Source organism: Pseudomonas sp. A-R-19 (assembly GCF_019956575.1).
Classification (GTDB): domain Bacteria; phylum Pseudomonadota; class Gammaproteobacteria; order Pseudomonadales; family Pseudomonadaceae; genus Aquipseudomonas.
This window is the reverse complement of sequence record NZ_JAHBDR010000075.1, coordinates 1-48700: the sequence shown is the minus strand read 5'-3', so window position 1 is coordinate 48700 and position 48700 is coordinate 1. Positions and strand designations below refer to the sequence as shown.

Here is a 48700-nt window from a genome sequence, read left to right as displayed (position 1 = left end):
GTCAATGAAGTGGTCGACTGACACACTGCCTTCGCGAGCAAGCCCGCTGCCACATTGGATCTTTACTGACGGACCAGGCGATGGTTCGGTAGTTGCACCTCTTCAGTACTGCGATACGGGTTGATGTCCAGCCCGCCACGCCGCACATAACGCGCATACACCGTCAGTTTCTCCGGCTTCAACAACCGCTGCAGGTCAAGGAAGATCCGCTCCACACACTGCTCATGGAAGTCCGAATGCTGACGGAAGCTGACGATGTACTCGAGCAGGCTCGCGTGATCCAGCGCCGCACCACGGTACTCCACCGCCACGCTGCCCCAGTCCGGCTGGCTGGTGACCGGGCAGTTGGACTTGAGCAAATGGCTGTGCACGCTCTCCTCGACAATGCGCGAATCATCGCAACGTAGCAGTTCCGGCCGCGGGTGCTCGTAGTTGCTGACGCTGATATCCAGTTCATCGATGCACACGCCCGGCAAGGCCACGACGCCTTCACTCTCGACATCCTTGAGACTGCGAATGCGCACGCCCACCGGCTTGCCGGCAGCCGTCGACAAATCCTTGGCCAGCGTCGCCTCAAGGCTCGCGGTGTCGGTAAACGGCGTCTGGTTCAGGGAGTTGAGGTACAACTTGAACGACTTCGATTCGATGATGTTCGGTGAATCCGCCGGAATGCTGAATTCGCCAATCGCCACCACGGGCTTGCCCGACGGCAGCAGCCAGGACAGCTCGAAGCAGTTCCAGAAGTCCACGCCTTTGTACGGCAGGGTTTGCGCCGTCAGGCCCAGCTCCGCCCACTTCGCGGTGCGCGGGATCGGGAACAGCAAGGACGGCGTGTAGGTGGCGATGTATTCGCTGGACTTGCCCAGCGGCGAGTGTTCGGCTGCGGGATGCATGGCGGAAACCTGACTGAAGAATCAGCAGATTCTATCAGCCTTTGCTCGCGCCTTTGAGTGCTTACTGACTGACAGTCAGTTTGCCAACCATGCCGGCCTGGTAATGGCCGGGGATATTGCAGGCAAATTCCAGGTTGGTGGCCTTGCTGAAGGTCCAGGTCAACTCGCCGGTCTTGCCCGGCTCCACCAGCACGCTGTTGGGGTCGTCGTGCTTCATGCCGTGGTCCATTTTACTGTGATCCATGCCGGCCATGTTGCCGTGGTCCATGGCCTTCATGCCGGTGGGCGTCAGCATGCCGTCCTGCTGCATCTGCAACATTTCCTGCTGGTGCCTGGCGTGCATCGCCGCATCCCCCAGGTTGAACTCATGCAACAACTGGCCTTTATTGACCAGCACGAAGCGCACGGTCTCCCCGGCCTTGATATCGATGGCTTTCGGCGTGAAGGACATGTCTCCCATGACCACCTCGACACTGCGGGTCGCCTGGGCCGCCGGGGCTGGCTGGCCGAAATCGTAGGTATGCCCGGCGTCCGCCCACACCGGTGAACTCAGTGCCAGCAAACAGAGGATTTGCGTCACGGATTTGCGTAAAAACATCGTCGTACTCCAACAAGGTAAGGCTCAGCATGCGTAAAACTCTAAACTGCCAGCACTGCCCGCAACCTGACAGCCAGATTACAACTTTGTCAGGTTGACCTGTATGAACGCTGCCCACGGTATAAAGCGTTCGTACCATTTGCCCAGAGTCGCCCATGAAACTGCTGATCGTCGAAGACCAACCGAAAACCGGCCATTACCTGCGCCAGGGCCTGGCCGAGGCCGGGTTCAACACGGAACTGGTAGCCGACGGCAACACCGGTCAGCAATTGGCCCTCAGTGGCGATTATGCCCTGCTGATTCTCGATGTGATGCTGCCCGGCCGTGATGGCTGGCAGATTCTGCAAGCGGTACGCAGCGCCGGCCTGGACACGCCTGTACTGTTCCTGACCGCCCGTGACGCCGTGGAGGACAGGGTTCACGGCCTCGAACTGGGCGCCGATGACTATCTGGTCAAGCCATTTGCCTTTTCCGAACTGCTGGCCCGGGTCCGCAGCCTATTGCGTCGCGGCAGCACCACGCCCCAGGAAACCAGCCTGCAACTGGCCGATTTGCGCCTGGACCTGATCCGGCGCCGGGTCGAACGCAGTGGCCAGCGTATCGACCTGACCGCCAAGGAGTTCGCCCTGCTGGAAATGCTCCTGCGCCGCCAGGGCGAAGTCCTGCCCAAGTCGCTGATTGCATCCCAGGTCTGGGACATGAATTTCGACAGCGACACCAATGTCATCGAGGTGGCGATCCGTCGCCTGCGCCTGAAAATCGACGATGAATTCCCCAACAAGCTGATTCACACCGTGCGCGGCATGGGCTACGTCCTTGAAGAGCGCCCCGCCTGATGCGCCGACTGTCCTTGAGCAGCCGCCTGGCGCTGCTGTTTGCGGCGTGCACCGCCGTGGTGTCGTTGTTCGCCGGGGTGCTGTTCAGCCGCGCCAGCGAAGCGCACTTCGTTGAGCTCGACCAGCAACTGCTGGACGGCAAGCTGATTGGCTTGCGCCGGGCCCTGCACGACTATCAGTCGAGTGACAGCGAAACGAAGCTGGCCGAAGAACTGAGCCGGCAGGCTGACCTGTCCCTGCGCATCACTGGCAGCGACGGCCAGCGCCGGTACGACAGTTCGACCAACATTCCGCAGGCGTTACCGAGCCAGCCCGGATTGTCGACGGTGAGCCACGAAGGCACCGATTACCGCGTACTGAATGCGCCGCTTTTCGTGGACAAACCCGAGTCGCCGCAACTGACCCTGCTGCTGGACATCACTCACCACCAGCACTTCCTGCAACGCATGCAGCATTTGATCTGGCTGACCGTCGGCCTGTCCGCCCTGGCCACCGCGCTGCTGGGCGCCTGGGCGGCACGCAGCGGCTTGCGCCCGTTGCGGCGCATCAGCGCGGTGGCCAGCGGTGTTTCCGCGCAATCGCTGAACTCGCGGTTGCCTGAAGAAAACATGCCGCCGGAGCTGGCGGAAATGGCCCACAACTTCAACGCCATGCTCGGACGCCTCGACGACTCGTTTCAGCGCCTGTCCGCGTTCTCCGCTGACATTGCCCATGAACTGCGCACGCCACTGTCGAACCTGCTGACCCACACCCAGGTCACCCTCACCCGCCCTCGCCCCCTCGAGGACTATCGCGAGGCGCTGCACAGCAACCTCGAAGAGCTGCAATGGATGGCGCAACTGGTCAACGACATGCTCTATCTGGCCAAGGCTGACCACGGCTTGCTGATTCCCAAACGCGAAGCGCTGGAACTGGCGGAGGAAGCGGATCTGCTGCTGGAGTTCTTTGCGCCATTGGCCGAAGACGCGCAGGTAAAACTGAGTCGTGACGGCAATGCCCGTATCGAAGGTGACCGCAGCATGTTGCGGCGGGCGTTGTCGAACCTGCTGGACAACGCGCTGCGGTTCACGCCGACCGGGGGCGAGGTTCGGGTGCGAATCGTCGATCAGCCAAAAGATTTGCGTCTGACCGTTGAAAATACGGGCCAACAGATTGCCGGAGATCTATTGCCGCGCCTGTTTGACCGGTTTTACCGGGCCGATCCAGCACGTCGTGAAGGCAGCAGTGAGCATGCGGGATTGGGACTGGCGATCACCCAGTCGATCATCCGTGCCCATGGCGGGCAGATTCATTGTGAATCGGAGAAGGGGTGGACGCGGTTTGTGATCGAGTTGCCAAGGGGGGATTGAGGCCAGTAGTTCCGGCCCCTTCGCGAGCAAGCCCGCTCCCACATTTGGAATGCATTCCCTTGTGGGAGCGGGCTTGCTCGCGAAAGCGGTGTAACGGCTTACGAATAGCGCAACGCATGAGCCGGCTCGATCTTCGCCGCCCGCCATGCCGGGTAAACGGTAGCCAGAAAGCTCAAGACGAAGCCCGCCGTGCAGATCAACGCCACGTCCCCGCCTTGCAGCTCGGACGGCAGGTTGCTGACGAAATACACGTCGGAACTGAAGATGTGCTGCCCGCTGACCCGCTCGATCCAGCCTACGATCTGGCTGACGTTCAGCGCGGCAATCACGCCCAACACACCGCCAATCAAGGTACCGACGATACCGATCACCGTGCCCTGCACCACGAAGATCGCCATGATCTGCCGTGGCGTGGCGCCGATGGTGCGCAGGATCGCGATGTCCGCTCCCTTGTCATTCACCACCATGATCAGGGTCGCAATGATGTTGAACGCCGCCACTGCGACGATCATCAGCAACAGCAGGCCGATCATGGTTTTTTCCATCTTCATCGCACTGAACAGGCTGCCCTGGGTGTGGGTCCAGTCGTCAGCCTTGTAGGCGGCGCCCAGGCCCGTGGCGATGTCGCTCGACACTTGCGGCGCGGCATACAGGTCCTTCACCGCCAGGCGCACGCTCTGCACCTGATTCGGTTCCCAGTGCTGCATCTGCGCGGCATCGGCCATGTGGATCAGCGCCATGGTGCCGTCCAGTTCGGCACCGACCTTGAACACGCCGACCACGTTCAGTCGTTGCATGCGCGGGGTAATGCCCCCCGGCGCATTGCTGACTTCCGGCACGATCAGGGTGATCTTGTCGCCGACGTTCAAGCGGAAGCGGCGTGCCGTGATCTCGCCGATCACCACGCCGAATTCGCCCGGCTTCAGGGCCTCGAGACTGCCCTGGACGATGTGCTTGGCGACGATCGACACCTGGCCTTCCAGCGCCGGGTCGACACCGCTGACCTGGATGGGCTGCATCGTGCCCTTGTAGGACAGCATGCCTTCCATCTCGGTGAATGGCACCGCCGCCGTCACTTCCGGGTTTTTCATCGCGGCATCCGCCACGGGCTTCCAGTCATCAATCGGGTTGACGCCGACGATGGTGGCGTGCGGCACCATGCCGAGGATCCGCGAGCTCATTTCGCGCTGGAAGCCGTTCATCACCGACAACACCACGATCATCGCCAGCACGCCGAGGGCGAGGCCGATCATCGAGGTCATCGAGATGAAGGAGACAAAGCGATTGCGGCGCTTGGCGCGGGTATAGCGCGTGCCGATAAAGATCGATAACGGTCTGAACATTCGCTGGTGCACCGTATAAAAATAAAAGACCCGACGCCTTTCCGGGCATCGGGTTTCAGCCAATCAGATGGGCGTGAGGCAACCTTCCTGCAGGTGCAGGACGCGATCCATCTGGCGGGCCAGGTTCATGTCGTGGGTCACCACCAGGAACGCCGTGCGCATCGAGGTGCTGAGCTCCAGCATCAAGTCCTGGATGCCCTGGGCGGTGTGGGAATCGAGGTTGCCGGTCGGTTCGTCGAGCATCACCAGGCCCGGATTATTCACCAGGGCGCGGGCGATGGCCACGCGCTGACGCTCACCACCGGACAATTCGGCCGGTTTGTGCTCCAGGCGATGGCCCAGCCCTACCCGCTCCAGCAACGCCGTGGCACGCTGGCGTGCTTCCGGGATCGCGGTCTTGCCGATCAGCAGCGGCATGCAGACGTTTTCCAGGGCGGTGAATTCCGCCAACAGGTGGTGGAACTGGTACACAAAGCCGAGGGCGCGATTGCGCAGCAGGCCGCGCTTTTTCTCGCTCAGCGCCGACAACTCTTCACCGTCGAGCCAGACGCTGCCCGTGGTCGGCGTATCGAGGCCGCCCAGCAGATTGAGCAAGGTACTTTTACCCGAGCCCGACTTGCCGACGATCGCCACACGCTCACCCGGGTGCAACTCCAATTGCAGGCCGGCCAACACTTCCACCGATTCCGGGCCTTCCTCGTAGGATTTGCCCAGGCTGCGGCAGCTCAAGATTGCTTTATCACTCATGCCCGACTCACTCATAACGTAGCGCCTCCGCAGGCTGGGTGCGCGCGGCACGCCAGGCTGGATACAGGGTGGCGAGGAAACTCAGGACCAACGCCGCGGAGCAGACCATGACCACGTCCTGGCTCTGCACCTGCGACGGCAGGTAATCGATGAAGTACACGTCGGCGTTGAGGAACTTGTGCCCGATCAAGCCTTCGAGGGCCGAGATCGCGGCACTGACATTCAGCGCGGCGAAGATCCCGACCACGGCACCGATCGCGGTACCGACTACGCCAATGACGGTGCCTTGCACCATGAACGTGCGCATGATCGTGCCCGGCGTGGCGCCCAGCGTGCGCAGGATCGCGATGTCGCCCTTCTTGTCGTTCACCACCATCACCAGCGTGGAAATGATGTTGAATGCCGCAACGGCGACGATCAGCAGCAACAACAGGCCGATCATGGCTTTTTCCATGCGGATCGCCTGGTACAGGTTGCCGTGGGTACGGGTCCAGTCGCGGGCGTAGAAGCGGTCTTCGCCGAGATCGCGGGCGATGCTCCACGCAGTGCGTGGCGCCTGGAACAGATCGTCGAACTTCAGGCGCAGGCCCTGCACCTGATCCGGTTTCCAGCGGTGCAGCCGGGCCAGATCCTGCAGGTTGGTGACGCCCAGGTAGCCATCGAGCTCACCGGCGCCGACATGGAAGATGCCGACCACGGTAAAGCGCTTCATGCGCGGGAACATCCCGGCCGGGGTCACGGTGACTTCCGGCGCGACGAAGGTCAGCTTGTCGCCGATCGCGGCGCCGAGCTTGGCCGCGGCCTTGTCGCCGATGACGATGCCGAACTCGCCCGGCACCAGGTCGTCGAGTTTGCCCTGGGTCATGAAGTGATCAATGATCGACACCTGGCGTTCTTGCGCCGGGTCGATGGCATTGAGCAGGACTTTCGAGACCTTGCCGTTATTGGTCAGCAAACCCTGCATTTGCGTAAACGGCGCCACCGCCGTCACCTGCGGGTTCTGCTTGACCTTGGCCGCCAGGCTTTGCCAATCGCTGATCGGCTCGCCGGACTCGATGGTCGCGTGGGGCACCATGCCCAGCACGCGGGTGCGCATCTCATGATCGAAGCCGTTCATCACCGACAGCACCACGATCATCACGACCACGCCAAGGGCGAGCCCGATCATCGAAGTCAGGGAAATGAATGACACAAAATGATTGCGACGCTTTGCACGGGTGTAACGCGTGCCGATAAATACGAAGAGAGGTCTGAACATGTCGGGGCTTGTTCGGAGGGAAAAGGAACGTCCTTGTGGCGGGGGTCGATAACCAGCTTTACACTCAGACCACCGCCGCTACCATGGGTTCGCCATGTCGACATTAGATGAAGAAGATCGCCGCGAATACTACCGTATCGAGGATACGATCGCACTGGAAATTCGGCCCCTGTCCGCTACCGAAGCCTCAGGCCAGGAAGTGTTGCAGGATGCTTCCCCGCTCTTCAACTTGCTCAGCGAACTGCACCTGAGCGAATTCGAGTCGCAACACCTGTTGCGCCAGATCAGCGAACGCGACCGGAACATCGCGGCGTTCCTCAAATCCCAGAACAAACGCATCGACTTGCTGAGCCAGGTGATCGCCATCACCGTGCTCGGGCAGATCGGCGAACCGCAGCCGGTGATCATTTCCGAAGGCGGCATCGACTTTCAGCATCCCTCGCCCATTGCCACCGGCGCACGCCTGTCGGTCAAGCTGGTGCTGATGCCGCAAGCCCTGGGCCTGCTGCTGCGCGCCCGCGTCACCCATTGCGACCGCAAGGGCGATGGTTATGACGTTGGCACCGAGTTCGAACACCTGACCGATGCTCAGCGCCAACTGTTGGCCCGCCACATCTTGCAAAAGCAGGCCCAGGAACGACGCCTGGCCCGCGAACAACTCGAATCAGGCAATTAAATTAAGGAAGAACCGTGACCCTCATCTACGGCCATCGCGGCGCCAAGGGCGAAGCACCGGAAAACACCCTGACCAGCTTTCAGGAATGTCTCAAGCACGGCGTGCGTCGTTGCGAACTGGACCTGCACCTGTCCAGCGACGGCGAGCTGATGGTCATCCACGACCCGACCCTCAAACGCACCACTGACCGTCGCGGCAAGGTCGTCGAGCACACGGCGGCCGAGCTTGTGACCTATGACGCACGCAAGGGCGGCCCCGGCTGGATCAAGCCCTGCCCGATCCCGACGCTGGAAGAACTGTTCGAAAAGTGCGACTTCGATCACTGGCAGCTGGAAGTCAAGAGCGCATCACGGATGCGTGCCGCGACCACCGTGCTGGCGATTCGCGAGATGGCGCAGCGCCATGGCCTGATGGACAAGGTGACCATCACCTCGAGCTCCCGTGAAGTGCTCAAGGCGGCGCTGGAACTGGTGCCGGACGTATCCCGCGGGCTGGTGGCCGAGTACGCCTGGCTCGACCCGCTGAAGGTCGCGGCCAGTTATGGCTGTGAGATTCTGGCGCTGAACTGGACCCTGTGCACGCCGGAACGCCTGCAAAAAGCGCAGCGTCAGGGGCTGCATGTGTCGGTATGGACCGTCAACGAGCCTGCGCTGATGCGCAGACTCGCCGACTTCGGCGTTGACAGCCTGATTACAGACTTTCCCGGTTTGGCCACTGCCACGCTCGAGAATTGCTGAAATCGGTCTCCCCGGCCGGCTCAGGCCACCGGCCGGAGCCGCTCAAAAAAGCCGGTTGAGGCCGTCGTATGCGGCTACCCGATAGGCTTCGGCCATGGTCGGGTAGTTGAACGTGGTGTTGACGAAGTACTTCAGCGTGTTCAGTTCGCCCGGCTGGTTCATGATCGCCTGACCGATGTGCACGATCTCCGACGCCTGATAACCGAAGCAGTGAACGCCCAGCACTTCCAGGGTTTCACGGTGGAACAGGATCTTCAGCATGCCTTGCGGCTCGCCGGCGATCTGCGCGCGCGCCATGCTCTTGAAGAACGCCTTGCCGACTTCGTACGGCACCTTGGCCTGGGTCAGTTCCTGCTCGTTCTTGCCGATCGAGCTGATCTCCGGAATGGTGTAGATGCCGGTCGGCACGTCATTCACAAAGCGCCAGCTACCGTTATCGACGATGCTGCCAGCGGCGGAACGGCCCTGGTCGTGGGCGGCACTGGCCAGGCTCGGCCAGCCGATCACGTCACCGGCGCCGTAGATGTTCGGCACGCAGGTGCGGTACGCCTCGTCGACTTCGATCTGACCACGGCTGTTGACCTTCACGCCGATGTTTTCCAGACCCAACTGATCGGTGTTGCCGGTACGACCGTTGCACCAGAGCAAGGCGTCGGCCTTGATCTTCTTGCCGGACTTGAGGTGCAGTATCACACCGTTGTCCACGCCTTCGACGCGGTCGTAGTCTTCGTTGTGGCGAACCGTGATGTTGTTGTTGCTGAAGTGGTAACTCAGGGCCTGGGAAATTTCCGAGTCGAGGAAACTCAGCAACTGGCCACGGTTGTCCACCAGTTCGACCAGTACACCCAGACCGCTGAAGATCGAGGCGTATTCGCAACCGATCACGCCGGCGCCGTAAACGATGAGTTTGCGCGGGGTGTGGCCGAGGCTGAGGATGGTGTCGCTATCGTAGATACGCGGGTGGTGGAAATCGATGTCCGCCGGGCGATAAGGACGCGAACCGGTAGCAATGATGATGTGCTTGGCCACCAGCTTTTCGACCACGCCGTTGGCGCAGACCACTTCGATGGTTTGCTCGTCGGCGAAGCTGCCGGTGCCGAAGAACACGTCGACGCGGTTACGCGCGTAGTAGCCGGTACGCGAAGCGACTTGCTTGGAGATGACTTTCTCGGCGCTTTTCAACACGTCCGGGAACGAGAACCAGCGCGGCTCACCAATGGCCCGGAACATCGGGTTGGTGTTGAACTGCATGATCTGCCGCACCGAGTGACGCAGTGCCTTGGACGGGATGGTGCCCAAGTGAGTGCAGTTGCCGCCGACCTGGCGACGGCTATCGACCATCGCGACCTTGCGCCCTGCCTTGGCGGCGTTCATTGCCGCGCCTTCCCCCGCCGGGCCGGAACCCAACACCACCACGTCGTAGTTGTAGACAGCCATGCGTACTCCTCAGAACAGGCCGCGGCACCCTCGGCACCTGCGGCTAAATCACGCCAATGTGTGGCATGAAGGAACAATTTGGGGCCAGTGCAGAACCCGGACACAGTCTATAGAAGCGTCAACGCCGCGCACATTAACCCTTGGTCGCGTCGTAGGCTACTTTTGCCAGCGCTACAACGCCAGTTTTCAATGCTCAAATCGCCGAAATCATTCGGTTTTTTTACCACTGAGGCGTTCAAAAGCGTGACTGCTGCGTGTGACGAAACCTGTATCGGCACGAATCACAAAAAATGCGCCGATATCGTGTTTTTCTGCGTAGTCCCAACCGCGCTCCGGGCCGAGAATCAGCAACAGCGTCGATAAGCCATCGGCCATCAACGCTGAAGGATGAATCACCGTGACGGACGCCAGGTCATGTGAGACCGGCGCACCGGTGCGGGCATCGAAGGTGTGGGAAAAGCGCCGACCGCCCTGCTCGAAGTAATTCCGGTAGTCGCCGGAAGTGGACAGGCCATAGCCATCGACAACAATGACGCGCTCGGCCACCTGCCGGTCATCCCGCGGTTCTTCCAGGGCGATGCGCCATGGCGACCCGTCAGGCTTCCTGCCGGCCGCCTTGAGCTCACCCGTGACTTCGGCGAGATAGTCGTGGATGCCCATCGCCTCGAGCCGTGCGGCAATCGTGTCCACCACATAACCGGCGGCAATGCTGTTGAAGTCGACCTCGACGGCAGCGTCCTTGCATAACCGGTCGCCCTCGATGCGCAAGTGCTGGTGACCGACGCGCTGGCGGACTTCGGCGAGGGCTTCGGCGCTCGGGACTTTCTCTTCCCGGGCCTGCGGACCGAACCCCCAGAGATTCAACAACGGCTCCACCGTCAGATCGTAGGAACCGTCGCTTTGCACTGACAGTTGCTCGCCCACGCGGACCAGTTCGAGGATCGACGCCGGCATTGCCTGACAGCGGTTGGCCGGCAATGCATTGAAGCGCTCGATGTCCGAGTCGCTGCGGTAGGTCGACATTTGCCGGTCAATATCAGCGAGGATCTGCTCGACCTGAACGCGGACTGCGTCCGGCGCCGCAAGGCCGGCATGGCGCACATACTTGATCGAAAAAGTGCTGCCCATGGTCGGACCGCCGAAGCTTTCGAGGGCGTCTTCGTTGCCGCAACCGGACACCAGGCCGAACAACACAAAGCACCCTATCCGCCAGATCAACAAATCCTGCATCCCCTGAAGAACACCCTGACACACCATGAAGGTTCGCCATTATGCGATAGAAACTGTGGGAGCGGGCTTGCTCGCGAAGAGGCCGGCACATTCAACAGAGATGGCGACTGATCCAGCGCTTTCGCGAGCAAGCCCGCACAATTTTGATCTTCAGTGACCGCCACAATCCCTGTGGGAACAGGCTTGCCCGCGAAGAGGCCAGCACAAACAAAAACGCCCCGACCAGGGCCGGGGCGTTTCATGTGCAGCTAAAGGCTTAGCGCGGGAATGCTGGCGGGTTTACACCGGCCATGTCTTCCATCACGCGAACCACCTGGCAGCTGTAACCGAACTCGTTGTCGTACCAAACGTACAGTACAACGCGGTTATCCTGGGTGATGGTCGCTTCAGCGTCCACAACGCCTGCGTGGCGCGAGCCAACGAAGTCGGTGGAAACCACTTCCTGGGAGCTCACGTAGTCGATCTGCTTGTGCAGGTCCGAGTGCATGGCCATCTGGCGCAGGTACTCGTTGATTTCTTCGCGAGTGGTGGCCTTTTCCAGGTTCAGGTTCAGGATGGCCATCGACACGTTCGGCGTAGGAACGCGAATCGCGTTGCCGGTCAGCTTGCCCTTGAGCACTGGCAGTGCCTTGGCGGCTGCAGTGGCGGCACCGGTCTCGGTGATGACCATGTTCAGCGGCGCGGCGCGGCCACGACGGCTGCCCTTGTGGAAGTTGTCGATCAGGTTCTGGTCGTTGGTGAACGAGTGAACGGTTTCGACGTGGCCGTTGACGATGCCGTACTTGTCGTTGACTGCCTTGAGCACCGGCACGATGGCGTTGGTGGTGCAGGAAGCCGCCGAGATGATCTTGTCGTCAGGGGTGATATCGCCATGGTTGATGCCGTGCACGATGTTCTTCAGCGCGCCCTTGCCAGGTGCGGTGAGGATCACGCGGGCAGCGCCCGGGCAGGCCAGGTGCTGGCCCAGGCCGTCGGCGTCACGCCATACACCGGTGTTGTCGACGATCAGCGCGTTTTCGATGCCGTACTGGGTGTAGTCGACTTCGGCCGGGCTCTTGGCGTAGATAACCTGGATCAGGTTGCCGTTGGCGGTGATGGTGTTGTTGGCTTCATCGATGGTGATGGTGCCATCGAACGGACCATGGACCGAGTCACGACGCAGCAGGCTGGCACGCTTGACCAGGTCGTTCTCGGCGCCCTTGCGGACAACGATGGCGCGCAGGCGCAGGCCGTCGCCACCACCGGTTTTCTCGATCAGGATGCGCGCCAGCAGACGGCCGATACGACCGAAGCCGTAGAGGACAACGTCGGTGCCTTTGCGGGCGGAAGCGTTCTGCTGGCCAACCACGTCGGCCAGTTCTTCACGGACGAACTGCTCGGCAGTACGGCCATTGCCTTCGGCCTTGAATTTGGCCGCCAGCTTGCCCAGGTCCACCGAAGCGGCGCCGAGCTTGAGTTCGCTCATCGCCTTGATCAGCGGGAATGTTTCGTGGACGGACAGCTCGCTTTCGTCGGACTGACGGTGACGAGCAAAGCGGTGAGCTTTGAGAATCGCAATGACTGAACGATTGATCAGGCTGCGGCCATAGATCGAGCTCACCACGTTGTTATTGCGGTAGAGCTGACCGATAAGCGGAATCATCGCTTCTGCGAGTGCTTCACGGTCGATCCATTCACCAAGACACTGGTCGGGCTTCTGAGTCACGGGAACCTTCCACATGTAGGGGCAGAAAAAAGGGGCTACATTATGCCGCCGAGTGACAGCGGTAGCAATGCGCGCCCGTCGTGCTTTACGTAACAAATCGTCGTTCAAAAAAATTACGCCTCGCGCCAGCCCAATAAAACCGGGGCTTGCAGCGCAGTCAATTTTTTGGAGGTCGCGCCACCTTATCCGTAACCCTCCGTAACACTCGTTGTGTTTGTCACTACATATTCAGTAATTCGCGGCAAAAAACCGCCGAATTTTGTCTTTACCACTACATTTCGCCAAACCAGCGCTTTAGACGCAGTCAGCAACTGACAGGCGGCATCGTAGACCGCTACAATTACCGACTTTGTCGCAACGCTTGGAGCTCAACCTTCCGTGCCCGTTCTGCGTCTACCGCTTCTCCCTGCCGTGGCAGGTAAACAGCACTGGGGCAACCTGCCCGGTGCCGCCCTGAGCCTGGCCATCGCCGAGGCTGCCAGCGCTGCCAAGCGCTTTACCCTGCTGCTGACTGCCGACAGCCAAAGTGCCGAACGGCTGGAACAGGAGTTGGGTTTCTTCGCCCCGGATTTGCCCGTACTGCACTTTCCCGACTGGGAAACCCTGCCTTACGACCTGTTCTCACCGCACCAGGACATCATTTCCCAGCGCATCGCCAGCCTGTACCGGCTGCCGGAACTGAGTCATGGCGTGCTGGTGGTGCCGATCACCACTGCCCTGCACCGCCTCGCGCCGACCAAATTCCTGCTCGGCAGCAGCCTGGTGCTGGATATCGGCCAGAAACTCGACGTCGAGCAAATGCGCACCCGGCTTGAAGCCACGGGTTATCGCTACGTCGATACGGTGTATGAACACGGTGAGTTCACGGTTCGCGGCTCGCTGATCGACCTGTTCCCGATGGGCAGCAAGCTGCCGTATCGCATCGATCTGTTCGACGACGAAATCGAGACCCTGCGCACCTTCGACCCGGAGAACCAGCGCTCGATCGACAAGGTCGATTCGGTCAAGTTGTTGCCGGCCAAGGAGTTCCCACTGCAGAAGGAAGCGGTCACGCGTTTCAAGGCGCGCTTCCGCGAGCGCTTTGACGTCGACTTCCGCCGCTGCCCGATCTTCCAGGACTTGAGCAGCGGGATTACCCCGGCCGGCATCGAGTACTACCTGCCGCTGTTCTTCGAAGAAACCTCGACCCTGTTCGATTACTTGCCCCAGGACACACAAGTGTTTTCCCTGCCGGGCATCGAACAGGCGGCGGAAAACTTCTGGAACGACGTGCGCAATCGCTATGAAGAACGCCGCGTCGATCCGTCCCGTCCTTTATTGCCGCCCGCCGAGTTGTTCCTGCCGGTGGAAGATTGCTTTGCGCGCCTGAAGAACTGGCCGCGTGTGGTGGCCAGTCAACAGGACGTGGAAAGCGGTAGCGGTCGCGAGCGATTCCCCGCTCGGGAGCTGCCGAACCTGGCCATCGAAGCCAAGGCCACGCAACCGCTGGCGGCGCTGGCCGAGTTCCTCGACCAGTTCCCCGGCCGCGTGCTGTTTACCGCCGAATCGGCAGGCCGCCGCGAAGTGCTGCTGGAGCTGCTGGAACGCTTGAAGCTGCGACCGAAAACCGTCGACAGCTGGCCGGACTTTGTCGCCGGCAAGGAGCGCCTGGCGATCACTATCGCCCCGCTCGATGAAGGCCTTCAACTCGACGACCCGGCCCTGGCCCTGGTTGCCGAAAGCCCGTTGTTCGGCCAGCGCGTGATGCAGCGCCGGCGCCGGGAAAAACGTGCCGATGCCAACAACGATGCCGTCATCAAGAACCTCACCGAGTTGCGCGAAGGCGCGCCGGTGGTGCACATCGACCACGGCGTCGGCCGCTACCTGGGCCTGACGATCCTCGAGATCGACAGTCAGGCCGCTGAATTCCTGACACTGGAATACGCCGAGAACGCCAAGCTCTACGTGCCGGTGGCCAACCTGCACCTGATCGCCCGCTACACCGGCAGCGACGATGCCCTGGCCCCGCTGCACCGCCTTGGTTCCGAGACCTGGCAGAAAGCCAAGCGCAAGGCCGCCGAACAGGTGCGCGACGTGGCCGCCGAGTTGCTCGACATCTATGCCCGCCGTGCCGCCCGTGAAGGCTACGCCTTTGCCGATCCGAAAGCCGACTACGCCACCTTCAGCGCCGGTTTCCCGTTCGAAGAAACCCCGGACCAGCAAACCACCATCGAAGCGGTGCGCGAAGACATGCTCGCGCCGAAGCCGATGGACCGCCTGGTGTGCGGCGACGTTGGCTTCGGCAAGACCGAAGTGGCCATGCGCGCCGCGTTCATTGCCGTGCACGGCGGTCGCCAGGTGGCGATCCTGGTGCCGACCACCCTGCTCGCCCAGCAGCATTACAACAGCTTCCGCGACCGCTTCGCCGACTGGCCGGTGACCGTTGAAGTGATGAGCCGCTTCAAGTCCGCCAAGGAAGTGAATGCGGCGGTCGCTGATCTCGCAGAGGGCAAGATCGACATCGTCATCGGCACGCACAAGCTGCTGCAGGACGACGTGAAGATCAAAAACCTCGGACTGGTGATCATCGACGAAGAACACCGCTTCGGTGTGCGTCAGAAAGAACAGCTCAAGGCCCTGCGCAGCGAAGTCGACATCCTCACCCTGACCGCCACGCCGATTCCGCGCACACTGAACATGGCGGTGTCGGGCATGCGTGATCTGTCGATCATCGCCACCCCGCCGGCCCGTCGCCTGTCGGTACGCACCTTCGTCATGGAGCAGAACAATAGCACGGTCAAAGAGGCCCTGCTGCGTGAGCTGCTGCGTGGCGGCCAGGTCTATTACCTGCACAACGACGTCAAGACCATCGAGAAATGCGCCGCCGACCTCGCCGAGCTGGTGCCGGAAGCACGGATCGGCATCGGTCACGGGCAGATGCGCGAACGCGATCTCGAACAGGTGATGAGCGACTTCTACCACAAGCGCTTCAACGTGCTGATCGCCTCGACCATCATCGAGACCGGTATCGACGTGCCGAGCGCCAACACCATCATCATCGAGCGCGCCGACAAGTTCGGCCTGGCGCAGTTGCACCAGTTGCGCGGCCGGGTCGGACGCAGCCACCACCAGGCCTACGCCTACCTGCTGACGCCACCGCGCCAGCAAATCACCCCGGACGCGGAAAAGCGCCTGGAAGCGATCGCCAATACCCAGGACCTCGGCGCGGGCTTCGTACTCGCGACCAACGACCTGGAAATCCGTGGCGCTGGCGAACTGCTTGGCGATGGCCAGAGCGGGCAGATCCAGGCGGTCGGCTTCACGCTGTACATGGAGATGCTCGAGCGCGCGGTGAAGTCGATCCGCAAGGGCGAGCAACCGAACCTCGATCAACCGCTCGGCGGCGGACCGGAAGTCAACTTGCGCGTACCGGCGTTGATTCCCGAGGACTATCTGCCGGATGTCCACGCCCGCCTGATTCTCTACAAGCGCATTGCCTCGGCCACCGATGAGGACGGCCTCAAGGATTTGCAGGTGGAGATGATCGATCGTTTCGGCCTGTTACCGGAACCGACCAAGAACCTGATCCGCATCACTGCGTTGAAATTGCAGGCCGAGCAACTGGGCATCAAGAAGGTCGATGGCGGCCCGCAAGGCGGTCGCATCGAGTTCGCCGCACAGACGCCGGTCGACCCGCTGACCCTGATCAAGCTGATCCAGAGCCAGCCAAAACGCTACAAATTCGAAGGCGCCACGATGTTCAAGTTCATGGTTCCGATGGAGCGCCCGGAAGAGCGCTTTAATACTGTAGAGGCGCTGTTCGAGCGCCTCGTTCCGAAAACTGCTTGAAGGACGCCGCATGCGCCTGTTTCGCTCCCTGACCTTGCTGACCCTGCTCATTCCAGCGCTGGTCGCACCCACGGCATTTGCCGATGACCTGTATCAGGTCGAAATGATTCTGGTCCGTCAAAATGCGGTGCCGGCGATTGTCAGCCGCGCCGCGCCGGAAGACTGGGCTGCCGGCGCCCAACCCGTCAGCCCCGATAGCCTGCGTACGCCAAGCCTGAATGGCGAAGTGGAAAAACTCACCGCCAGCGCCGACTATACGGTGTTGCTGCACAAGGCCTGGCAACAGCCCCTCGGTGAAGCCGCCAGCAAAGTGGCGGTCAGCGATGGCAAGGAACAATATGGTCAGTTCCCGATCGAGGGCACGCTGAACATGAAACTGGGACGCTTTACCGACGTCGACGCCGATTTCTGGGTCAACCAGATCGATGCCAATGGCATGGTGACCGCCAGCGAGCGCCTGAAACAGGAAAGCCACACCAAGAACGGCCAGTTGAACTTCCTCGACAACGGCCACCTCGGCCTGTTGATCAAGATCACTTCACTGACCGCCCCCGCCCCCCGAGCAGCTCCCGAAGAAATTCCGGACTGATTCCCCATGTCCGCGACCCTGAGCAAACCCCTGGCACCGTCCTGGGTCAGCCGATTCAAGGAACAGAGCCTGGAGCGTGGCCGCCGCTACGCACTGGAGAATCGTGTCAGGATCGTCGAGGCCGGCGATGCCACGATCATCGCCGCTTGCGAAGGCTCTGGCGGTAACGTTTACCGTCAGACCATTCGCCTGCGCGAGTCAGCCAAGGGCACGCTGCTGATGGTCGACGCCACATGCTCCTGCCCCGTCCACAGCAACTGCAAACATTGCGCAGCGGTGCTCCTGCAAGTGCAGGAAACCCTCGACTACCCTGCTGCCGCCAAAGACGCCGAACTCCTGGAAAAACTCCAGGCCGTCCTGGAAAACCGCAGCCCGAAAGCTCCGCCGCAAGTGCTGGTGGACAATGTGCAACCGGTACCGCGCCTGTGGCTGGCCAGCATCGAGTTCAGCGCATTCGAGCCGCGCAACGGTCGAATGCAGCGCTACATCCAGCATCGGGCGGCGCTGTCCTTCAGTTACCTGGACGAATACGTTAGCGGGCAGAAAAATTCCGACATCCTGATTCGCCAGGAAACCCAGACACTGCGGATAAAACGCCACCCTGAGGTGGAACAGTCCTACCGGGAACAGTTGCGAATCCTCGGTTTCAAAATCGCCACCCGGCAAAGCAAGGCCCTGCCGGAAAGTGCCGGCGAGCTGTTCGAAATGGTCAATGACAGCGCCTGGCTGACCTTTACCCTCAATGAACTGCCGAAGTTGCGCACCCAGGGTTGGGAATTGCAGATCGACGAGGAATTCGGTTTCGACCTGACGGCGGTCGACGACTGGTACGCCACGGTCGAACAGGCTCCAGAGCGCGACTGGTTCGATCTGGAACTGGGGATTATCGTCAACGGCGAACGCCTGAGCCTGTTGCCGATCCTGCTCAACCTGATGCGCTCGCACACCGAAATCCTCAACCCGGAACGCCTCGCCCGACGCCGCGACGACGAGTTGATCCTGGTCAACATCCCCAATCGCCCGAACTCCGAGTACGGCCCGCTGCAAGTCGCCCTGCCCTTCGGCCGCTTGAAGCCGGTGCTGGCCACCCTCGGCGAGTTCTACCTGCAGGAACCCGGCGACACCACGCTGCGCCTGAGCAAGGCCGATGCCACGCGCCTGAACCCGCTGGAAGACATGCCACTGCTCTGGGAGGGTGGCGATCAGATCCGCACCTTTGCCCAGCGCCTGCGCGACATCAAGGACCACACGGCCACCGCCCCGGAAGGCCTGAATGCGACGCTGCGGCCATATCAGCTCGAAGGCCTGAGCTGGATGCAATCGCTGCGGCAGCTGGAAGTGGGTGGAATTCTCGCGGACGACATGGGCCTGGGCAAAACCCTGCAGACACTGGCCCACGTACTCAGCGAGAAAAACGCCGGCCGCCTCGATCGGCCGTGCATGGTCGTGATGCCGACCAGCCTGATCCCCAACTGGCTCGACGAAGCGGCGCACTTTACGCCGCAGCTCAAGGTGCTGGCGCTATACGGTGCCGGCCGCAAAAAGCACTTCGACAAGCTGGCTGACTACGATCTGATCCTGACCACCTATGCCCTGCTGCCCAAGGATGTCGAACGCCTGGCGGCGCAGCCCTTGCACATACTGGTGCTGGATGAAGCGCAATACATCAAGAACCCGACCAGCAAGGCCGCCCAGGCTGCCCGCGAACTGAATGCCCGGCAGCGCCTGTGCCTGAGCGGCACGCCGCTGGAAAACCACCTCGGTGAGCTGTGGTCGCTGTTTCACTTCCTCCTGCCCGGCTGGCTCGGCGACGTCAAAAGCTTCAATCGCGATTACCGCGTGCCGATTGAAAAACGCACCAGCGAGGTCAGGCTCCAGCACCTCAACGGCCGGATCAAACCGTTCCTGCTGCGCCGCACCAAGGAACAGGTGGCCACCGAGTTGCCACCGAAAACCGAAATCATCCACTGGGTCGAGCTCAACGAGGCCCAGCGCGACGTGTACGAAACCATGCGCCTGGCCATGGACAAGAAGGTCCGCGACGAGATCACCCGCAAAGGCGTGGCCCGCAGCCAGATCATCATTCTCGAAGCGCTGCTCAAGCTGCGCCAGGTGTGCTGCGACTTGCGCCTGGTCAACGAGGCAACCCTGCCCAGCCGTGGCAGCACATCAGGCAAGCTCGACAGCCTGATGGAAATGCTCGAAGAGCTGTTTGAAGAAGGTCGGCGGATCCTGCTGTTCTCGCAGTTCACCTCAATGCTGTCGTTGATCGAAGACGAACTGAACAAACGCGGCGTGGCCTACGCCCTACTGACCGGCCAGACCCGCGACCGCCGCACGCCAGTGAAGGAATTCCAGAGCGGCAAGCGTCAGATATTTCTGATCAGCCTGAAGGCCGGCGGCGTTGGCCTGAACCTGACCGAAGCGGACACGGTGATTCACTACGACCCATGGTGGAACCCGGCGACGGAAAACCAGGCGACCGACCGGGCGTATCGCATCGGCCAGGAGAAGCCGGTGTTCGTTTACAAGTTGATTGCGCGCGGCACTGTGGAAGAAAAGATTCAGCACCTGCAAAAGGAAAAATCCGACCTCGCGGCCGGCGTGCTGGATGGGCGCAAGGCCGGGGACTGGAAACTGCAAAGCGATGATATCGAGGCACTGTTTGCGCCGCTGCCGGAGAACCTGGAGAAGCGCTGAAATCTTCGGCGCCTGAACCGGCCCCTTCGCGAGCAAGCCCGCTCCCACAGTGTTTTTGTGTTGCCTCCACTGTTGAGGTTAAACACAAGTCAAATGTGGGAGCGGGCTTGCTCGCGAAGGGAGCGACTCGGTGCCTGGGCTAACTCAGCCCTTGAGCACCCGCGCCAACGTCGATTTCACCTTGCCCATGCCGTCATGCAACGCCTGCTCGATCTCGGCCATGGTGATCACTGCCGTCGACTTGCCCGCTGCCGGGTTCACCACCAGCGCCAGACAGGCGTAATCCAGCTCCAGCTCGCGGGCCAATGCCGCTTCCGGCATGCCGGTCATGCCAACGATGTCGCAGCCGTCGCGCTCCAGCCGGGCGATTTCCGCAACCGTCTCCAGACGCGGCCCTTGAGTGCAGGCATACACGCCATGACTGCTGTAGCCCACGCCTTCAGCCGCCAATGCCGCAATCAACTGCTGGCGCAGCGGCTCGCTGTAGGGGTAGCTGAAGTCGATATGGGTGACGTGTTCCAGGTCATCGGCAAAGTAGGTGTGCTCACGACCACTGGTGTAGTCGATCAACTGATGCGGCACGCAGAAATGGCCGGTGCCCATGGCCGCATGGATGCCGCCCACGGCGTTGACCGCCAGGATGGCTTCAGCACCTGCCTGCTTCAGCGCCCAGAGGTTGGCGCGGTAGTTGACCTGATGCGGCGGAAAACGATGCGGATGGCCGTGACGTGCGAGGAACAGCACTTCCTTGCCGGCATACTCGCCGATCTGCACTTCGGCCGAAGGTGCGCCATACGGCGTGTCCACTGCCAGTGACTGGCGAATGCTCAGGCCTTCGAGTTGAGTCAGGCCAGTGCCACCGATAATCGCGTAAACCGTCATAACGAACAGTCCTTAATCAATCAATTGAGCTTCTTTGAGCGCACCGACAGCGGCCAGCCAGCGTGGGTCCTGACGGTATTCGGTGCCGGCGGACGACTGGCCGCGCATCCGCGCGATACGCTCGGATGGCTTGACCTTCAGACGCTGGGCAGCGCTCAGGGCCAGTTCGGCGGCCGCACGGTCGTTGCACACCAGGCCCATGTCGCAACCGGCAGTCAGTGCAGCTTCAATTCGGCTGGCAGCATCGCCGACCACGTGAGCGCCCGCCATGGACAGGTCGTCACTGAAAATCACGCCATCGAACTGCAACTCGCCGCGCAGGATGTCCTGCAACCAGCGGCGGGAGAAACCGGCCGGCTGGGAATCGACCTGTGGATAAATAACGTGGGCCGGCATGACCGCAGCCAGCTGCTTGCTCAACTTGGCAAATGGCACCAGGTCGTTGGCGCGGATCTCGTCGAGGCTGCGCTCATCATTCGGGATCGCGACGTGGGAATCCGCTTCAGCCCAGCCGTGACCAGGAAAATGCTTGCCGGTGGCCGCCATGCCTGCGCTGTTCATGCCGCGGATGAATGCACCCGCGAGCAAGGCAGCACGCTCGGGATCGCCCTCGAACGAACGGGTGCCGACAACGGCGCTGCGCTGGTAATCGAGGTCGAGCACCGGGGCAAAGCTCAGGTCCAGGCCAACGGCCAGCACTTCGGTGGCCATGATCCAGCCGCACTGCTCGGCCAGGTATTCAGCGTTCGGGTTGTCGGCAATGGCGCGCATGGCGGGCAAGCGCACGAAACCCTGGCGCAGGCGTTGCACGCGGCCGCCCTCCTGGTCCACAGCCAGCAACAAATCGGGACGGATGGCGCGAATGGCCGCACTCAGCTCGCGCACCTGCCGTGGATGCTCGATATTGCGAGCAAAGATGATCAGGCCACCCACTTCGGGTTGGCGCAACAATTGTCGATCCTCAGCCGTCAGCCAGGTACCGGCGACATCCACCATCAACGAGCCTTGCAAGCCAGCAGTCATAAGAATTCCTTGATAACAGAAAACCCGGCCCACACGAATTCGCCGCCAAGGGCATGGCCCGGCAGATTGGCGAGTTCAATGGGGAACGGGTTCAGAACGAGAGTCGGCATGGGCGGCTAGCTTAACGGATGTCAGCTGCCGCGCCCACCCGTGAGCGGTCAAACCTTGGCGGCAACCGGTGTCGATTTGCTACGCGGACGCAACTGGGCCGTGGCCATCGCTGGGTCAGTCACACCGGATTCGGCACGCATGCCAGCAGCCAGGAATGGCACCATCAGACGCATGACCTGCTCGATCGAGGTGTTCACGCCGAAGTCGGTTTCAGCAATCGCGCGCAAGGCCTTGATACCGGACATGCTGAACGCCGCAGCACCGAGCATGAAGTGCACGCGCCAGAACAGCTCGATGGGCGGAATGCGCGGCGCCGCTTCGTTGACCAGCATCATGTAGCGGCGGAACACCTTGCCGTACATGTCTTCCAGATAACGACGCAAATGCCCCTGGCTCTGACTGAACGCCAGCCCCAGCAAACGCATGAAGATAGACAGGTCGTTGCCACTGCGCGGCTGCACCACCAGGGCCTGCTCGACGAGGATTTCCAGCAACTCTTCGAGTGTCGGCCTGACTTCAGGCTTGGCCTGGCGCCGCTCCAGCTCTTTATCGAGACTGAGGCAGAACGGTCCGAGGAACCGCGAGAAAACCGCCTGGATCAACGCCTTCTTCGAACCGAAGTGATAGTTCACCGCCGCCAGATTGACACCCGCCTTGCTGGTGATCAGGCGCAACGAGGTTTCGGCGAAACCTTTTTCCGCGAACAACTGCTCGGCTGCATCAAGAATGCGTTCAACGGTTTCCGACTGGGCCATGGCTACTCCGCCTGACAAACACTTGTTTGAAACATACGTTTCAGCCTGTGCCTTGTCAAGTCTGGCAGTTCGTTTCGGGAATGGTCGGTCAGACATTTAACCACACAACGGCGAAGCTTCAATCCACTGACTGATCGACCGTCCGGCGGCCACTGAAAAATGGAGCATTGCCAAGACCGCTCCACTGTATATAATCCCAGTCACTGTATAAAAAAACAGAGCGATCAATATGCTAAAGCTGACGCCACGCCAAGCCGAGATTCTGGCCTTCATCAAACGCTGCCTGGAAGACAACGGCTACCCGCCGACCCGTGCGGAAATCGCTCAGGAACTGGGTTTCAAGTCGCCCAACGCGGCGGAAGAACACCTCAAGGCCCTGGCCCGCAAGGGTGCAATCGAGATGACGCCTGGCGCCTCCCGCGGCATTCGCATCCCCGGCTTCGAAGCCAAGGCCGACGACTCCACCCTGCCGATCATTGGCCGGGTCGCAGCCGGCGCGCCGATTCTTGCGCAGCAACACATCGAAGAGTCCTGCAACATCAACCCTGCCTTCTTCCATCCGCGCGCCGACTACCTGCTTCGCGTCCACGGGATGAGCATGAAGGATGTCGGCATTTTCGACGGCGACCTGCTGGCGGTCCACACCACCCGCGAAGCCCGTAACGGCCAGATCGTGGTGGCGCGAATCGGCGACGAAGTGACCGTCAAGCGTTTCAAGCGTGACGGCAGCAAAGTCTGGCTGATCGCCGAGAACCCCGAGTTCGCCCCTATCGAAGTGAACCTTCAAGACCAGGAACTGGTGATCGAAGGCTTGAGTGTCGGCGTTATTCGCCGCTAAAGGAGGCACCATGCAGTTCCCACAGACATCACCACAGCAAACCCAACTGCCGTTGTTCGAAGCGTTCATGGCTCAGCCATTGGCGCCGATTCTGAAAGACGTAGTCGAGTCCCCCTGGAGCGCCGAACCCGACGTTTTCAGCGAGCTGTCACTGCGTGGTGCAGCCGGGAACTGCCTGAGCCTCCTGGCACCGATCCTCAGGGAATTGAGCCAGGACCAGGACGCACGCTGGCTGACATTGATTGCACCGCCCGCCAGCCTGACCCAAGCCTGGTTGCGAGATGCCGGCCTCAACCGCGAACGCATTCTGCTGCTGCAACCAAGAGGCACCCAGAGCGCCCAGCAACTGACCTGCGAAGCCTTGCGCCTGGGTCGCAGCCACACGGTGGTCAGCTGGATCAACCCGCTGAGCAGCCAATCGCGGCAACAACTGATCAGCGCCGCCCGGACCGGGGACGCTCAGAGCTTGAATATTCGTTTGGGCTAACTGACAGACAGGGCGCGAACTTCATCCCGCGAGGCTTCTCCAAGGGCAGAGAAGCCGATGTGTAGCGATACCAGCAAAACGACGAACGGGGCTCAATGAAGAACCCGTGTCCCCTCATCCTTGTCGAATTCGCCTTCAACCAGGCGACCCGCCATCTGAACACCGACGCTCAACATCGCCTTGGCGACTTCCACGTGCTGCCCTTGCAGGAACGCTTTGGCGTCCTCGGAGAAATTCAAAGTAACCAGAGAACCCTCGTCCTCGGCCCTGCGCAGCTCGATTCGGCCGTCTGGTAACTCGACAATTTCTAGAAAGGACGTTGGCATAAAGGACTGTTCTCCACGAAAGGCAGGGATTATATAGGCATCGTTCGGGCTTCGCTTGGGATCTTGACCAGATGTCATCACCCAACTGCTTGTGTCAGCACTCGTTCAACCCTTCACGAAACCGGATCGCCAATCCTTTCAGGTTCTGACGCCAACTCTCCAGTTCCTCCCGGCTTAACTCCTCCGGCGCGCCCTCTTCATCCAGATTGACAGCCTGAATCAGTGGCCGGGTCACGTCCCCTTTCGGCTTGTGCGGCGCGCGTGGCGGCTGAAACAGCGCAGCATGGGCGGCCAGCAGCTTGGCCAACCAGGTTTCCGGGTTGTTGGCCAGTTCGACCATCTCGGCCATTTCCGGAATGGCGATGGTGTCCAGCACTTCGCGCGTCAGCAACAGCTCTGCACGGGGCGCATTGGCCTGCGGCAGGCGATAGAAGCCGGCGATTTCATGGCATAGGCCCAACAATGCACCGTACAGGTGAAACAGTGCGGATTCGCGTCCGGCCTGGATCAGCGCCAGCGAATTCATCGCCCGACCCTCTTCCGTGCGAGCCAGTGCTTCCAGTGACAGGCCGGCGAAATAGATCTTCTGATTGGTACGGGTATAGAGTTCGTGGGCCATGACGGCAGCCTCCACAACGAATAAGGGCTTCATGCAGGTCATGTAGGAGCGAGCTTGCTCGCGATGGTCGTCAACGATGACGCGGGCCTTCAGAATACCCACGTTGCTCTCACGTCCTTCGCGAGCAAGCTCGCTCCTACAGGGGTCTTGCTATCTTACGCCTTCGCAGCTGGACGCTTGTCTTCGACTTTCCACTTACCGCCGTCGTAGAACGCTTTCCAGCCAGTCGGCTTACCGTCGACCTCGGTCTGCACGTACTGCTCCTTGGTCTTGCGGCTGTAACGGATCACGGCTGGCAGACCATCCGGATCTTTCTTCGGCGCTTCGCAGAGGAAGTGATACTTCGGATCGATCTCATCCTTGTGCGGGATGATTTCCAGCACCAGCGGAGCACGGGTCTCGCGGTTTTTCGGGAACTGGCTGGCCGCCAGGAACAGGCCGGATGCACCATCGCGCAGGATGTAGGTGTCGTTGACCTTTTCGCACTTCAGCTCAGGCATCTTCACCGGATCCATCTTCGGTGGTGCCGCGTCACCGCTTTTCAGCAGTTTACGAGTGTTCTTGCACGTCGCGTTGGTGCAGCCGAAGAACTTGCCGAAGCGACCAGTCTTGAGTTGCATCTCGCTGCCACACTTGTCGCATTCCAGGCTCGGACCTTCATAGCCCTTGATGCGATAAGTGCCCTCTTCGATTTCGTAGCCATCGCAATCGGGGTTGTTACCACAGATGTGCAGTTTGCGCTTCTCATCGAGCAGGTAGGCATCCATCGCCGTGCTGCAGATAGGGCAGCGATGCTTGCCACGCAGTACCAGCGATTCCGATTCACCCTCGTCGTCCGCAGCGATTTCATCGCCCGGCACCAGGTTGACGGTGGCCTTGCAGCGCTCTTTCGGCGGCAGGCTGTAGCCCGAGCAACCGAGGAACACGCCGGTCGAGGCAGTACGGATCTGCATCGGACGGCCGCAGGTGGTGCACGGGATGTCGGTCATCACCGGCTGGTTGGCACGCATGCCGTTTTCCGGGCTTTCGGCCACTTCGAGTTTCTTCTTGAAGTCGCCGTAGAACTCGTCGAGCACGTTTTTCCAGTCGCGCTCGCCCTGGGCCACGTCATCGAGATGCTCTTCCATACCGGCGGTGAAGCCGTAGTCCATCAGGTTGGAGAAGCTTTCGGCCAGACGCTCGGTGACGATGTCGCCCATCTTTTCCGAATAGAAACGACGGTTGTGCAGCGCCACGTAGCCGCGGTCCTGGATGGTCGAAATGATCGCCGCGTAGGTCGAAGGACGACCGATGCCGCGTTTTTCCATTTCCTTTACCAGGCTGGCTTCCGAGTAACGCGCCGGCGGCTTGGTGAAGTGCTGGGTCGGATCAAGCTTGATCAGCTTCATCGCGTCGCCCTGGGCCATGTCCGGTAGCACATCGTCGTCGCCTGGCTTGGCGATTTGCGGCATGACCCGGGTGTAACCGTCGAACTTCAGGATGCGGCCCTTGGCACGCAGCTCGAAGTCGCCAGCGCCCACGGTGACGGTAGTCGACAGGTATTGCGCCGGCAGCATCTGGCAAGCGAGGAACTGGCGCCAGATGAGCTCGTAGAGGCGCTCAGCGTCACGCTCCATGCCCGACAGCTTGCTTGGCTCGGTATTGGCGTCGGACGGACGAATCGCTTCGTGAGCCTCTTGTGCGCCTTCCTTGCTGCTGTAGACGTTCGGGGTTTCCGGCAGGTACTTCTTGCCGAATTCGCCTTCAATATAAGTACGCGCCATCGCCACGGCATCAACCGAGAGGTTGGTCGAGTCGGTACGCATGTAGGTGATGTAACCGGCTTCGTACAAACGCTGAGCCATCATCATGGTCTTCTTCACGCCGAAGCCCAGGCGGTTGCTCGCGGCCTGCTGCAGGGTGGAAGTGATGAACGGCGCCGACGGCTTGCTGCTGGTCGGTTTGTCTTCGCGCTTGACGATGCTGTAGCTGGAAGCCTTGAGCTTCTCCAGCGCGGCCATGGCCTGGGTTTCGTTGAGCGGCTTGAAGGCTTCGCCCTTTTCACGAGCCACGTCGAAACGCACGGTCGCGCCTTTGGCGGTACCGAGGTCGGCGTGCACTTCCCAGTACTCTTCCGGGATGAACGCGCGGATTTCACGCTCGCGCTCGACCACCAGCTTCACGGCAACTGACTGCACGCGACCGGCGGACAAACCGCGAGCGATCTTGGCCCACAACAGCGGCGAAACCATGTAGCCCACGACGCGGTCGAGGAAGCGACGCGCCTGCTGGGCGTTGACGCGATCGATATCGAGCTCGCCTGGTTTCGAGAAGGCTTCCTGAATCGCCTTCTTGGTGATTTCGTTGAACACCACGCGCTTGTAGCGGGTGTCGTCACCACCGATGGCTTCGCGCAGGTGCCAGGCAATGGCTTCCCCCTCGCGGTCCAAGTCGGTTGCGAGATAGATGGTGTCAGCATCCTTGGCGAGCCGGCGCAGCTCTTCGATGACTTTTTCCTTGCCCGGGAGGATCTCGTACTTGGCTTTCCAACCATGATCCGGATCGACACCCATGCGCGCGACCAGCTGCTTGCGCGCTTTTTCTTTCGGCGACAGTGCCGGCACTTCACCCGCAGCAGCCTTGCCGCGCTTGGCGGCTGGCTCTTTGCTGGCGCTAGCCGAACCGCTGGTGGGCAGGTCTCGGATATGGCCGATACTCGACTTCACCACGTATTCGTTGCCCAAATACTTGTTGATGGTCTTGGCCTTAGCCGGGGATTCCACAATGACCAGCGATTTGCCCATGGATCAGAAAATTCCTGAATTCGAGAAGTGAAAGGCGATTGGCGCCTGACGCGGCACCGCTATATATAGTGGCAACAAGGTGAGGTCAAGCGCAGGGTTTTGCGCGAACTCAGCTTATGGCTTGGTAAAAAGGCTTTCTTCGGCCTGCACCAAAGCAAAGCGTGGCACCTGTTCGCCGTCAACTTCGACGGACTCCAGGAACATGCTCAAGGGACGCACCCAAAAGCCGTAATCGCCATACAGGGCTTGGTAGAAGACCACTTCTTCTTCGGTTTCCGAATGCCGCGCAACACTGAATACGCGGTACTGCGGACCTTTGTAATGTTGGTAGAGCCCAGGTTGTATCGGCATGCTTTGGCCCTCACTCAAATTCTTTCAAAATAAAAACAAAAATAAATCCGGAAAAACAAAAACCGGGGCACTTGGCCCCGGCTTCCATCAACGAGACGCTTAAACGCGTTCGAAGACGGTGGAGATGCCCTGGCCGAGACCAATGCACATGGTGGCCACCCCGAAGGTGCCGCCATTTTGCTTCATCACATTGAGCAAAGTGCCGGAGATACGCGCACCGGAGCAACCGAACGGGTGGCCCAGGGCGATCGCGCCGCCGTGCAGGTTAACCTTCTCGTTCATCTTGTCGAGCACTTTCAGATCTTTCAGCACTGGCAGGGCCTGTGCGGCGAAAGCTTCGTTGAGCTCGAAGAAGTCGATGTCGGAGATGCCAAGACCCGCGCGCTTCAATGCTTTTTGTGTGGCCGGTACTGGACCATAGCCCATGATTGCCGGATCCACACCTGCCACTGCCATCGAACGAATCACCGCCATAGGCTGGATACCCAGGTCCTGTGCACGCTGCGCCGACATCACGATCATGCACGAAGCACCATCGGTGATCTGCGACGAGGTACCGGCTGTCACGGTGCCGCCCTTCGGATTGAACGCTGGCTTGAGAGCCGCCAGGCTTTCCAGGGTGGTTTCCGGACGAATGGTTTCGTCGTAGTCGAAGGTTTTCAGGAAACCATTCTCGTCGTAGCCCTGCATCGGGATGATTTCGTCCTTGAACTTGCCTTCCACGGTCGCCTTGTGGGCGAGTTGGTGGGAGCGCACGCCGAAAGCGTCCTGTTGCTCGCGAGTGATGCCGTGCATCTTGCCCAGCATTTCCGCGGTCAGGCCCATCATGCCCGAGGCTTTCGCCGCGTACAGCGACATGTGCGGGTTCGGATCGACACCGTGCATCATGCTCACGTGCCCCATATGCTCGACGCCACCAACCACGAATACGTCACCGTTGCCGGTCATGATCGCTTGCGCGGCAGTGTGCAGCGCGCTCATCGACGAGCCACACAGGCGGCTGACGGTCTGGCCGGCCGACGTGTGCGGGATCTGGGTCATCAGCGACGCCATGCGCGCGATGTTCCAGCCCTGCTCCAGGGTCTGGTTGACGCAGCCCCAGATCACGTCTTCGACTTCGCTCGGGTCGACCTTGACGTTACGTTCCAGCAGTTTGCTGATCAGGTGCGCCGACATGTCTTCGGCGCGGGTGTTGCGGTGCATGCCGCCCTTGGAGCGGCCCATCGGAGTACGACCGAAGTCGACAATCACGACGTCTCTAGGATTCAAGCTCATAAGTTCACTCTCACTCTAGTTGGGGGCGCTTAACCGAAGAAGCTCTGGCCGTTCTTGGCCATTTCGCGCAGCTTCGCGGTCGGGTGGTACAGCGCGCCCAAATCAGCGTACTGGTCAGCCAGGGCAACGAACTCTGCCACACCGATCGAGTCGATGTAACGCAGCGCACCGCCACGGAATGGAGGGAAACCAATACCGTAGACCAGACCCATGTCGGCTTCGGCAGCGGTTTCGACAATGCCGTCTTCCAGGCAACGCACGGTTTCCAGGCACAGCGGGATCATCATCCAGTTGATGATGTCTTCGTCGGTGACTTCGCGCTGCTCGTAAACGATCGGCTTGAGCACTTCGAGCACCGAAGGATCGGCCACTTTCTTCTGCTTGCCTTTCTTGTCGGTCTCGTAGGCATAGAAGCCCTTGCCGTTCTTCTGGCCCAGGCGCTTGGCTTCGTAGAGCACGTCGACGGCCGAGCGACGGTCGTCCTTCATGCGGTCCGGGAAGCCTTCAGCCATCACGTCACGACCGTGGTGGCCGGTGTCGATGCCGACCACGTCCATCAGGTACGCCGGCCCCATTGGCCAGCCGAATTTTTCCATGATCTTGTCGATGCGGACGAAGTCCACACCGGCGCTGACCAGCTTGGCGAAACCGCCAAAGTACGGGAACAGCACGCGGTTGACCAGGAAGCCCGGGCAGTCGTTGACGACGATCGGGTTCTTGCCCATTTTCTTGGCGTAGGCAACGGTGGTGGCAACAGCCAGCTCGCTGGACTTCTCGCCACGGATCACTTCCACCAGCGGCATCATGTGCACCGGGTTGAAGAAGTGCATGCCGACGAAGTTTTCCGGACGCTTGAGGGCCTTGGCCAGCAAGGTGATGGAAATGGTCGAGGTATTGGACGCCAGGATGGTGTCCTCCTTGACCTTATCTTCCACTTCAGCCAGTACCGCTTGCTTGACCTTCGGGTTCTCGACGACCGCTTCCACCACCAGGTCCACGTGACCGAAGTCACCGTACGACAGGGTAGGACGAATGCCGTTGAGCACTTCAGCCATCTTCGCGGCGGTCATGCGACCTTTATCAACGCGGCCAACCAGCAGTTTGGCGGCTTCGGCCAGACCCTGCTCGATACCGTGCTCGTTGATGTCCTTCATCAGGATCGGCGTGCCTTTGGAAGCCGACTGATAGGCGATACCGCCACCCATGATGCCGGCGCCCAGTACGGCGGCCTGCTTCACGTCCTTGGCGATTTCGTCGTAGGCCTTGGCCTTTTTCTTCAGCTCCTGATCGTTCAGGAACAGACCGATCAAGCTCTGCGCGGCAGAGGTCTTGGCCAGTTTGACGAAACCGGCGGCTTCGATTTCCAGCGCCTTGTCGCGACCGAAGTTCGCAGCTTTCTGGATGGTCTTGATCGCTTCAACCGGCGCCGGGTAGTTCGGGCCGGCCTGGCCAGCCACGAAACCCTTGGCGGTTTCGAACGACATCATTTGTTCGATGGCGTTGAGCTTGAGTTTTTCCAGCTTCGGCTGACGCTTGGCCTTGTAGTCAAATTCGCCGCTGATGGCGCCCTTGATCAGGCTCAGTGCAGCTTCGGCCAGTTTGTCCGGGGCAACCACGGCGTCGACGGCACCGACTTTCAGCGCGTCTTCAGCACGGTTTTCCTTACCGGCGGCGATCCACTCGATGGCGTTGTCGGCCCCGATCAGGCGCGGCAGGCGTACGGTGCCGCCGAAACCTGGGTAGATGCCCAGCTTGACTTCTGGCAGGCCGATTTTGGCAGTGGCCGACATGACTCGGAAGTCTGCGGCCAGGCACATTTCGAAACCACCACCCAGTGCGATGCCGTTGATCGCAGCTACAGTCGGGACGTTGAGGTCTTCGAAATCGCTGAAAATCTTGTTGGCTTCGAGGTTGCCAGCAACAAGTTCTGCATCCGGCAGCTTGAAGTTGTCGACAAATTCGGTGATGTCGGCGCCGACGATGAACACGTCCTTGCCACTGCTGACGATCACGCCCTTGATCGAAGCATCTGCCTTGATGGTGTCTACGGCCTGACGCAGTTCGTTCAGGGTTAGACGGTTGAACTTGTTGACGGACTCACCCTTGAGGTCGAACTTCAGTTCGACGATGCCACTTTCAAGAGCCTTAACCGTGATGGCTTTACCTTCGTAAATCATCAACTGATCTCCACGATATGGAAGCTGAACAGTACACGTCGGACGCAGGCGAATGGCATGGCAGGGACGTTAATCGTCGATGCTACGCCTATCCACCCGGCACACCCGCCAACGCGATAGTCGGGATTCTGTAGGAGCGGTCTGAAATACAAACGCTCAATTCATACGCCCGTTTGATTTGGGTACGTCACCTTCACGGAATTTCCGACAATTGTCAATCGCCTGAAACACGGGTTGAAACGCGACTTTCCGGTCATATCCGTACTGCGAAGACCTTAAACACGCCGAAGCATGCGAGGTCATTCATAGAATCAATTATTAGAAATGTCGCCCTAAATCGCTGCAGCCCGTGTTTAACGAGCTACGCTGGCGGAACCAAGGGGAAAATTGTGAACGCTTTTGGCGAATGCCCAGCGTAAGATCAGCCCACACCGTTTTACCGGCCTGCCTGGCCATCCCGCCCGATGATCTTGTCGGGCTTTTTATTGCCTGCATGAAAACCTGTAGGAGTGAGCTTGCTCGCGATGAACCTGAGGACGCCGCGGAGTGTCAGGTTGCCAGCGTCATCGTTGACGACCATCGCGAGCAGGCTCGCTCCTACAGGGGATCGGGTTCAGGCCAGCGCCTTGAGGGTGACATCGATGTGTTGCAAAACCTCGGCCTCGCCCTTCTCGCCCCAATACAAGGCGATCATTTGCTTGTCGGCCTCAACCTTGTAGACATTGTCCGGCAATTTTTCGAAATGATTGAGCAGCACCTGATCTTCACAGATTTCCTGCCACTGGTTCACCCAGATACCCGGTGATTTTTGCCAGTAACTCCAGCACGCCGGCTGATTGCCACGTCGCGGGCGATGGTACTGGGCGCAGGGACTCGGCGGCTCCTGGCTCAGCCAGTGCGGCCATTCCTGGGGCGCCAGTTGCATGGCCAGGCCGATGCGTCGGGCCTCCATCCGCAAGGCTATGCGCCCGCTCTGAACTCGCGACGGGCGCAACCATGCCAGCGGGCTGAGTACCACCAACAGGATTGACACCACTATCCAGACCGTCATATCTGTACTCCCGATTCTTGATGAGCCCATTGTGTCACTTTGGAACCAATGCGCTTGAAACCAGCCATACTTACCAATATTGCAATCCTCAGGAGGAGCACCTCATGCCCTACAACCATATTCTGGTCGCTGTAGATCTGACCGAAGAGTGCGACCCTGTGATTCACCGCGCTCGCGAACTGTCGGTGAGCAACGGTGCGAAATTGTCGCTGGTGCACATTGTCGAGCCGATGGCGATGGCCTTCGGCGGCGACGTGCCAATGGACCTGTCACAACTGCAACAACAGCAGTTCGATCAGGCCAAGGAGCGCCTTGATCGCTTGATCCTGAAATACCCGGAGCTCTCCAAGGAATACAGCCACCTGACCTACGGCCAGCCACGCCAGGAGATCCACCACCTGGCCAAGGAGCAAACCTGCGACCTGATCGTGGTGGGCAGCCATGGCCGGCACGGCCTGGCACTGCTGCTGGGCTCTACCGCCAATGACGTGCTGCATGGTGCGCCTTGCGATGTGCTTGCGGTGCGCCTGCAAACCAAAAGCTGACATTACAAAGTCACTGTAGGAGCGAGCTTGCTCGCGATGGTCGTCAACGAAGACGATGTAAGCCTGACACCCCGCGATGCACTCAGGTTCATCGCGAGCAAGCTCGCTCCTACAGGGAATCCATTTCAACCAGCAGATCGCATTGCATACGAAAAACCCGGCGCTCATCACTGAGCGCCGGGCTTTTTTATCGCACGATCAATCAGGCATCCAGTTCGGCCCAACGCTCGACCATGACGTCGAGTTCAGCCTGCAACTGCGACAGCTGGGCGATCACCGCAGCGGTTTCGGCAGCAGGACGCAGGTAGAAACCGGCATCCGCCATCTGCGCTTCAACAGCAGCGATCTGCTGCTCCATGGCTTCAATCTGCCCCGGCAACGCTTCCAGCTCGCGCTGCAACTTGTAGCTGAGCTTTTTCTTCGCCGCCGGTGCTTCGACGACTGCCGCAACCGGCGCAGGCTCGGCCTTCACCACCGCGGAGTTCAGGTCAGCCTTGCCGGACTTGCTCTCAGTCACGCCCAGCAGGCGCGGCGAGCCGCCCTGACGCAGCCAGTCCTGATAGCCACCGACGTACTCGCGAACCTTGCCTTCGCCTTCAAAGACCAGGGTGCTGGTGACCACGTTGTCGAGGAATGCCCGGTCGTGGCTGACCATCAGTACGGTGCCGTTGAAGGTCAGCAGGACCTCTTCGAGCAGTTCGAGGGTTTCGACGTCGAGGTCGTTGGTCGGTTCGTCGAGTACCAGCAGGTTCGCCGGTTTGCTGAACAGCTTGGCCAGCAACAGACGGGCACGCTCGCCACCGGACAGTGCCTTGACCGGCGTGCGCGCACGCTGCGGGCTGAACAGGAAGTCGCCGAGGTAGCTCAGCACGTGGCGGCTCTGGCCGTCGATATCGATGAAGTCGCGACCTTCGGCGACGTTGTCGATCACGGTCTTTTCCAGGTCCAGCTGATGGCGCAACTGGTCGAAGTAGGCGACATCGATCCGCGTGCCCTCTTCCACTTTGCCGCTGGTCGGCTGCAAGCCGCTGAGCATCAGCTTCAACAGCGTGGTCTTGCCGGTACCGTTGGCACCCAGCAGACCGATACGGTCGCCGCGCTGCAGCACCATGGAGAAGTCCTTGATCAGGAACGGCCCGCCCGGGTGAGCGAAACTCACGTCCTCGAGCACCATCACCTGCTTGCCGGACTTGTCGGCGGTATCCAGCTGAATATTGGCCTTGCCGGTGCGCTCGCGACGCTCGCTACGCTCGACGCGCAAGGCTTTCAGTGCGCGTACGCGGCCTTCGTTACGGGTACGGCGGGCCTTGATGCCCTGGCGAATCCACACTTCTTCCTGGGCCAGGCGTTTGTCGAACAGCGCGTTGGCAGTGGCTTCGGCAGCGAGTTCAGCTTCCTTGTGCACGAGGAAACTGGCGTAGTCGCCGTTCCAGTCGATCAGGCCGCCGCGATCCAGTTCGAGGATGCGGGTGGCCAGGTTCTGCAGGAAAGAACGGTCGTGCGTGATGAACAGCACGGCGCCCTGGAAATCCTTCAGCGCTTCTTCAAGCCAGGCGATGGCACCGATGTCCAGGTGGTTGGTTGGTTCGTCGAGCAGCAGCAGGTCCGGCTCGGACACCAGGGCCTGGGCCAGCAGGACGCGCCGACGCCAGCCGCCGGACAATTCGGCGAGGGTCTTGTCGGCCGGCAGTTGCAGGCGGCTGAGGGTGCTGTCGACCAGGGTCTGCAAGCGCCAGCCGTCACGGGCTTCGAGGTCGTGCTGGACGTGCATCAGTTTGTCCAGGTCGGCATCGGTGACGCAGTTCTGGCTCAGGTGGTGATATTGGGCGAGCAATGCACCGACACCGTCCAGGCCTTCGGCTACTACGTCGAACACGGTCCGCTCGTCGGCTACCGGCAATTCTTGCGGCAATTCGCCGATCTTGAGCCCGGGTGCGCGCCAAACGGAGCCGTCATCGGGCTTCTGGTCGCCCTTGACGAGCTTCATCATGCTGGACTTGCCAGTGCCATTGCGGCCGATGATGCACACCCGCTCACCACGGGCGATCTGCCAGGACACCTTGTCCAACAACGGCATAGCGCCGAAAGCAAGGGACACATCGCTGAATTTGAGCAGGGTCATGAGCTTCTCCAAAAACCGGGCGCGCATTCTACCTGACTTGAGGCTTCAGAAGGCCGGCAATTTCACTGTCGTAGCACTCTGAATGACAAATGTTGCGAACTGAAGCGGGAAGACCCGCAAAGCTTTCGCCGGCTGCTGGCAAAAGGCTAAGCTACAGACAATTCAGTGCGGGCCCTGGCCCGCACTTGTCATGATTTCTCTGCACGGATGTCTCATGCGCAGTCGCCTTTTCAATCTTTTGTCTGCTTTTTTACTGTCTGCCGCTGCCGTTCAATCCGCCCAGGCGGTGGACCTGTCCACCCAACGCCAGTATTACGATGAAGCCAAACGCGCCTTGGCCAAGGGCGACAGTGGCCCGTATTTCCGTTACAGCCAGGCCCTCGCCGATTATCCGCTGGAACCTTACCTGGCTTACGACGAGCTGACCGCGCGCCTGAAAACCGCGAGCAACGCCGAAATCGAGAAATTCCTCGCCGAACACGGCGACCTGCCCCAGGCCAACTGGATGAAACTGCGCTGGTTGCGCTGGCTGGCGGATCGGGGCGACTGGGCGACCTTCGTCAAGTATTACGACCCGAAAATGAACTTCACCGAACTGGATTGCCTGAATGCGCAGTACCAGATCAGCCACAACCTCAAGTCCGAAGGTTACGCCAACACCGAAAAGCTCTGGCTGACCGGCAAATCCCAACCCGACGCCTGTGACGCCCTGTTCGGCATGTGGGCCGCCGATGGCCAGTTGACCGAGCAAAAACGCTGGGAGCGCGCCAAACTCGCCGCCCAGGCGCGCAATTACCCGCTGGCCAACAGCCTGGTCAACGGCATGACCACTCTCGCCCCTCGCGGTCGCTTGCTGGTGGACGTCGCGCAGAAACCGGAACTGCTCAACCAGCCGTCACGCTTCACCCCGGCCGATGAAGCCATGTCCGACGTGGTCAGCCTGGGCCTGCGCCGCCTGGCTCGCCAGGACCCGGACAAGGCCATGGACCTGCTCGACGGTTATGCCAACAGCATGCACTTCTCCCGGGATGAAAAAGTGGCGATCGCCCGGGAAATCGGCCTGACCCTCGCACGACGTTTCGACGGTCGCGCACTGGATGTCATGACCAAATACGACCCCGAACTGCGCGACAACACCGTTTCCGAATGGCGCTTGCGCCTGCTCCTGCGCCTGGCACGCTGGGACGATGCCTATCAGTTGACCCGCCGCCTGCCCCAGGACCTGGCCACCACCAACCGCTGGCGCTACTGGCAGGCCCGCAGCCTGGAACTGGCGCAACCGCAGAATCCGGAAGCGCAGACACTCTACAAAAGCCTCGCCCGCGAACGCGACTTCTATGGTTTCCTCGCCGCCGACCGCTCGCAGTCGCCCTACTCGCTGCTCAACAAACCGCTGGCGCTCAGCCAGGCCACCATCAACAAGGTGCGCAACACGCCCGGCGTGCGCCGCGCCCTGGAACTGCACGCCCGTGGGCAGATCGTCGATGGCCGGCGCGAGTGGTACTACGTCAGCCGCCACTTCAGCCGCGACGAAATGGTCGCCCAGGCCAAACTGGCCTACGACCTGAAATGGTACTTCCCGGCGATCCGCACCATCAGTCAGGCGCAGTATTGGGATGACCTGGACATCCGCTTCCCGATGGCTCACCGCGAGACCCTGGTCCGTGAAGCGAAGAACCGCGGCCTGCATCCGAGCTGGGCGTTCGCCATCACCCGCCAGGAAAGCGCATTCATGGACGACGCACGCTCAGGGGTCGGCGCTTCGGGCCTGATGCAACTGATGCCCGCCACCGCCAAGGAAACCGCACGCAAGTTCAGCATCCCCTATAGCTCGCCACAACAGCTGCTGGATCCGGACAAGAACATCCAGCTCGGTGCCGCCTACCTGAGCCAGGTGCACAGCCAGTTCAACGGCAACCGCGTCCTCGCCTCCGCCGCCTACAACGCCGGCCCCGGCCGCGTCCGCCAATGGCTGCGCGGCGCGGACCACCTGAGTTTCGACGTGTGGGTGGAAAGCATCCCGTTCGACGAAACCCGCCAGTACGTGCAAAACGTGCTGTCATATTCGGTGATCTACGGCCAGAAGCTCAATTCGCCACAACCGATCGTGGATTGGCATGAGCGGTACTTCGACGATCAATGATTCAAATCGATCCACAAAAAAAGCCCGCATCACAGATGCGGGCTTTTTTAATGCTCAGAATTTCTTTGCCGGCTTGAGCCGTGCGAAGACCTGTTTTCCAAGCTGGGTCAGGCGATACTTTTGTGCCGGACTGCTTGGCGATTCGGGATGGGTCATTTCTATCCATGCGACCGCTAATGCAGGCCTGAGATAGTTAGCCCGAAAGGTCGCCTTGTGCACCAATCCGATCTCAGCCATCAATTCGCTGATCTTTCGCGGACCATTAAGATGCAGTATGGAAAGCAACTTCTCTACTGGGTCGCTTACTAGGTCGCTTACTAGGTCGATTTCTGGCTCACCCCGTACTGCCTCCGATAGTGCAACGCTCATGGCTTGCAACATGAACTCTACGAAAGGCGTTGATTCGGCCAAATGATCAGCCACCGACAATGCAGCGTAGTATGCCTCCTGCTGATCCCGAATCACCGCCTCAACCGGTAAGTAAGACAATACCGGGCGCCACTGACTGAGAATCAGGGTTTGCCAAAGGCGTCCCATGCGTCCGTTACCGTCAGCGAAGGGATGGATGAATTCGAACTCATAATGAAAGACGCAGCTGGTAATCAGCGGATGCCAGTCCGAGGCACCAAGCCACGCCAGCAAGTCATCAATCAAGTGCACTACGCGACTCGGTGGCGGCGCCATATGGATCAACTTGTCGCCACGATAGATACCCACACCGGCTCGACGAAACTGCCCGCATTCATCAATCAATCCGCCCATCAGCAGTTCACGGGCTCGCAGCAAATCGGTCCGGCTGCTCGGCTGCCAATCAGGCATGGCTTCGTATGCAGCAAACGCATTTCGAACTTCCTGGATTTCCCGAGGCAACCCCAGCACACGCTGCCCTGCCAGAACGGCGGTCACTTGCTCGATGCTCAGCGTATTGTTTTCGATGGCCAAAGAAGCCTGAATCGTTCGAATCCGATTGCCACGACGCAACTGAGGTGTCTGCAGGCGTTCGTCCATCGCCGTAAGCTGACCGATCTGTTCGCTGATATCGGCGATCAGCGACAACATTTTCGTCGTCAAGGTCAACGGTGGTTGATAACGGCTCATATCCTCATCCGGGCTCATGACAGTGGACGACATAATGCCCGAACCGGGCAACATTCATCATGTAGTCATTCACGCCGCTTCATTCCCATCACTGAACTGCAACGCCGCCAACCGCGCATACAACGCATTGCTGGCGATCAGTTCCTGATGCGTGCCCACCGCCACCAGCTTCCCTTGATCCATCACGGCGATCCGGTCGGCGTTTTTCACCGTGGCCAGGCGATGGGCGATGACCAGGGTGGTACGGTTTTTCATCAGGCTCGGCAGTGCCTGCTGGATCAGGTGTTCACTCTGGGCGTCGAGGGCGCTGGTGGCTTCGTCGAGGAGCAGGATCGGCGCGTCCACCAGAAGCGCCCGGGCGATGGCCAGGCGCTGGCGCTGGCCACCGGACAAACCGAGACCGCCGTCCCCCAGATGCGTCTGGTAACCGTTGGGCATGGCTTCGATGAAGTCATGGGCATAAGCGATCTTTGCCGCTTCCTGTACCTCGGCCAGGGTCGCCTGCGGATTGCCGTAGCGGATGTTTTCTTCGATGCTGCCGAAAAACAGCGCCGGTGTTTGCGAGACCAGGGCGAAGCAGCGGCGCAGGTCCAGCGGGTCGAGCTGAGTCAATGGCACGCCATCGAGCAGGATGTGCCCCTCGGCCGGGTCATAAAAACGCAGCAGCAAGTCATACACCGTCGATTTGCCGGCCCCTGATGGCCCGACCAGCGCCAGGGTCTCACCGGCATTGACGGTCAGGCTCAAGCCGTCGACGGCATAACTTTCCGGTCGCGACGGGTAGGAAAAACGCACATTTTGCAGTTGCAGGTGGCCGTCGACCCGGTCCGGCAATGTCACCGTGCCGGTCACCGGCGGCAGGATGATGTTTTCCGAACGCAGCAACTCGGCAATCCGCTCGGCCGCGCCGGCTGCCCGCTGCAATTCGCCGATCACTTCGCTCAACGTGCCGAACGCACTGCCGACGATCAGGCTGTAGAACACGAACGCCGCCAACTCGCCGGCGGAAATTCGCCCGGCGATGACGTCCATGCCGCCAACCCAGAGCATCACCCCGACCGCGCCCAATACCAGCACGATCACCAGGGTAATCAGCCAGGCCCGCTGGAAGATGCGTTTGCGCGCAGTGTTGAATGCCTCCTCCACCGTCACGGCAAACCGTTGCTCGTCCTGGGCCTGATGGTTGTAGGCCTGCACGGTCTTGATCTGCCCCAGGGTTTCCGACACATAGCTGCCGATATCGGCAATCCGGTCCTGACTCAGGCGCGAGAGGTTACGCACCCGGCGTCCGAAGATCAGGATCGGTGCGATCACCAAGGGCAAGGCCACCACCACGATACTGGTGAGCTTGGGGTTGGTGATGAACAACAGGACAATCCCGCCGATCACCATCAACAGATTGCGCAGGAACAACGACAGGGAAGATCCGATGACCGATTGCAGCAGCGTGGTATCGGCGGTCAGGCGGGACTGGATTTCCGAGCTGCGATTGTCTTCGTAAAACCCCGGGTGCAGGTAAATCAGATGATTGAACACCTGGCGCCGGATATCCGCCACGCAGCGCTCGCCGATCCACGACACCAGGTAAAACCGTGCAAACGTACCGATCGCCAGCCCCACCACCAGCAACATGAACAGCGCGATGGACTGATTGAGCAGGTGCGGTGACTGGGTCATGAACCCCTTGTCCACCAGCAGGCGGATGCCCTGCCCCATCGACAAGGTGATGCCCGCGGTGACGATCAGCGCCAGCAAGGCGCCAAAGGCCTGCCAGCGATACGGAGCGATGAAACGAATGGCCAGGCGAACAGCACGGCGGTGACGGGCAGAGAGCATCGCAATTTTCCAGGACAAAGCAGTCATTAGGGTCAGCCTATACCGCTCAATGGGGTGGCTCGCTGCAAATCACAATGAGTCAGGTTAATTATGTCCACCAACACTAGAGGCTAGACGCTATTGGTCTAAAGTTCGGGTAGCCACGCGAAGGCATTTCTGCTGGACTGGATGTGTCCCCCGGAAAGATCGCAGGGAGTTGTCATAGCCCGGTCACCTGGCGGTTCTACAGTAAGCACACAACCTGATGAGGAGACAGGCCATGTCCTTGCAACACAGCAGCGATGACAAGATTCAAGTGATCCGCACGCAACCAGACCAGTCTCTGGGTTGCTCGATTATTGACGAGCAGGGTCGCGAAGTACCGATCACTGAAGAGATGATCCAGAAAGCTTGCAGCGAACTGGAAAAGCGATTGGTCAAGCCTGCCGAACAAGAGTGATATAGCCACCGTCTTCTTGACCCGGCCCATTGTTGGCCGGGTTTTTTATGCCTGCTTTTCCAATTCGGAACCGTGGCGCGCCCTTCGCGAGCAAGCCCGCTCCCACACTGGATCTTCATGCACCACAAATCCCCTGTGGGAGCGGGCTTGCTCGCGAAGGGGCCACCAGGGTCTATCAGATGGCCGTCGCCCCCAACGCCGCCACAATCCTCTGCAACTCAGGCGCATCCCCCTCGATCCGCACCTGCAGCCCGTCGATCTCCCGGCGCGACGGATATTGCTTGCGCAGCACATCGAATGCCGCACGCTGCTCGCTGACACTGCCGACCAGGCTGCGACGGAAATCCGCATCGTCACGACGCGGGTCATACACGCCACGACACAGCATCGCCAACGCCCAGGCCGGGTCGCTTTGCGCATTGAGGGTCACGTGCGACAGCCACGGTGCCGGCAGCAAATCGCTCAGGCTGACGCGGGCCGGTTGCCCGAGGAAATCGCAATACGCCTGATAAATCTGCGCGGTCCCGCGCTGCTTGCCGTCGAGGCTGTAACCGGCAATGTGCGGCGTTGCCAGCACGCACAGCTCGGCCAGCGCTACGTCGACTTCAGGCTCGCCTTCCCAGACATCGAGCACCGCTTGCAGGTCTTCGCGCTCCAGCAGCACATCGCGCAGCGCCGCGTTGTTGACCACCGGCCCGCGACTGGCATTGATCAGCCAGGCACCGGGCTTGAGCTGATTCAGACGTTTTTCATCGAACAAATGCCAGGTCGATTGTTGACCCTGCTTGGTCAACGGCGTGTGCAGGCTGATGACGTCGCATTGCTCGACGATCTGTTCAAGGCTGACGTAGTCCCCGCCTTCAGCGGCTTGTCGTGGTGGATCGCACACCAGCACCTTCCAGCCCAGCCCTTGCAGGACCTTGATCAGCCGTCCGCCCACCTCGCCGGCGCCGACCACGCCGTAGGTACGCCGGGTCAGGTCGACACCTTCGATTTCGGCCAGGGTCAACAGGCTGCCGAGCACATAGTCGACCACGCCGCGGGCATTGCAGCCCGGTGCGCTGGACCAGGTGATGCCGACCTGCTGAAAGTAATCCAGGTCCAGATGATCGGTGCCGATGGTGCAGGTTCCGACAAAGCGCACCTTGCTGCCTTCGAGCAGCGCGCGATTGACGTTGGTCACCGAACGCACCAACAGCACATCGGCCTGCTCGACCATGGCACGGTCGATGGCGCGTCCCGGCACCCGGCGGATTTCACCGAAGCCTTCAAAGAACGCATCGAGCAGGGGGATATTTTCGTCGGCAACAATCAGCATGGCAGGCTCCTTTGGCGGATCGGCAGTGTAGGCGTAGATGGCCGTTGTGAGCCAGTAAGCATTGCGCGTCCCTTGTGGCGAGGGGGCTTGCCCCCGTTCGGCTGCGAAGCAGTCGCAAACTCAGTCTGCACGGTGCGCCTGGAAGAATGCGGTGGACGATTTGGGGCCGCTGCGCGGCCCAACGGGGGCAAGCCCCCTCGCCACAATAATGATCGGCACACAATCGGGTGGATGATTACAAATCCACAACACGGGTCTTTTCCTGACTGGCGCGTCAACGCGTAGAATGCGCGCCTGTGCTTCAACACCTTTTGGACGTTTCGCCATTGAATCCTGTAATCGAGAATACCGTCGCCACTGCTCCTGCGCGGACAACACCCGTACGCCTGGAACTCAAGGGCCTGCTCGGCCTGGCCCTGCCCATCATGATCGCGCAACTGGCCACCACGGCCATGGGCTTCGTCGATGCGGTGATGGCCGGGCGCGTCAGTCCAAGGGACCTGGCCTCGGTCGCCCTGGGCAACTCGATCTGGATTCCGGTCTACCTGTTGATGTCTGGCGTCCTGCTGGCAACCACACCCAAGGTCGCGCAACGCTTTGGCGCCGGGCAGTTTGACGAAATCGGCCCGCTGGTACGCCAGGCGCTGTGGCTGGCACTGTGTGTCGGGTTGATCGGCAGTGGCCTGCTGCTCAGCGCCGAGCCGATCCTGCACTGGATGAAAGTCGATCCGCAATTGATCGAGCCGAGCATGGGTTACCTGCACGGGATCGCCTTCGGTTTTCCGGGCATGGCTTTTTATTACGTACTGCGCTGCTATAGCGATGGCATGGGTCGAACCCGTCCGAGCATGGTCATTGGCTTGTGTGGCCTGCTGCTGAACATCCCGCTGAACTACACGTTGATCTACGGCCATTTCGGCGCACCGGCCCTGGGCGGCGTCGGTTGCGGCTGGGCCAGCGGCATCGTGATGTGGTTCATGGCGCTGAGCATGGCCGGCTGGACGTTCTGGGCCCCCTTCTATGCCCGCACCCGTGTACTGGTGCGCTTCGACCGGCCGAAATGGGCCGTGATCAAGCGTCTGGTCAGCATTGGCCTGCCGATCGGTATCGCCGTCTTCGCCGAGTCCAGCATCTTCGCGGTCATCGCCCTGTTGATCGGCAGTCTCGGCTCTACCGTGGTGGCCGGGCATCAGATCGCCCTGAATATCAGCTCGCTGCTGTTCATGATTCCTTACTCGCTGGGCATGGCGGTAACGGTGCGGGTCGGTCAGGCACTGGGGGCCGGCAATCCCTGGCAGGCGCGCTTCGCGGCGAAAGTCGGACTCGGCGCGGCACTGGTGTTCGCCGCGTTCTCGGCGAGCCTGATCCTGCTGCTGCGCGAACAAATCGCCTCGATCTACACGCCTGACCAGGCCGTGATCCAGATTGCGTCGATGCTGATTGTGTATGCCGCGCTGTATCAGTTTTCCGATGCCATCCAGGTGATCTGCGCAGGCGCGTTGCGTGGCTACCAGGACACCCGGGTGACGATGATCCTGACCTTGTTCGCCTATTGGGGCATCGGCCTGCCAGTCGGTTACTTGCTGGGACTGACCGACTGGTTCGGTCCGGCCAGTGGCCCGAGCGGGCTGTGGGAAGGGCTGATTGCCGGCTTGAGCTGTGCGGCGCTGATGCTGTCGATCCGCCTGACGCTCAGTGCGCGCCGGCGGATTCGTAACAGCCGCCCGGCGGGTTGACTGCACAAAAAAAAGACCTGCTTTTGCAGGTCTTTTTTTTGGGCTTTCACGGTTTGCAGGTCACTTCGTTTTCGACCAGGACGCGGTTTCTTGTAGGAGCTGGCTTGCCAGCGATGCTCGTTAACGATAACGCGTGTAAACCGGATAAACGCGGCGCACTTGAGTCCATCGCCGGCAAGCCGGCTCCTACAGGTATTGCGGTGTATCCCGGGGTGGGATCAGCCGGACTTCTTGCGAATCCAGTAGAGGTAGGTGCCCGCCTCTTCGTGCTGCGCCACCAGTTCGTGGTCAAGAAACACGCAGAATTTGGGAATGTCACGACGGGTCGACGGGTCGGTGGCGATCACCTTGAGCAGGCCGCCGGGCACCAGGTCACGAATGTGCTGGTGCAGCATCATCACCGGCTCCGGGCAGTTGAGGCCGGTGGCGTCGAGGGTGCCGTCTACCGGCGTATCAAGCATTTCACTCATGATTAACTCCTGAAACTGGCCGGCATTGTCGCGCATTGCCGGGTGTTCGGTCACCTGTGGCATATCGCCGCCGTTGCGGGATTGGCACTGACCTATGGGAGCGGGCTTGCTCGCGAAAGCGGTGTGTCAGCAACGTTGATGTCGACTGACAGGACGCCTTCGCGAGCAAGCCCGCTCCCACATTGGGCCGCGTGTATCAGCGGGATTTCGGCTTCTTCACGTCCAACCGACGCAAATGGCAGGTCACTTCCTCGCGGTCGTGGTACAGCTGCTTGCAGCCGATCTCGACCTTGATGCCCCGCGCCTTGAAGCCATCGGCAATGCGCTCGAGCAAACGCTTCACCTCGGCATAGCGCTGCTTCATCGGCAGCTTGAGGTTGACCACCGCCTCGCGGCAATGGCCGTCGCCGATCCACTCTTCCAGCATCGCGGCGTTGCGTGCCGGCTTTTCGACGATGTCGCAAACCATCCAGTCCACCGGTTGCTTGGGCTTGAAGGTGAAACCGTCAGCCATCAAGTGCTGCACCAGCCCCGTGTCCATCAGGCTTTCGGCCATCGGGCCGTTGTCGATGGCGGTCACCAGCATGCCGCGATTGACCAGTTGCCAGGTCCAGCCACCAGGAGCGGCTCCCAGGTCAACGCCAGTCATGTCGCCGTGCAAACGCTCGTCCCACTGGTCACGCGGGATGAAGTGGTGCCAGGCCTCTTCCAGCTTGAGGGTCGAGCGGCTCGGCGCCTCGCGGGGGAATTTCAAACGCGGAATGCCCATCGGCCACATCGCCGAGTTGTTCGACTCGGCCAGGCCCATGAACACTTCGCGACCGCTCTTGAAGGTCAGCAACAGACGCGGCTTGTGCGCATCTTCCACCAGCTTGCCGGCGGCCATCAGCGCCTTGCGCAGGTGCACTTCGAATTTCTTGCAGAAGTTCGACAGTTCCTTGCCGTCGTTGGTGTCGACCATTTCCAGCCACAGGCTGCCGCACAGCGGAAAGTCCGCCATATGATCGAGGATCACGCTGATGCGGTCGGTTTCCGGCAGATCGATGAAAATCCCCCGGGCCCACTGGCGCGGGAAGATCAGCTCGGCGAAACGCTGCCCGCGCATCAGGCGCTCGGCGCCGTCTTCTTCGGTGCAGACGAATTCGGCGCAGGCAGTTGCCGCCTTGGCCTTGGCATATCCGGCCACGTTCAAGCGCGCGGCGAGGTCGGAAATCTCGGAACAGACTTCGCCTTCGAAGCCCGGCCGGCAATGCATGAATAGGGTGTTCATTCTTACTCCTGGGCAATGGCGAGGAATTTCGGCCACTGCGCGATGCCCAGGCTTGCGTTGAAGCAAAGCCTGTCACGAAAACCCGCGCATGATAGCCGAGTTCGGAACCTGGGGTCTGTCCATAGAGTCCAGTTATTAGCCAGCTACCGAAAACAGGGCTAGGTTTAATGCTCTGCCCGTCCCCTCAGTCCGTAGCCGTGCGGACTCAAAGGAGTGATCGTAATGCCGTCCCTCGATAGCCTGAAAACGCTCAAGACCCTGCAAGTCGGTAACAAGACCTACCACTACTTCAGCCTGCCCGATGCCGCCAGGAGCCTGGGTGAGCTGGACAAGTTGCCGATGTCGTTGAAAGTCCTGCTGGAAAACCTGCTGCGCTGGGAAGATGAAAAAACCGTCACCGGCGCCGACCTCAAGGCAATTGCCGCGTGGCTCAAGGAGCGTCGCTCCGACCGCGAAATCCAGTACCGCCCCGCACGGGTGCTGATGCAGGACTTCACCGGCGTACCGGCGGTGGTCGACCTGGCTGCCATGCGCGCAGCGATGGCCAAGGCCGGCGGCGATCCGCAGCGGATCAACCCGCTGTCGCCGGTGGACCTGGTGATCGACCACTCGGTGATGGTCGACAAGTTCGCCAGCAGCAGCGCCTTCGAGCAGAACGTCGACATTGAGATGCAGCGCAATGGCGAGCGTTATGCGTTCCTGCGCTGGGGCCAGAGTGCCTTCGACAACTTCAGCGTGGTGCCGCCGGGCACCGGGATCTGCCACCAGGTGAATCTGGAATACCTCGGCCGCACGGTCTGGACCAAGGACGAGGACGGCCGCACCTATGCCTTCCCCGACACCCTGGTCGGCACCGACTCCCACACCACCATGATCAACGGCCTCGGCGTGCTTGGCTGGGGTGTCGGCGGTATCGAGGCGGAAGCGGCGATGCTCGGGCAACCGGTGTCGATGCTGATTCCGGAAGTGATCGGCTTCAAACTCACCGGCAAGCTCAAGGAAGGCATCACCGCCACCGACCTGGTGCTGACCGTGACCCAGATGCTGCGCAAGAAAGGCGTGGTGGGCAAGTTCGTCGAATTTTACGGCGACGGCCTCGCCGACCTGCCGCTGGCCGACCGCGCGACCATCGCCAACATGGCCCCGGAATACGGCGCCACCTGCGGTTTCTTCCCGGTGGACGACGTCACCCTGGAATACTTGCGCCTCTCAGGCCGGCCCCTCGAAACGGTGCAACTGGTCGAGGCCTACAGCAAGGCCCAGGGCCTGTGGCGCCTGCCCGGCCAGGAACCGGTGTTCACCGACAGCCTGGCGCTGGACATGGGCAGCGTCGAAGCCAGCCTCGCCGGACCAAAACGTCCACAGGACCGGGTTTCGCTGCCAAACGTCGCGCAAGCGTTCAGTGACTTCATCGACCTGCAGTTCAAACCCACCAGCAAGGAAGAAGGTCGCCTGGAAAGTGAAGGCGGTGGCGGTGTCGCCGTCGGCAATGCCGATATGGCCGGCGAAGCGGATTACGAATACGAAGGCCAGACCTATCGCCTGAAAAACGGCGCTGTGGTCATCGCCGCGATCACCTCCTGCACCAACACCTCCAACCCCAGCGTGATGATGGCGGCCGGGCTGGTGGCGAAGAAGGCCGTGGAAAAAGGCCTGAAACGCAAACCCTGGGTGAAGAGCTCGCTGGCCCCCGGCTCGAAAGTGGTCACCGACTACTATAAGGCGGCCGGCCTGACCCAATACCTCGACGAATTGGGGTTTGCCCTGGTCGGCTACGGCTGCACCACCTGCATCGGCAACTCCGGACCGCTGCCGGAGCCCATCGAGAAAGCCGTCCAGCAAGCCGACCTCACCGTGGCTTCGGTGCTCTCGGGCAATCGCAACTTCGAAGGCCGGGTGCATCCCCTGGTGAAAACCAATTGGCTGGCCTCCCCGCCGCTGGTGGTGGCCTACGCGCTGGCCGGCACGGTGCGCACTGATCTCAGTCGCGAGCCGTTGGGCGAGGACAAGGATGGCAAACCGGTATACCTGCGCGACATCTGGCCAAGCAGCAAGGAAATTGCCGAGGCGGTCAATCAGGTCAACACCGCCATGTTCCACAAGGAATACGCCGAAGTGTTTGCCGGTGACGAACAATGGCAGGCGATCAAGGTCCCGCAGGCGGCGACCTATGTCTGGCAGGACGATTCGACCTACATCCAGCACCCACCGTTCTTCGACGGCATCGGCGGCCCGCCGCCCGTGGTCAAGGATGTCTGCGCAGCGAACATTCTCGCGTTGCTCGGCGACTCGGTGACCACCGACCACATCTCCCCGGCCGGTAACATCAAGGCCGACAGCCCGGCCGGGCAATACCTGCGAGACAAAGGCGTGGAGCCGCGGGACTTCAACTCCTACGGTTCGCGACGGGGCAACCATGAAGTGATGATGCGCGGCACCTTCGCCAATATCCGCATACGCAACGAAATGCTCGGCGGCGAAGAAGGCGGCAACACCCGCTACATTCCCACCGGGGAGAAAATGCCGATCTACGACGCCGCCATGCGCTATCAGGCTTCGGGCACGCCGCTGGTGGTGATCGCCGGCCAGGAATACGGCACCGGATCGAGCCGCGACTGGGCGGCCAAAGGCACCAATCTGCTGGGGGTCAAAGCGGTCATCGCCGAAAGCTTCGAACGCATCCACCGCTCCAACCTGGTGGGCATGGGCGTGCTGCCGTTGCAATTCAAGCTGGATCAGAACCGCAAGAGCCTGAACCTGGGCGGCAGCGAAACCCTGGACATCCTCGGCTTGACCGGCGTCGAATTATCTCCACGGATGAACCTGACGCTGGTGATCACCCGCGAAGACGGCAGCCGCGAGAAAATCGAGGTGTTGTGCCGGATCGATACGCTCAATGAGGTGGAGTACTTCAAGGCGGGAGGGATTCTGCATTACGTGTTGCGGCAGATGATTGCCTCTTGATCTAGCGCTGAAAAAGACACCGCCTTCGGGCTAATGCCGATCAGTTAAGCCTTCTCGCTTGACCTTTGGCCGCAAGAAATCAAAATCCGATGCCTGTACTGGCATCGGATTTTTTTATGCGTCTCGCTCGGGCACTGGAACTGACCCACAACATC

At 60.7% G+C, this 48700-nt stretch carries 38 protein-coding genes; 14 read left to right on the top strand and 24 right to left on the bottom strand.

What is annotated here, in order from left to right; genetic code table 11:
• Positions 1-62 precede the first annotated feature (62 nt).
• Positions 63-893 (bottom strand): NADPH-dependent 7-cyano-7-deazaguanine reductase QueF, encoded by an 831-nt coding sequence (queF, locus tag KGA88_RS21935; protein ID WP_110656702.1) that lies wholly within the window; start codon positions 891-893, stop codon positions 63-65.
• 61 nt (positions 894-954) lie between these two features.
• On the bottom strand, positions 955-1491 hold the full coding sequence (locus tag KGA88_RS21930; protein WP_110656700.1) for a plastocyanin/azurin family copper-binding protein: 537 nt from the start codon (positions 1489-1491) through the stop codon (positions 955-957).
• Between the two features lie 155 nt (positions 1492-1646).
• Between KGA88_RS21930 and KGA88_RS21925 the strand changes: the two genes are divergently transcribed.
• The gene (locus KGA88_RS21925) at positions 1647-2327 is read left to right on the top strand and encodes a heavy metal response regulator transcription factor (RefSeq protein ID WP_110656698.1); all 681 of its coding nucleotides are present in this window, start codon (positions 1647-1649) and stop codon (positions 2325-2327) included.
• Positions 2327-3676, top strand: a complete 1350-nt coding sequence (locus KGA88_RS21920) for a heavy metal sensor histidine kinase (protein WP_223594229.1) — start codon at positions 2327-2329, stop codon at positions 3674-3676. Before KGA88_RS21925 ends, KGA88_RS21920 begins: the two co-directional genes overlap by 1 nt.
• A 98-nt stretch (positions 3677-3774) precedes the next feature.
• Here KGA88_RS21920 and KGA88_RS21915 read toward each other — a convergent pair whose 3' ends face one another.
• The 3 genes from KGA88_RS21915 to KGA88_RS21905 all read right to left on the bottom strand — a co-directional run bounded on the left by KGA88_RS21915 (position 3775) and on the right by KGA88_RS21905 (position 7024).
• Positions 3775-5019, bottom strand: coding sequence for a lipoprotein-releasing ABC transporter permease subunit (locus tag KGA88_RS21915; RefSeq protein WP_110662190.1), 1245 nt, complete (start codon positions 5017-5019; stop codon positions 3775-3777).
• A gap of 63 nt (positions 5020-5082) precedes the next feature.
• Positions 5083-5766 (bottom strand): lipoprotein-releasing ABC transporter ATP-binding protein LolD, encoded by a 684-nt coding sequence (gene lolD, locus KGA88_RS21910; protein WP_178120709.1) that lies wholly within the window; start codon positions 5764-5766, stop codon positions 5083-5085.
• A 7-nt stretch (positions 5767-5773) separates the two neighbouring features.
• Positions 5774-7024, bottom strand: a complete 1251-nt coding sequence (locus KGA88_RS21905; protein WP_007995293.1) for a lipoprotein-releasing ABC transporter permease subunit — start codon at positions 7022-7024, stop codon at positions 5774-5776.
• Positions 7025-7118: 94 nt separating this feature from the next.
• Here KGA88_RS21905 and KGA88_RS21900 point away from each other — a divergent pair, with 94 nt between their 5' ends.
• Together KGA88_RS21900 and KGA88_RS21895 are read left to right on the top strand one after the other, a co-directional pair.
• A complete protein-coding gene (locus tag KGA88_RS21900; protein ID WP_223594228.1) occupies positions 7119-7700 on the top strand; it encodes a PilZ domain-containing protein in 582 nt (193 codons plus the stop codon).
• A 14-nt stretch (positions 7701-7714) separates the two neighbouring features.
• A complete protein-coding gene (locus tag KGA88_RS21895) occupies positions 7715-8437 on the top strand; it encodes a glycerophosphodiester phosphodiesterase (protein ID WP_110659754.1) in 723 nt (240 codons plus the stop codon).
• A gap of 42 nt (positions 8438-8479) precedes the next feature.
• Here the strand turns inward: KGA88_RS21895 and sthA are convergent, their stop codons facing one another.
• The 3 genes from sthA to KGA88_RS21880 all read right to left on the bottom strand — a co-directional run bounded on the left by sthA (position 8480) and on the right by KGA88_RS21880 (position 12824).
• Entirely contained in the window at positions 8480-9874 is a 1395-nt protein-coding gene (gene sthA / locus KGA88_RS21890) for a Si-specific NAD(P)(+) transhydrogenase (protein ID WP_007984277.1), read from the bottom strand.
• A 207-nt stretch (positions 9875-10081) separates the two neighbouring features.
• Positions 10082-11104 (bottom strand): FAD:protein FMN transferase, encoded by a 1023-nt coding sequence (locus KGA88_RS21885; RefSeq protein ID WP_223594227.1) that lies wholly within the window; start codon positions 11102-11104, stop codon positions 10082-10084.
• Positions 11105-11360: 256 nt separating this feature from the next.
• Entirely contained in the window at positions 11361-12824 is a 1464-nt protein-coding gene (locus KGA88_RS21880) for a glyceraldehyde-3-phosphate dehydrogenase (RefSeq protein ID WP_007974029.1), read from the bottom strand.
• A 363-nt stretch (positions 12825-13187) separates the two neighbouring features.
• Between KGA88_RS21880 and mfd the strand changes: the two genes are divergently transcribed.
• Genes mfd through KGA88_RS21865 form a run of 3 tightly spaced genes read left to right on the top strand, consistent with a single transcriptional unit; the run spans position 13188 to position 19926 of the window.
• Entirely contained in the window at positions 13188-16637 is a 3450-nt protein-coding gene (gene mfd, locus KGA88_RS21875) for a transcription-repair coupling factor (protein WP_223594226.1), read from the top strand.
• A gap of 10 nt (positions 16638-16647) precedes the next feature.
• Positions 16648-17226, top strand: coding sequence for a CsiV family protein (locus KGA88_RS21870; protein WP_110659758.1), 579 nt, complete (start codon positions 16648-16650; stop codon positions 17224-17226).
• Between the two features lie 6 nt (positions 17227-17232).
• Positions 17233-19926 (top strand): DEAD/DEAH box helicase, encoded by a 2694-nt coding sequence (locus tag KGA88_RS21865; RefSeq protein ID WP_223594225.1) that lies wholly within the window; start codon positions 17233-17235, stop codon positions 19924-19926.
• A 144-nt stretch (positions 19927-20070) separates the two neighbouring features.
• Here the strand turns inward: KGA88_RS21865 and KGA88_RS21860 are convergent, their stop codons facing one another.
• The 3 genes from KGA88_RS21860 to KGA88_RS21850 all read right to left on the bottom strand — a co-directional run bounded on the left by KGA88_RS21860 (position 20071) and on the right by KGA88_RS21850 (position 22697).
• Positions 20071-20808 (bottom strand): S-methyl-5'-thioinosine phosphorylase, encoded by a 738-nt coding sequence (locus tag KGA88_RS21860; protein WP_007991412.1) that lies wholly within the window; start codon positions 20806-20808, stop codon positions 20071-20073.
• A 12-nt stretch (positions 20809-20820) separates the two neighbouring features.
• Complete coding sequence (gene nagZ / locus KGA88_RS21855; protein ID WP_223594224.1) at positions 20821-21831, bottom strand: beta-N-acetylhexosaminidase; 1011 nt, start codon at positions 21829-21831, stop codon at positions 20821-20823.
• A 158-nt stretch (positions 21832-21989) separates the two neighbouring features.
• Positions 21990-22697, bottom strand: coding sequence for a TetR/AcrR family transcriptional regulator (locus KGA88_RS21850; protein ID WP_110658446.1), 708 nt, complete (start codon positions 22695-22697; stop codon positions 21990-21992).
• 229 nt (positions 22698-22926) lie between these two features.
• Here KGA88_RS21850 and lexA point away from each other — a divergent pair, with 229 nt between their 5' ends.
• Both lexA and sulA read left to right on the top strand, forming a co-directional pair.
• Positions 22927-23535, top strand: coding sequence for a transcriptional repressor LexA (gene lexA / locus KGA88_RS21845; protein WP_007974043.1), 609 nt, complete (start codon positions 22927-22929; stop codon positions 23533-23535).
• A 10-nt stretch (positions 23536-23545) separates the two neighbouring features.
• Positions 23546-24022, top strand: coding sequence for an SOS-induced cell division inhibitor SulA (gene sulA, locus KGA88_RS21840; RefSeq protein WP_056721998.1), 477 nt, complete (start codon positions 23546-23548; stop codon positions 24020-24022).
• Positions 24023-24114: 92 nt separating this feature from the next.
• Here sulA and KGA88_RS21835 read toward each other — a convergent pair whose 3' ends face one another.
• The 7 genes from KGA88_RS21835 to KGA88_RS21800 form a co-directional block, all read right to left on the bottom strand.
• A complete protein-coding gene (locus KGA88_RS21835) occupies positions 24115-24348 on the bottom strand; it encodes a hypothetical protein (RefSeq protein ID WP_110658444.1) in 234 nt (77 codons plus the stop codon).
• Between the two features lie 94 nt (positions 24349-24442).
• Entirely contained in the window at positions 24443-24967 is a 525-nt protein-coding gene (locus tag KGA88_RS21830; RefSeq protein ID WP_223594232.1) for a DUF6586 family protein, read from the bottom strand.
• A gap of 155 nt (positions 24968-25122) precedes the next feature.
• Positions 25123-27750, bottom strand: coding sequence for a type I DNA topoisomerase (gene topA, locus KGA88_RS21825; protein ID WP_223594222.1), 2628 nt, complete (start codon positions 27748-27750; stop codon positions 25123-25125).
• A gap of 114 nt (positions 27751-27864) precedes the next feature.
• Positions 27865-28101, bottom strand: a complete 237-nt coding sequence (locus KGA88_RS21820) for a DUF1653 domain-containing protein (protein WP_007986363.1) — start codon at positions 28099-28101, stop codon at positions 27865-27867.
• 99 nt (positions 28102-28200) lie between these two features.
• Complete coding sequence (gene fadA, locus KGA88_RS21815; protein ID WP_007974051.1) at positions 28201-29376, bottom strand: acetyl-CoA C-acyltransferase FadA; 1176 nt, start codon at positions 29374-29376, stop codon at positions 28201-28203.
• Positions 29377-29405: 29 nt separating this feature from the next.
• Complete coding sequence (fadB, locus tag KGA88_RS21810; protein ID WP_110658441.1) at positions 29406-31553, bottom strand: fatty acid oxidation complex subunit alpha FadB; 2148 nt, start codon at positions 31551-31553, stop codon at positions 29406-29408.
• A 613-nt stretch (positions 31554-32166) separates the two neighbouring features.
• The gene (locus KGA88_RS21800) at positions 32167-32604 is read right to left on the bottom strand and encodes a hypothetical protein (protein ID WP_110658440.1); all 438 of its coding nucleotides are present in this window, start codon (positions 32602-32604) and stop codon (positions 32167-32169) included.
• Positions 32605-32708: 104 nt separating this feature from the next.
• On the opposite strand from KGA88_RS21800, the gene KGA88_RS21795 reads away from it, so the two are divergent.
• Positions 32709-33149, top strand: coding sequence for a universal stress protein (locus KGA88_RS21795; protein WP_015095958.1), 441 nt, complete (start codon positions 32709-32711; stop codon positions 33147-33149).
• Positions 33150-33351: 202 nt separating this feature from the next.
• On the opposite strand, the gene KGA88_RS21790 is transcribed toward KGA88_RS21795, so the two are convergent.
• A complete protein-coding gene (locus KGA88_RS21790; RefSeq protein ID WP_223594220.1) occupies positions 33352-35271 on the bottom strand; it encodes an ATP-binding cassette domain-containing protein in 1920 nt (639 codons plus the stop codon).
• Positions 35272-35485: 214 nt separating this feature from the next.
• Between KGA88_RS21790 and KGA88_RS21785 the strand changes: the two genes are divergently transcribed.
• A complete protein-coding gene (locus tag KGA88_RS21785; RefSeq protein ID WP_223594218.1) occupies positions 35486-37414 on the top strand; it encodes a transglycosylase SLT domain-containing protein in 1929 nt (642 codons plus the stop codon).
• A 54-nt stretch (positions 37415-37468) separates the two neighbouring features.
• Here the strand turns inward: KGA88_RS21785 and KGA88_RS21780 are convergent, their stop codons facing one another.
• Together KGA88_RS21780 and KGA88_RS21775 are read right to left on the bottom strand one after the other, a co-directional pair.
• A complete protein-coding gene (locus tag KGA88_RS21780) occupies positions 37469-38512 on the bottom strand; it encodes a Fic family protein (protein WP_223594215.1) in 1044 nt (347 codons plus the stop codon).
• 69 nt (positions 38513-38581) lie between these two features.
• Complete coding sequence (locus tag KGA88_RS21775) at positions 38582-40375, bottom strand: ABC transporter transmembrane domain-containing protein (protein WP_223594214.1); 1794 nt, start codon at positions 40373-40375, stop codon at positions 38582-38584.
• A gap of 232 nt (positions 40376-40607) precedes the next feature.
• Here KGA88_RS21775 and KGA88_RS21770 point away from each other — a divergent pair, with 232 nt between their 5' ends.
• Entirely contained in the window at positions 40608-40787 is a 180-nt protein-coding gene (locus KGA88_RS21770) for a PA1571 family protein (RefSeq protein WP_007974065.1), read from the top strand.
• Positions 40788-40962: 175 nt separating this feature from the next.
• Here KGA88_RS21770 and pdxB read toward each other — a convergent pair whose 3' ends face one another.
• Positions 40963-42105: a 4-phosphoerythronate dehydrogenase PdxB gene (pdxB, locus tag KGA88_RS21765; protein WP_223594213.1), complete on the bottom strand. Its 1143-nt coding sequence runs from the start codon at positions 42103-42105 to the stop codon at positions 40963-40965.
• Between the two features lie 326 nt (positions 42106-42431).
• Here pdxB and KGA88_RS21760 point away from each other — a divergent pair, with 326 nt between their 5' ends.
• Positions 42432-43841, top strand: coding sequence for an MATE family efflux transporter (locus KGA88_RS21760; RefSeq protein WP_223594212.1), 1410 nt, complete (start codon positions 42432-42434; stop codon positions 43839-43841).
• Positions 43842-44059: 218 nt separating this feature from the next.
• Here the strand turns inward: KGA88_RS21760 and tusA are convergent, their stop codons facing one another.
• Entirely contained in the window at positions 44060-44311 is a 252-nt protein-coding gene (gene tusA / locus KGA88_RS21755; RefSeq protein WP_007987255.1) for a sulfurtransferase TusA, read from the bottom strand.
• A gap of 196 nt (positions 44312-44507) precedes the next feature.
• Positions 44508-45581: a 23S rRNA (cytidine(2498)-2'-O)-methyltransferase RlmM gene (gene rlmM, locus KGA88_RS21750; protein ID WP_008001592.1), complete on the bottom strand. Its 1074-nt coding sequence runs from the start codon at positions 45579-45581 to the stop codon at positions 44508-44510.
• A gap of 222 nt (positions 45582-45803) precedes the next feature.
• Here rlmM and acnA point away from each other — a divergent pair, with 222 nt between their 5' ends.
• Positions 45804-48545, top strand: a complete 2742-nt coding sequence (gene acnA, locus KGA88_RS21745) for an aconitate hydratase AcnA (RefSeq protein ID WP_110662218.1) — start codon at positions 45804-45806, stop codon at positions 48543-48545.
• Positions 48546-48700: the final 155 nt, after the last annotated feature.

Bases quoted from the DNA above. Each gene is read 5' to 3' on its own strand.
- queF (WP_110656702.1), bottom strand. From the start codon at position 893: ATGCATCCCGCAGCCGAACACTCGCCGCTGGGCAAGTCCAGCGAATAC.
- KGA88_RS21930 (WP_110656700.1), bottom strand. From the start codon at position 1,491: ATGTTTTTACGCAAATCCGTGACGCAAATCCTCTGTTTGCTGGCACTG.
- KGA88_RS21925 (WP_110656698.1), top strand. From the start codon at position 1,647: ATGAAACTGCTGATCGTCGAAGACCAACCGAAAACCGGCCATTACCTG.
- KGA88_RS21920 (WP_223594229.1), top strand. From the start codon at position 2,327: ATGCGCCGACTGTCCTTGAGCAGCCGCCTGGCGCTGCTGTTTGCGGCG.
- KGA88_RS21915 (WP_110662190.1), bottom strand. From the start codon at position 5,019: ATGTTCAGACCGTTATCGATCTTTATCGGCACGCGCTATACCCGCGCC.
- lolD (WP_178120709.1), bottom strand. From the start codon at position 5,766: ATGAGTGATAAAGCAATCTTGAGCTGCCGCAGCCTGGGCAAATCCTAC.
- KGA88_RS21905 (WP_007995293.1), bottom strand. From the start codon at position 7,024: ATGTTCAGACCTCTCTTCGTATTTATCGGCACGCGTTACACCCGTGCA.
- KGA88_RS21900 (WP_223594228.1), top strand. From the start codon at position 7,119: ATGTCGACATTAGATGAAGAAGATCGCCGCGAATACTACCGTATCGAG.
- sthA (WP_007984277.1), bottom strand. From the start codon at position 9,874: ATGGCTGTCTACAACTACGACGTGGTGGTGTTGGGTTCCGGCCCGGCG.
- KGA88_RS21885 (WP_223594227.1), bottom strand. From the start codon at position 11,104: ATGCAGGATTTGTTGATCTGGCGGATAGGGTGCTTTGTGTTGTTCGGC.
- KGA88_RS21880 (WP_007974029.1), bottom strand. From the start codon at position 12,824: ATGTGGAAGGTTCCCGTGACTCAGAAGCCCGACCAGTGTCTTGGTGAA.
- KGA88_RS21870 (WP_110659758.1), top strand. From the start codon at position 16,648: ATGCGCCTGTTTCGCTCCCTGACCTTGCTGACCCTGCTCATTCCAGCG.
- KGA88_RS21865 (WP_223594225.1), top strand. From the start codon at position 17,233: ATGTCCGCGACCCTGAGCAAACCCCTGGCACCGTCCTGGGTCAGCCGA.
- KGA88_RS21860 (WP_007991412.1), bottom strand. From the start codon at position 20,808: ATGACGGTTTACGCGATTATCGGTGGCACTGGCCTGACTCAACTCGAA.
- nagZ (WP_223594224.1), bottom strand. From the start codon at position 21,831: ATGACTGCTGGCTTGCAAGGCTCGTTGATGGTGGATGTCGCCGGTACC.
- KGA88_RS21850 (WP_110658446.1), bottom strand. From the start codon at position 22,697: ATGGCCCAGTCGGAAACCGTTGAACGCATTCTTGATGCAGCCGAGCAG.
- lexA (WP_007974043.1), top strand. From the start codon at position 22,927: ATGCTAAAGCTGACGCCACGCCAAGCCGAGATTCTGGCCTTCATCAAA.
- sulA (WP_056721998.1), top strand. From the start codon at position 23,546: ATGCAGTTCCCACAGACATCACCACAGCAAACCCAACTGCCGTTGTTC.
- KGA88_RS21835 (WP_110658444.1), bottom strand. From the start codon at position 24,348: ATGCCAACGTCCTTTCTAGAAATTGTCGAGTTACCAGACGGCCGAATC.
- KGA88_RS21830 (WP_223594232.1), bottom strand. From the start codon at position 24,967: ATGGCCCACGAACTCTATACCCGTACCAATCAGAAGATCTATTTCGCC.
- topA (WP_223594222.1), bottom strand. From the start codon at position 27,750: ATGGGCAAATCGCTGGTCATTGTGGAATCCCCGGCTAAGGCCAAGACC.
- KGA88_RS21820 (WP_007986363.1), bottom strand. From the start codon at position 28,101: ATGCCGATACAACCTGGGCTCTACCAACATTACAAAGGTCCGCAGTAC.
- fadA (WP_007974051.1), bottom strand. From the start codon at position 29,376: ATGAGCTTGAATCCTAGAGACGTCGTGATTGTCGACTTCGGTCGTACT.
- fadB (WP_110658441.1), bottom strand. From the start codon at position 31,553: ATGATTTACGAAGGTAAAGCCATCACGGTTAAGGCTCTTGAAAGTGGC.
- KGA88_RS21800 (WP_110658440.1), bottom strand. From the start codon at position 32,604: ATGACGGTCTGGATAGTGGTGTCAATCCTGTTGGTGGTACTCAGCCCG.
- KGA88_RS21795 (WP_015095958.1), top strand. From the start codon at position 32,709: ATGCCCTACAACCATATTCTGGTCGCTGTAGATCTGACCGAAGAGTGC.
- KGA88_RS21790 (WP_223594220.1), bottom strand. From the start codon at position 35,271: ATGACCCTGCTCAAATTCAGCGATGTGTCCCTTGCTTTCGGCGCTATG.
- KGA88_RS21785 (WP_223594218.1), top strand. From the start codon at position 35,486: ATGCGCAGTCGCCTTTTCAATCTTTTGTCTGCTTTTTTACTGTCTGCC.
- KGA88_RS21780 (WP_223594215.1), bottom strand. From the start codon at position 38,512: ATGAGCCGTTATCAACCACCGTTGACCTTGACGACGAAAATGTTGTCG.
- KGA88_RS21775 (WP_223594214.1), bottom strand. From the start codon at position 40,375: ATGACTGCTTTGTCCTGGAAAATTGCGATGCTCTCTGCCCGTCACCGC.
- KGA88_RS21770 (WP_007974065.1), top strand. From the start codon at position 40,608: ATGTCCTTGCAACACAGCAGCGATGACAAGATTCAAGTGATCCGCACG.
- pdxB (WP_223594213.1), bottom strand. From the start codon at position 42,105: ATGCTGATTGTTGCCGACGAAAATATCCCCCTGCTCGATGCGTTCTTT.
- tusA (WP_007987255.1), bottom strand. From the start codon at position 44,311: ATGAGTGAAATGCTTGATACGCCGGTAGACGGCACCCTCGACGCCACC.
- rlmM (WP_008001592.1), bottom strand. From the start codon at position 45,581: ATGAACACCCTATTCATGCATTGCCGGCCGGGCTTCGAAGGCGAAGTC.
- acnA (WP_110662218.1), top strand. From the start codon at position 45,804: ATGCCGTCCCTCGATAGCCTGAAAACGCTCAAGACCCTGCAAGTCGGT.